A 54,871-nucleotide genomic window follows, 5' to 3' on the forward strand; every position below is an offset into this window, starting at 1 on the left:
AGCCTCCGCCCCGCTGTCACCCGACATGCCCAACACCACATCGACGCGCGGACGGGCGTGGGACAGTTCGTCGATCAGCTCAGCCCCGGAGCCGTCCGGGAGGCCGAGATCGACGATCACCACATTGGGACGATAGACGCGCAGATGCTTGCGTGCAGAACTCAGGCTGTCGGCCCGTCGAATGCGCGCGCCTGAGCGCAGACACAAAAGCCGCATCGCTTCCGAGGCAAATCGGCTGTCTTCGACAACCAAAACGGTCAGTCCAAGGAGCGGGCGCTCCGCGGTCGGGGCCTGTATCGTCAACAGGCGTTCAAGTTCATCACTCATTGTTCAGCTCCATCCAGTGCGACTCGGAGTAAACCGCAGAACTGGTGAATGACTGGTTAACCTTGAGACGGGACGGTCAATGTGAGCGTTATCTGGTCCCTAAATGCCTTGCGGGAACCCCGGTCTCGGGCGATAAACGGGCGGATATTTCATGGAGGAAGAGAAATATGATCGGTCGCCTGAATCACGTCGCCATTGCCGTGCCGGACCTCGAAGCCGCATCTGCGCAATATGCCAACACGCTGGGCGCCAAGGTGAACCCGCCGCAGGACGAGCCGGATCATGGCGTGACCGTGGTCTTCATCGAGCTGCCGAACACCAAGATCGAGCTGCTCTATCCTCTGGGGGAGGAGTCCCCAATCCAAGGGTTCCTCGACAAGAACCCGGCAGGGGGCATTCACCACATCTGTTACGAGGTCGACGACATCCTCGCCGCCCGCGACAAGTTGAAGGAAGAGGGCGCGCGCGTGCTTGGCTCTGGCGAGCCGAAAATCGGCGCCCACGGCAAGCCGGTGCTGTTCCTGCATCCGAAAGATTTCAACGGTTGTCTGGTCGAGTTGGAACAGGTCTGAGATGGGCATCACCTCGGCCATCGTGCTCTACGCGGTGACATGGTTCATGACCATGTTCGTCGCCTTGCCGATCGGACTCAAGACCCAGGGAGATCTGCGCCATGAGAACGGCATCGACAAGGTCGAAGGCACCCATGACGGCGCGCCCGCGAATTACAACCCGAAGCGCAAAGCACTTTGGGTGACGGGTATTGCGACGGTGATCTGGGGCGTGCTGGTTGTGATCATCACCTCTGGCTGGATCAGCTGGCACGATCTCGATTGGACCGCGAAGCTGCCGTCAGTGGCGGACAGCTGAGCCGGGTGGCTCTGATGTCTGTGCCTTGCCTTCGAGCCGCATGAACATATGCGTGAAGGTTGCGGCGCCCAGAACTGGGATCAGCAGATTGACCACAGGAATGGTGAGCGGGATGGCCATCAAGGCCCCCGCCAGCCAAATCTCCGGCATATGGCGTTTGCGCGCGGCCTTGGCGCCCTCGCGGCCCAGCCGGCGCATGGCAACCATCTGAAAATATTCGCGGCCTAAAAGAAAGCCGTTCAAGGCCCAGAAAATCACGGGAGCGGCGATGTTGAGGATCAGGTAAAGCACCAAGGCGATCAGGTTTGCCACGACGATCACGCCCAGAAAACCCAAGGAATCCATGACGATATCCGACAGGCTCTGACGCGGCACCTCGGGCAATCCGGGGTAATGCACGTCCTCGACGGCCTCTGAGACCTCTTCGAGGAAAATGCCGGTAAATGCCGAGGCGACCGGCACCATCAGGAACACGGAAAGTCCGATCATCAAGAAAAACGAGCCGATGGAAAGCGCGTTGTCGATCCATGTGATCTCGCCGATGAAGGGCAGGGTGAAGGTGTCTGGGACGAAGACGCCGATCACCCAGACAAAGGCCAGATAGATCGCCACCAAGAGCGCGACAGTGAGGCCGAGACCTTTGAACAGCACGGATTGAAATCGCTTGTCGCCCAACTGGCCGAGCGCCTTGGAAAAATCGCTGAACATCACGCGGAGACCCACTCGACGATCTGATCGAGATCGGGGCGGGGCCGTTCCGGCGGTGCCATGGTCTCCGTGCCGATATGGATGAAGCCAGCGACGCTTTCGTGTTCGGCCAGGCCCAAGCCCTTTTCGCAGAAAGAGCGGTCATGCGAAGCCCAGCCCGACAACCAATTCGCGCCCCAGCCCGCAGCCAAGGCCGCATTCAACAGCGACAGGCAAACGGCGCCCGCAGAGTAAAGCTGTTCGCAGTGGGGGACTTTTTCGCTGTCTTTCGGGGAAAACACCACGGCCACGGCGAGATCGGCGTCGCAATATTGGCGCTTGGCTTTCTCGATCTTCTCCGGCTCGATGCCGAGCTTTGCCGCCAAAGGTTCGATGCGCCCCGCCAACCGGGTGAGCGCGGCTTTTTCCAATACGATGAACCGCCAAGGTTCAAGTTTGCCATGATCCGGCGTGCGCGCGGCGGCGGTCAACAGCGTCTTGAGCGTGCCGCGATCCGGCACAGGTGTGGTGAGCGTCTTGGCCGGACGGGACCGACGGGTCAAAAGAAAATCGAGCGCTGCGGGATTGGGAGCGGGCATGGGAGGCCTTTCATCTGCGGGTCCTGCAACATGTCGGCGTTTTTGTCGGTGTTTTCAACCGCGCAGATGGTAAAGGGAGGCATGGATAAGATGGAATTGAAAGCAGCGCTTGAGGCCGCCGTCGTCGACGGGATGCTGTCGGTGCGCGTGACGCCCAAGGCCTCGCGCAATGCGGTGGTGGTCGAAGAGGGGCCGGAAGAGAGGCCCGAAGAGAGTTTGGTGCGGGTCTATGTGACGACGGTGCCCGAAGGCGGCAAGGCGACGAAAGACGTCATCAAGCTCCTGGCCAAGGCAATGGGCCGGGCGAAATCGACGCTGACGCTGGTCCGCGGCGAGACCTCGCGGGACAAGGTGTTTCGGGTGGAGTAACGCTGGGGGCCGGGCGAATTTCCAGTTGGAGCCCAACTTGACGAATGCTGCGTGGCTCACGAATGTCGGCTTCGGAATGAAGCTGTAACCACGCGTCCTACTAACCAAGCTTACGCCGCTGTAGAGACGCAATCACGTTATCTAGTCGCGCAAGTAGGTCGTCGTAGGTCAAAATGTCTACCATATTCGCGTATTGCCGTTTAATAACCTCCAGATCGAGCTGATGATCGCGCGCCCGTCCTCGAATTCTGCGAGCTATGGGCGTTTGCCCCATGATAATTAATCCTTTGGGGTTGGCAATTCGGATCGAAAGCCCATCTGGGAGATCGGTCCGAAACTTCTCGGTCAGCTTTTGTTCGCCTTTGAGACCCCACTTGGATAGATGGAAAAGGTATTTTTCGGTCTGGACTACGGCACCGGTCAACTCACGAGTGGGAACAAAGTTGTCGCGGTAGAGTGTCCGACCGAGAACTGCCGCTGCGGAAGGTTTCTTGATCTCGATAACGTCAAGCGCCCCACTGGCATCCACAAGGCAAAGATCGATTTCACGTTTCGTGGAGCGTAGAGGATCGGAATAGACATCAATGACCGGCACGCTCTCGAGTGCAGCTATGTATTTCGGGAAGATAAGCAAAACGATCTTGGCAATCATACGCTGCCAGTCCGCTTCGCTGCGGTCTTCCTCTTCTTGCAGCCATTGCGAGATGAGGTTGCGCAAGTAGAGGTACTTCTGGATCTCAGCCTCGAAAAGTACGTCCTGTTCTAACGGTCTGTCAGTGACAATAGAGACGCGACGATTAAGGTAACGCTCGTATGCCTCCCGTGCGCTTTTCATCGGCTGGATCGCTTCGCCAACAACCGCATCGACGCGGGCCAACGCATAGCGGTTCATCTCGCCTGAATTCGGGAAATTGGCCAAGAGTTCTTCGAACAATTCGGGGGGAATCGCCGCCTCGATCTCCTCTGGATCGCCAACGACTATGGGACTTTCACCCTCTTTTAGCTGCGCGATCCGTCCGAAGATATTAATATAGCGTTCTGCCACAAACGTCTTTCGTTCAAGTTCGACGGCGTCTTTCTGTAGCCAGACATCGTTTCGGATACCCAGCAGGCGACCGGCGATGCGATGATATCCATTCTTGCTCTTTGCGAACCTGAATCTCAAGACTTCCTGATCGTCGATCTCAGCATCACGAATTGCTTCTTCACTAAGCAGTCGATCAGCGTCAATTAGGTCGCTTTTCTGAAAACGGAATACACGGGAAATTCGGACTCTACCTGACTTGCGAAGTTCGCTGAGGACCCACGCATTACTGTTGAACTCAGACGTGTATTCAAAAATGACCTTGGACTTTCGGGTATTAAAGTCAATCAAATGCAATAAATACCTCCTATTTAATGTGCCTATGGCCTTCACTCTACAATTTGCGGGCCTGACACAGGAGCCAATCAATAGAATCAATAGTAGATGGGCAGCGTCGAGAAACTTTGTCGGTGCTTTATGCCTCATTGGAACGCTCGGCGAAAGCAGACGTTGGAATGGCGTCTCCGAAAGCCCGCTCCGTCCCGCACAACGGACATCAACTCAAGACCATCCCGCACGCCACCTTAGGACATAGCCAGCCCTGTCATTCCTCCACCGGAGACAACCGATAAGCCCCCTCCGGCAAATCAAGCGCCGCGCCCAGATCACTCAGCTGTTGCAGCGAGAGCGTGATCTTATGGGTGCGGTCCGTGCGCGGGTCGTGTTGTTCGACCGTCACGCATTCCGCGAAGGCCGAGATGATGACATCTTCGAGAAGAGGGGCCGCGCCCTCATCCACTATGGTGACGACCGTCGCGTCGAAATCGTGTTCGATGGTAAACATGAGGCGATGCTGCACCTGCGGCCCGGCAAAAGCAAGAGGCTCTCAGCGATCATTCGCGGAACAGGACACAGTATGTTCTGAGCTACAGCGATGTGACTGGCCAGCGGCTGCGCTTGCCGCTAAATTTGGGCAAAACGTGTCGGAGACTGAAAAATGTATCGTGCAGGCCTTTCCCTCTTGGTGGCAGCCACCCTCGCGGGCTGTGTCGAAACCACAACCGTGCCGAGCGCGCCCGTGACCGCTCCGGTGAGCCGGTCCTCCGGGCCGGGGTTGACGACAACGGATTTCCAGCGCGTCGTGTCCCGGGTCGAACCCGTGGCGGAGCGGCAATGCCGCAGAGAGGCGCAGGAGGCGAATTGCGATTTCAAGATCGTTCTGGAAACCGATCCCCGCGCGCCCTCGAATGCCTGGCAGACGCTGGATGATCGCGGGCGCCCGGTTCTGACCTTCACTTCGGCGCTCTTGAAAGATGTGCAAAATGACGATGAACTGGCTTTTATCATGGGCCATGAAGCGGCGCACCATATCTCCGGCCATATCTCCCGCACCCAGCAGACCGCACTGACGGGGGCCATTCTGGGTGGCATTCTGGTCTCCGCCATGGGCGGCGATGCGAATGCCGTGTCCAGCGCGCGCGACATCGGTGCCACGGTGGGGGCGCGGCGCTATTCCAAGGATTATGAACTGGAGGCCGATCGATTGGGCACGGTGATTTCCTATCACGCAGGCTATGATCCTCTGCGCGGCGCGGCCTATTTCACCCGCATCCCCGATCCGGGCGATCAGTTCCTCGGCTCGCACCCGCCGAACGGCCAGAGGATCGAGACCGTGCGGCGCACCATGGCCACGCTCTAAATTCGCTCACGCCGGCCTGTGACGGGGCCTGTGACGGGACCTGTGCGAATAATCATGATCTGACCCAACCTCTGTCCAGATTTTGCCGTCTTCTGCGCCCAGATCGGAAGACGCCCGTCGTTAACCTTAACGCGGGCTTGCAAGATCGGGCAGAAGGCGCAGAGGGCCAGTTCAAAAGATGGCAATTCAAATCACCGGCGACATGATCGGCACCTATGGCTCCGCCTCTTTGAACGGCACGAACCCACCCAATCTCGAACTCACGGTCTCCGGCGTCACCCCACTTGGGACCTCGGAGGATATCTATTACCTCGAGGTCTATCAGAACCCGTCTGACACCTTCACCAACGGCCAGTTCTGGCGGCTGACCGATGCCGATGGCAATGTCATCATGGAGGGGCTGAACCCCGACAACAACAATGACCAAAACATGGGCGCAGGCGACGAACATGTTCTGTTCCAGAACGGCTATATCCTCGACATCTCCGGGCTGGATGGGGCGACGATGGTTTACACCTCGGCGGATGAGGTCGCAGCCCCCTTCAGCGGCAATTACGATGGCGAGTTGCAGGTGACAGAGGTCGAAGACGCGATCTGTTTCGCGGCAGGCTCCGTGGTGCGCACGGGCCTCGGACCGAAACCCATCGAAGACATCGCCGTGGGCGATCTGGTCTGGACGGCCGATCACGGAATGCAACCGGTGCGCTGGGTCGGGCGATCAAAGATCGACCTGACGCGCGCGCCGGATTTAGCGCCGGTCGAGATTTTACGCGGTGCGCTGGACCGTCATGTGCCGCGTCGCCCTATTTTGGTCTCGCCGCAGCACCGCGTGCTCGTCACCGGACATCGCGTGCGGCTTTACGCGGGGCTCGAGGAGGCTCTGGTGCCCGCGCGGTGGTTGATCAACGGCGAGACCATCCGTCAGCGGACCGACCTGACCGAGGTGACCTATGTGCATCTGATGTTCGATCGTCATGAGCTTTTGGACAGCGGCGGTCTGATTTCCGAGAGCTTCTTTCCGGGGGCAACCACATTGGAGACGCTGGAGCAGGCCGCCCGCGCGGAGCTGTTCCGAATTTTCCCGGTGCTGCGTCTCTTTGGCGAAGCCGCCGCCGTGCCTTTGGCACGTCCCGAGATTCGGGGCAGCGTGGCCGCTCTTTTCGGGCGCGCGGCGTGATTGTTTCGGAAAATCCGTAAACAATGCCTTAATTCTTCGCGGTTTTGAAAGAAAACCCGCGAAAACCCGCCCCCGATCCCGCAGTTGATCAGGATCAAAGAGGCGCTTCCCCCTCCATGGTCTTTTCCTCGTGGGATGTAAAAACGCATATCATCGGAGGCTGTCATGACCAAATTCGGGACATTTGAGACCCACGCGCGCCTTGTGGCGCGTATGGCGGGCGCTTTGGGCGTCGATCTGGAAGAGCGTGCGCAACGGGGCGAAGAGCTTTCTGAGACCGAGGCCAGGAACCGCGTTTATCGCTGCCTGAGCTGCACCGCCCCCGATATGTGCGTCAAGTTTCTCGATGCCCAGGCCGAGCTGGACGCCCCGGCCATGGCTGCACCGCGCTACTGCCGCAACAAAGCCGAGCTTGAACGTCTCGCGGCCACTTGAGCCGCCTCACGGGTGCCAGAAGCGCCCCAAATTAAAATGGAGGAAGATATGACGACAGACATCCTTCCGCGCTTGAAACCGGGATCCGCCTGCCTCATGCATGGCATGGCCGACCGGCTTGGCGCAGATGTGGTGCGTGCCGCCGCATCCGGTGAAATCTCGACGCAGGAACTGGCCGATATGGAGGTCCGCTGCGGGCAATGTACCCAGCATGACGCCTGTATCCTGTGGCTGCTCGACCATCAGGGGCCGCAAGAGGCGACCCCGGACTATTGCCTGAACACGCAGGAATTGAACTACGTGCGTGCGGTTCAAAACCAGCTTGCGGCTGAGTAAGTCGCTCTCCCGCAGATGAGAAAGGGGCCGGTGAGGCCCCTTTTTTTGATGCGTCAGTCCCGCGCTGCCGCGCCCTGACCCTGACCGCCCAGAGAGGTCCCGTCAGACGCCAGCACGGAAAACGCCTGCATCTGAGCCCGCACATTGTCGCCCGCCAGATCGGCGACGGTGCTCTCGGGCGAGGCGCCGCTGTAGCCCGCGTCTTCCAATCGGGTCACCAAAATCTCACCCGTCGTGTCAAAGATCGGCCCCAAGGTGGTCAGGCTCTCATCTGCGAATTTCGAGAAGGCTGCGAATTGCGGTGGGCCACCACGGGCCTGAGTCTGATCTGGCACCAGATAGGCGCCAACCGTCAACACCACGCCCAAAGCGATGATCCCGATCGCCAGCGGGCGTTTGAAATAGGTCTTGAACGCGCGCCAGTTCAACACGACGTGCAGCCCGACCACGACCATCATCGCCAGCCCGATGATCTCATGCATCCAGCGCCCGGCGGAGGTGATGAAATGGAAATACCAAAGCACGCCCGTGACGCCGACAATGGTGAATGTGGCGATGGTGAGCGGCGTGGCGAATTTGCGTAACGTGGACATGGTGTAAGCCTTTCTTGTCTCTGCCCTCTTCTACGCGCGCGCGCGTCTCTTCCGTCGCTTGCCTTGGCCTTTTTCCTCGCCCATGCTCGGGCAGGGAGGAGACATATGAAAGGCAAAGCGATCTACACCGCGAAACGGCTGGTCCTGCGCACCGTCTGGAGCGTGGCGGGGCTGCGCTATGCGTGGCGCTCGGAGCATTCGTTCCGCACCTGGGTCTGGGCCAATCTTATCGCCGGGTGTGTGGCCTTTGTCCTTGATCTGAGTGCGTTGGAGCGCGGGCTGGTGATCGCACTGGGGCTTTTGATCTTGGCTGCCGAGTTGTTGAACACGGCGATTGAGGATGCGGTGGATTACATCTCGGATCGCGAACATCCTCTGGCCAAAACCGCCAAGGACGCGGGCTCCGCCGCGGTGACGGTGACCGCGATTGCCGCCGGTGTGGCATGGCTGGCGGTTCTGATCTCATGATCCTATAAGCGGTTCATGCAGATTTATGACGGCATCATATCCGACCGCGGCTCGAAATATGCGGTCTCCGGCGGCGCTTGTGGGGCCGAGGAAGAGGCCAAGGCCTTTCTCAAAGAGCTCTGCCGCAAAAAGAAATTCGCCAAGGCCACGCATAACACTTGGGGGGTGATCCTGCCCGATGGCACGCCTCTCAAGAATGACGACGGCGAAAGCGGGGCGGGGATGGTGATCTTGCGGATGCTGGAGCGCGAGGGCGTGACCGGCCAGATTGTCGTCGTAACACGCTGGTATGGCGGCAAACACTTGGGCGGCGACCGGTTTCGCCATGTGCAGGATGCGGTGCGGTATTACCTCGACCGGCTTTGAATGCGTGTTTGCCGTTTCTTGTGCCATCGGTAAATCAGCGGCGCGAGCACGCGGTCATAGGCGAATTCCGACAGGGGGCGGATCACCGGCCAGCCCGTCACCCGCGCGAGCCAGCGATAGCGCGGCATCTCGGCCCACAGCACCCGAAACGCGGGCATGCCGGACAGGAGCTGCCCGTCCTTTTCCACATACAACCTCTGCGCCGCGACATCCGCATCCATGCTCCAACGCGCGGCCTCCGTGTTCAGATCGTCAAACCGGATCGGCAGCGCGCAACGCTCCGCGTAGCCTTTGTAATGGTTGATTTCAAAGGAACAGACCGGGCATTGGTCATTATAGAGAACTTTGGTCTTTGGCTCTGTGTCGCTCATGGCGGACAGTTAGTGCTTTTCGACCTCTTCGACAGGCCCGCCATGCATTTTCCACGCGGTAAACCCGCCCGCCACATGGGCCACATTGGTGAACCCCATCTCGATACAGGTCTGCGTCGCAAGAGCTGACCGCCAGGCGGAGGCGCAGTAAAAGACGAACTTTTTGTCCTCGCCGAACTTCGGTTTGTAATAGGGGCTCTCCGGGTCGATCCAGAATTCGAGCATCCCGCGCGGGCAATGGAAGGCGCCGGGAATGCGGCCTTCGCGCTCCAGCTCTCTGCGGTCTCTGAGATCGACGAAGACGATGCTGTCGTCGCGGGTGAGGCGGATGGCGTCTTGGGTTGGGATCGTCTCGATCACCTCATGAGCGGCTGCGAGCAGGTCTTTGTAGTTTTTGAGCATGGGGGTCTCCTCTTGGGGGAGAGTTAACCGGTTCGAGGTTTGGTGGGCAATGGTTTCGGTGGGAAACCAAGCGATGACATGGTCATCGCTCAGCTTTCCTCAATGAGGTGGTTGCGGAGTTCTTAGTTACCTTTGAAGGTCAAGCCCTCAGCCGTTCTTGAATATGAATCTGCATATCTTTCCTCAAGTATTCTATGGATATCTGCTTCTAGAGGGTGTCCGGCGCGATCAAACATAGGGCTATGAAGTCTTTGTGTTTCAAATGAAGCTTCAGGGCGAATGCCTTCACGAGCGTAACGAAATAAATGTTCAACGATGGCGTGATATAGTGACCAATTCGCCGCGTAACTTGATCTATAAAAATCACTTGAGGGCATGTTGGTGTCTTCAATGAGGCCAAGAAGCCTAGAGCGATAAACTTGATAACGCGAAATAGTTAGGGAGAGCCATAAGCCTGTTTCTTCATCGGAATTTTCAATGCAGGAACGGAGGATTTCCAGAATTGAAGGTGGAATCTCGATTGCATTTGAAACTTCTTCTAAATTATCGGAATCATCCAAGAAGATATTGCTTTTCAAAGAGTAGTCGATTCCTGAACGCGCGACTGAAATGAGATGCGTCAATGCCATAGGTAAGGCCGCGCGTGCTGCTCGTAGTCGCGCTTCGCGCTGTCTTTCTGTATTCCACACAGCTGTAGCAAATGCAGCTGCTGACGCCAAAAGCGATGCCAATGCGGTTAAAATGTAGGTTCCATATCTGGTGAGGTCATCGTTCAAATCTGCCTCCAGAAACCAAAACAGTCCCATCGCAGCGATGAAGCCAAGAAAAATTCCGAATGGAAAATTCCGAAGAAATCTGAACCAAGAGAGCATTTGAAATCCTAACGTCTCAAATCTCGTTCATTCGGGAAAACAGTCCCCCGGACTGTTTTCTATTTTCGAATGAACCCCCAAAGATCGTATTCACCCGCCTCATCAACCTCCACAGTCACCAAATCCCCTACACTCAACCCCTCAGTCCCCTCATCAATAAACAGGTTCCCGTCGATCTCCGGCGCGTCGGCCTTGGTGCGGCAGGTGGCGATGCCGTCTTCGTCAATGTCGTCCACGATGACCTGCTGCACGGTGCCGACTTTCGCTTCCAGTTTGGCCTCGGAGATCGCCTGCGCCTTCTCCATGAACCGTTCCCAGCGCTCCTGTTTCAGCTCCGGCGCGACGTGGTCGGCCAGCGCGTTTGAGCGCGCGCCATCGACGTTTTCGTATTGGAAACAGCCCACACGGTCGAGCTGCGCCTCGTCCATCCAGTCCAAGAGGTATTGGAATTCTTCCTCCGTCTCCCCCGGATAGCCGACAATAAACGTCGAGCGCAGCGTGATGTCGGGTGCCATTGCGCGCCAGGCGGCGATCTCGTCCAGAACCTTCGCGGAGGCCGCAGGGCGCGCCATGCGTTTGAGCGTGTCCGGGTGGGCGTGTTGGAAGGGGATGTCGAGGTAGGGCAGCACCGCATTGCCCGCATCCGCCATCAGCGGGATCAGCTCGCGCACATGGGGGTAGGGGTAGACGTAGTGGAGCCGGACCCAGAGGTCATCCGCCGCGCCCAGTTGGCCCAACTCGCGCGCCAGATCGGTGATGTGGCTGCGCACCTCACGGTCCTTCCACGGGAAGGCCTCGTAACGACGATCCAGACCATAAGCCGAGGTGTCCTGCGAGATGACGAGCAATTCCTTGACGCCCGCCTCCACAAGTTTCTCCGCCTCACGCAGCACCGCATGCACAGGCCGCGATTGCAATTTGCCACGCATGTCCGGGATGATGCAGAATTTGCAGGCGTGGTTGCAGCCCTCAGAGATTTTCAGATAGCTGAAATGCCGGGGCGTGAGGCTCACGCCGGTGGCGGGCAACAGGTCCACAAAAGGATCGGGTGCGGGCGGCACGGCGGCATGCACCGCGTCCAGCACCTGTTCGTATTGATGCGGACCGGTGACGGCCAGAACCTTCGGATGCACGCCGGTGATATATTCGGGATCGGCGCCCAAGCAGCCGGTGACCAACACCTTGCCATTCTCCTGCAACGCCTCGCCGATGGCCTCAAGGCTTTCGGCCTTGGCACTATCCAGAAAGCCGCAGGTGTTGACGATCACTGCGTCCGCGCCGGAATAATCCGCGCTGATCTGATAGCCCTCTGCGCGCAACCGCGTCAGGATGCGCTCACTGTCGACCAAGGCTTTCGGACAGCCCAGAGAGACCATGCCGATGGTCGGTTGGCCATCACGGCGCGGCCCATCGAATTGGGGCTTCGGGGCAAGGTCGGGGCGGAGATTTGGCGGGTTCTGGCTCATGTCGCGCGATATACTCCGAAAGAGGCCCTGCGAAAAGCGTTTATAAAGCGGCGTCGTGGGCGGATATGCGTAGAAATATGCGCATAACTTGATGCGGATCACAGACGTGTGATCACACCCGCTGTAGCCATGGCCCTGCGTCGCACGAGGTCGGGCGTGCGCGCCGTTCCGGAGGAAGCGTGGCATCACCCGATATGATCTCATGGAGGGACCAATGACAACAATGGAACACAGCCGCGTGGCGGGATCGGTCATTCTCTGCCTCGCTGTCAGCCTCCTGCCTGAGGTGGGCCATGCGACAGAGGGCTATTTCGCGCTGGGCTATAGCCCCGCCGCACGCGGCGTCGCTGGCGCGGGCGTGGCCTATTCCCAGGACGCCATGTCGGGCGCGATCAACCCGGCCTCGGTCGCCACGGTGGGCCGGGAACTGACCTTCGGGTTTCAGGCCTTTTCGCCGTCCCGCGGCTATACCGGCACGGGCACGGGGTTCGTCGCACCGGGAGAAGTCAAGTCCGACAAGGAGTTCTTTCCGGTGCCGAACATGGCCTATAACCTGCCGCTCGCGAACGGCGCGGTGGTGAACTTTTCGGCCTATGGCAACGGCGGCATGAACACGTCCTACCCGGATGTCGCCAACGCCAATTGCGGTGGTGGCTCGGGGGTTTATTGCGGCGGTGAGGCCGGGGTCGATCTGACGCAACTGTTTCTGTCCGTGACCTATGCGCAAAAACTGGGCCGGTTCTCCTACGGGATCGCGCCAACTGTCGCCGTGCAAGCCTTTGAAGCGAAAGGTCTTGTCAACTTTAGCGGTATGTCGGTGGACGGATCGGCGCTCACCAATAATGGGCTGGAATTTTCCTATGGGCTGGGGCTGCGGCTCGGGATGCAATATGAGCTGAGCGATCAATGGACCCTCGGGCTTGCGGCGCAGACCAAATTCGATATGTCGGAATTCGACGACTACGCGGGCCTCTTCGAAGGTGGCGGGGATTTCGATATTCCGGCCTCCGTCACGGTCGGGCTGGCCTATACGCCGACGCCCGATCTGGCCTTGATGCTCGATTATCAGAAAATCTTTTATTCGGACATGCCCGCAGTCGGTAATGCGTCGGACGCAGGCGCGTTGGGCGCCGATGGCGGTGCGGGCTTTGGCTGGGACGACGTCGAGGTGATCCGGCTTGGTGTCGAATGGAAGGCCTCGCCCGATATGACCTGGCGCGCGGGCTATGCCCATGCCAGCAATCCCATCGGGTCCGAAGATGTGACCTTTGGCATCCTGGCCCCCGGCGTGGTCGAGGATCATTTTGCCTTCGGCGGGTCGCGCCGTCTCAATGACCGAGACCGGATCGATTTTTCGATTTCCTACGTGCCGGAAAACACCGTCTCGGGGCCGATCCCCGTGGCCAATGGCGGTGGTACGGCAGAGCTTGAAATGCGTCAAATCTCTGCTTCTGTGGGGTGGACGCGCAGCTTCTGACGTGATCTGTTCGAAATCGCACGCCGCGCGCACAGGTAATGTGCGGGCGGCGCTAATGCTTGGGGCACGGCCTTCGGGTAACCTCGCGTCAAACTCACACGCACATCTCCTCGCACACAGGTCGCCCTATGCTCACCAACACAGCCACCCGTTACGGCGCCGCCGCGCGCTTTTTCCACTGGTCCATCGCGCTTTTGATCCTCGCGGACCTCGCGCTTGGTCTTATTGGCGAGAACACGCCCCGCACGGCGGAGACCGCTGACCGGCTCCAAACCCTCTATTCCGTGCATAAAACCATCGGCGTCACCGTGCTTGGCCTCGCCGTGCTGCGCATCCTCTGGGCGTTCACCCAGACGAAACCCGTGCCAGTGCATCCGGAGCGCAAGGCCGAGACCTTGCTGGCCGAAGTGATCCATTGGATGCTCTACGGCGCGATCCTGATCATGCCCTTGTCGGGCTGGGTGATGCATTCCGCAGAAACCGGCTTTGCCCCGATCCTCTGGCCCTTTGGTCAGGACCTGCCTTTCGTGCCAAAATCCGAAGACGTCGCCCAGATGGCGGGCGCGGTGCATGGGCTGTCGGCCTGGGTGATTTTCGTCACCGTGGCGCTGCACATTTTGGGCGCGCTCAAACATGCGGTGATCGAGAAAGACGGCGTGCTGTCGCGCATGCTGCGCGGCACGGAAGCGGGTGTCGAGGGCGCGAGCCACGCCTCTGCGCTTCCTCCCGTTCTGGCCGCCGTGCTTTGGATTGCCGTCGTGGCCTTTCCCTTTGTCGTGCCTTTGCAGGAGCATGAAGAGGCGGCCAGCGCCGCGCCGATGGAGCAGGTGGAGATCACCTCCGAGCTTCCCGCTTGGGCGGTGGAGCAGGGCAGCCTGACGATCTCCGTGACCCAGATGGGCGCACCGGTCGAGGGCAGCTTTGCCAATTGGACCGCCGCCATCGCCTATGACGACGAGACCGGTGCGGGCGAGGTGACGGTCACCATCGACACCACCTCTTTGTCGCTCGGCTCTGTCACGCAACAGGCGCAGGGGCCGGAGTTCTTCAACACAGACACTTACGCGACCGCGACTTTCACGGGCGAGATCACGCGCCTTGAGGGCACATCGCATGAGGCGGTGGGCACGCTCACGCTGGTCGGCCAGACCGTGCCCGTGACGCTGGCTTTCGATCTCACACTCGACGGCGATCGCGCCACGATGTCTGGCACCACCGCCTTGGATCGCCGCGACTTCGGCATGGGCGCGGGCTATGAGGACGAGGGCACGGTGGGCTTTGGCGTCGAGGTCGCGACCGAATTGACGGCGGTGCGGCAGTAAGCCGCCGCGTCCCTCAATCGAGCAAACAAAAAGGCCGCCGGATCGCTCCGGCGGCCTTCTTCATTCGGGGAGGGCGAGAGTTACTCAGCCGGGGTGGCTTCGATGGAGATTTCGATCTCGACCTCGTCGGAGACGTAGGGGGCGAATTGACCCATGTCGAAGTCGGAGCGCAACACGGTCAGCTCGCCGTCAAAACCGACCCAGGGCTTGTTCTCCATCGGGTGGTCGGCTTTTTGGGTCAGTTCGGCGTCGATCACGACGGATTTGGTGATGCCGTTGATGGTCAGATCTCCGGTGATCTTACCTTCGTCTTCGCCGGTCACTTCGATGCCGGTGGACACGAAGGAGATCGTCGGGTTCTCTTCGGCGCCGAAGAAGTCGCCGGTCAGGAAGTGCGCGGTGCGCTCGGCCCAGCCGGTGTAGAGGCTGTCGGTCGGGAAGGACACGGAGACGGAGGACGCGGCCGGATCGGCCTCGTCGAACATGATCTCACCGTCGAAGCCGGAGAACATGCCGGTGGTGGTGGAGTAGCCGAGGTGCTCGTAGGAGAACACGATCTGGCTGTGCGACGGATCAAGCACATATTTTACCGGCTCGGCATTGGCGGCAGCGGCGGCGCCGATGAGAACGGCGGTGGAGAGAAGCAGGTTTTTCATGATGTCAAAGCTTTCTTTGGCATGGATGTTTAAGATGCGCCAAAGCTAACGGCTGTCCGGTCCCTCTCATATTCCGCAGTCTCAAACAGATTTTGTGCGTGAGCAAACAGGTCTATGCGGAAAACCGCCAAATCTGTGCGAATTCTGTTCAGTGATGCGCAGGGTGAGCCTGAAAAAGGCCGCCCCTCTCTTCAGAAAGGCGACCTGTTTACATGGGGTCACACATATATCAGCGCGGGCAATCTCAGCGGCGACGGTCGCGACGCGAGGACATCGGCTGGAAGGCCACGCCCACATGGGCCTCGCAATAGGGCTTGCCGGCTTGCGACGGCAGGCCACAGAACCAGAAGTCTTCGGTCGCCGGATCGCCCACCGGCCATTTGCAGGTCTTCTCGGTCAGTTCCATCACCGACAGCTTCTTGGCCTTTTTCTCGACCTCGTTGACCTTCGCCAGAGCTTCGGCGGGGATCTCATTGGTCGAGGGCTGCGGCGGCAGGGGTTGCCCTGCCGGAATGATCGCGCGGCGCGCCGGGCTCACCGGTTTCGGGGCGGCCTCGGCGGAGACAGGGGCCTCCGCCGGTTTCGCGGCAGGCTTCGGCTTGGCTTCGGTCTTGGGTTTGGCGGCTGCTGCGGGTTTCGCCTTGGGGGCGGCTGCGGGTTTCGCGGCGGCGCCCGATCCGGCACGGTTCGACAGGCCCAGACGGTGCACCTTGCCGATCACCGCATTGCGCGTCACACCGCCAAGCTCCTTGGCGATCTGAGAGGCGGATTGACCTTCGCCCCACATTTTCTTCAACAGTTCGACGCGCTCATCGGTCCAGGACATCGTGTTTCCTTCGGTTGTCTGCTGATCCGGGCTGCGCCCGCATCATGATCACCCTTGCACAAGACATATGCGGTCCAAATTGGCCAAAGTCCGGCAAGGCGTGCTTGAGAATTTCGTCTAACCCCTATTTTAAGCACCACGCTTGCGGTTACAAGCGGGCCAGCAGGAAAAACAATGGTCTTCCGCATGGCTCTACACGAGGGGCGCGTGCCTATATAGCAAGGCGCATGTGGGATGAACAAGGGGATGAACATGGCTGAATATGAAATTCAGATGGGAGTGCGGCGCTTTGGTCGCGTCAATTGGCTGGGGCTTTACACGCTGATGCTGCGCGAGATCCGCCGGTTTCTGGCGGTCTGGACGCAAACGCTTCTGGCGCCTTTGGTGACGGCGGGGTTGTTCCTGACGATTTTCACGCTCGCCATCGGTCCCTCGCGCGGCGATGTGATGGGCGTGCCCTTCGTGCATTTCCTCGCGCCCGGCATCCTGACCATGACGGTGATCCAGAACGCTTTCGCCAACACCTCGTCGTCGATCATGATCTCGAAGGTGCAGGGCAATATCGTCGACACGCTGATGCCGCCGCTGTCGCCCTCTGAGTTGGTGATCGGCTACCTGTCGGGCGGGGTGGCGCGCGGCATGGTCGTGGCCTTCGCGATCTGGGCCGTGATGTCGATCTTTGTCGGCCTGCCGCTGCATCATCCGCTCTTCGCGATTGCTTTTATCCTTTTGGGCGCGCTGTTCATCGGGGGTTTGGGCGTTCTGGCAGGTATTGTGAGCCAGAAATTCGACCACATGGCCGCGATCACCAATTTCATCATCACGCCGCTGTCGTTTCTGTCGGGCACCTTCTATTCCGTCGAAACCCTGCCGCAGTGGTTCAAAGTGCTGACCCATCTGAATCCGGTGTTCTACCTGATCGACGGCGTGCGTTACGGCATCATCGGCACCTCGGACAGCTCGCCCTGGCTGGGCCTTGCGGTGATGACGGCGGTGACGGCTGTGGTGGTCTTTGTCGATTGGACCTTCTTCAAACGCGGCACCAAGCTGAAATCCTGACGCGGCCGCCTCGGGGCGACCGATTCGTCAAAGGCATCTATCAACAATATCAGGCCTCAGATTTTATTGTTTTCGATGTGAGGACAGCGCCCTCCGCAGCTTTGACTGCGGAGGTTTTTTTTGTGCATTTTTTATCAGCTTCCACGGATTTTTTACCGATTCCGCGGTGCGCATACTCGCAAACTTGGATTGCACTTTATTGGTGTGTTAGGATGCTTTTGATGCACGCTAAGATTGAAATTAGAAACTCTCAATAATTTAGGATGGATCATGGTACAGCGCACACTCGACGATGTTTACATGTACAACGGGTCGCTTCTGAATGCCGAAGGGCTGTTGGACACGATGCTTGTCAGTTCCTTTTCCGGGCCGCAGACCGGTACGCTGGATGTGGGCGATACGGATGGTGACATCAACTGGGACAGCACGGAAAATGCGACGTGGAATGACGCCAATGCGACTTTCATCGGCAGCGGTGAGGCGAGTGTCAGCGTCACGATTCTGGGCATAGAACTGTCGCTGTCGTCGTCTGTGCCCTTCAACGCCTGGGAGGTCGATGGTCAGACCTATGTGGAGTATCCGGAGGGCGACCCGGCGGCGCTTTTGGACGGGCTTTTGTCCGAGGCGCTCGATATTCCCTTGTTGAACCTCCTCGGGGTACCGCAACTGGTCAGCCTGATCGAACGGAACGCGATTTTGGATTTCGACCTCACCAATCAGAATGAAATCGAATTGCCGGTCTGTTTCGCCAAAGGCACGCGGATCAAGACCCTTGGCGGTTGGGAAGTGGTCGAAAATATCAAGCCGGGCGATATGGTGATGACACAGGATCACGGTTTGCAACCCGTGCGCTGGATCGGACATGCGACCGCCAGGGCACATGGGGCCTTTGCGCCTGTTGAAATCGACCAAGGCGTCTTGGGCAATGATCGCCCGCTCACCGTGTCGCAACAGCATCGGGTGCTTCATAGCAGTGTCGCGGCGGAACTTCTTTTGGGTGTAAATGAGGTGCTTTTGGCCGCCAAGCATCTGGTGAATGGCACCACAATTCGTCTGCGCGAAACTGGGTATGTCACCTACTACCACATGCTATTCGACCAGCACGAATTGGTGTTCTCGGAAGGCATTGCATCGGAGAGCTTTCATCCGGGCGCCATGGCGCACTATGCCTTGCGGAGCGCGGAGTGTGAGGAGTTGTTCGGCCTTTTCCCTGAGCTGCAATCAGATTTCAACAATTACGGACGTGCCGCGCGCCAGGTGGTGAAAAGCTATGAGGCCGATTTGCTGGCAGTTGATGCTGTCTGACGGCGTCGCGCAGGAAGGCTCTGATCGCCATCAAACTTTTGCCCGATTTAAGCGGTAATCCATTGAGAGTTTCGATCAAATGGGCTCGCAATGATTTTAAGAAAATGCGTAACAGCAGTTTTTACCTGTCTGTGTCTGGCGGGGGCCGCAATGGCCGCCGACAGCCTGCCGTCCGAATTGGACAGCGCCGACCGCCGGGCCGAGTTGATCGGCTGGGAGGGGGTCGGGAGGCTCGATATTGCCGGGCAGAACACCTGTACAGGCGCTTTGATCGCTGATGATCTTGTGCTGACGGCAGCGCATTGTGTGGTCGGCGAGGACAACACGCCCGTGCCGCCCGCGCGCATTCTGTTTCGTGCAGGGCTCAGGAATGGCGACTATATCGCCGCCTCGCGCGGCTATGCCGTGGCGGTCTCGCCCGGCTATGAAGCGCAGCGTGAGGTGACAGCTGCGAACATCCGCAACGATCTGGCGCTGATCAAACTGGCCTCTCCGATCCCTACGGCGCTGGCGCGGCCCTTCGCGGTACATCGCAGCTCAAAACCCCGTGGCGAGCTGATGGTCGCCTCCTACGGGCGCGGACGCAACGCGGCGCTCTCGATCCAGCGGGAATGTCATGTGCTCGACTATTCCGATGACATCTACAGCTTCGATTGCGACATCACGTTCGGGTCGTCCGGCGCGCCGGTCTTTGCCTATGACGGGGTGCGGCCCGCGATCGTGTCCGTCGTGTCGTCGCTCGGCACGCGAGGTGACCGGAAGGTCGGATTTGGCATGTCGCTGATCGACCAAGTGTCTGCACTGAAACGCCAGATCGCGCTTGGTGCGCCGCAAGTGGCCGCGAAACCTGTGGTGGCAAAACGCATCACGGTCGGCGGAGGCTCATCCTCGCGCGCGGTCGGCAATTCGACATTTCTGTCGGCAAACTGACCATCCCCGCCAAATACCCTTTGACAGTACCCGCGCTATGCCCGTAAAGCGCATCCTATGAACATGATCCGCACATATGCCCGTATCATCCGACGTCGACGCCGTAACGCGTAAGACGTCCGTTCTGCCGTGCCGAGACGTGATGTCCACGGCACAAAACGCGCCAAACTGGCGCAAAGCTTGCAAAATACCGCAAAATCCCCGTCCCAACCGTTGACAGGCCCGCTGGCTTTCGCCACCCATGAGGCCTCTCATTTTCAGAGGAACCACAGAGATGATTTCACCCGTTCTGCCGACCTACAACCGGGCTCCCTTGTCCTTCGTCAAAGGCGAAGGCTCTTGGCTGATCGAGGCGGATGGGCGACGTTTCCTCGATCTGGGCGCGGGCATCGCGGTGAACACTCTGGGCCACGCCAACCCGGAACTGGCGGAGACACTGAAGGCGCAGGCGGACACGCTCTGGCATGTGTCGAACCTCTACAAGATCCCGGCGCAGGAGGCGCTCGCGGACAAGCTGGTCGAGACCACTTTCGCCGACACGTGTTTCTTCACCAACTCCGGCACCGAGGCCGCTGAGCTGGCGATCAAGATGGCGCGCAAATACTGGTATGAAAAAGGCCAGCCGGAAAAGACCGAGATCATCACCTTTGAGGGCTGTTTCCATGGTCGCTCCACCGGCGCGATTGCCGCCTCCGGCTCCGAGAAAATGGTCAAGGGCTTTGGCCCCCTGATGCCGGGGTTTGTCCATCTGCCGTTTGGCGACTGGGACACTGTCGCGGATCACGTCACGGACAAAACGGCGGCAATCCTGATCGAACCTGTGCAGGGCGAAGGCGGCATTCGTGTCGTCCCCGACGAGGCGCTGAAACTGCTGCGCGAGATTGCGGCGGCCAAAGGCTGTCTGTTGATGTTCGACGAGGTGCAATGCGGCGTCGCGCGGACCGGCAAACTTTTCGCTCATGAATACGCTGGCGTGACGCCCGACATCATGATGGTTGCCAAAGGCATCGGCGGGGGCTTTCCGCTTGGGGCCGTTCTGGCCACCGAAGACGCGGCCTCTGGCATGACCGCAGGCACGCACGGGTCCACCTATGGTGGCAATCCTCTGGGCTGTGCCATCGGGCTGAAGGTGATGGAGATCGTGTCCGATCCCGACTTCCTCGCCGAGGTGAACCGCAAGGCGGGGCTGATGCGCCAGAAACTCGAAGGCCTCGTGGCCGATCACCCGGATGTCTTTGAAGGCGTCCGTGGCGAAGGCCTCATGCTGGGCCTCAAATGCAAAATCGCGCCTGCCGATCTGGTGGGCAAAGGCTATGAGCAAGGTGTTCTGACCGTGCCCGCCGCCGACAACGTGGTGCGGCTCTTGCCCGCGCTGAATATCACTGACGAAGAGATTGCCGAGGCCGTGTCGCGGATTGATGCCGCCGCCAGCGCGCTCTGACAGACGAAGAGACCAGACCTATGAACCACTTCCTCGACATTCACAAAACCTCCGCGCAGGATCTGCACCGGATCATCGAAACCGCGAAGCTCACCAAAAACGCGCGTTACGACAAACCGAAAGCCGCGCTCGATGCGGAACAGCCGCTCAAAGACAAAATGGTCGCGCTGATTTTTGAGAAACCCTCGACCCGGACGCGCGTGTCTTTTGACGTGGGCGTGCGCCAGATGGGCGGCCAGACCATGGTGCTTTCGGGGGCCGATATGCAACTTGGCCACGGTGAAACCATCGCCGACACCGCCCGCGTGTTGTCGCGCTACGTCGATATGATCATGATCCGCACCTTCGAGGAGCAAACGCTTTTGGAGATGGCGGAATATGCCTCTGTGCCGGTGATCAACGGGCTGACGAACCGGACTCATCCGTGCCAGATCATGGCCGACATCCTGACCTATGAGGAGCATCGCGGCTCGATCAAGGGCAAGAAAGTCGTCTGGTTGGGCGATGGCAACAACGTCTGCGCGTCGTTTATCCATGCCGCCGGTCAGTTCGGCTTTGACATGACCTTTGCAGGGCCAGAACCGCTCGATCCCGAGATGGGGTTTGTCGAAGAGGCGCGTGCCAATGGATCGACCATCGAGATCACCCGTGATGCCGAAGAGGCTGTCGCAGGCGCCGATCTTGTCGTCACCGATACCTGGGTCTCGATGCACGATCCGGCGTCCGCGCGCGAACGTCGCCACAACCAGCTCCGCCCCTACCGGGTGGATCGCAAGCTGATGTCACACGCCAACCCGGACGCTTTGTTCATGCATTGCCTTCCGGCGCACCGCGGCGATGAGGTGACGAACAACGTGATGGACGGCCCGCAATCGGTGATTTTCGACGAGGCTGAAAACCGTCTCCATGCGCAAAAATCCATCATGCGCTGGTGTGTGGAGTGAGTGCGTGTGGAGTGAGTATTTCACCTGCAATGACAACAGAAAGGGCGCCGGTGAGGGCGCCCTTTTTTGTGGTGCATGAGAGGAGGCGTCAGCCCGCGAGATGCGACAGCAACCAAAAGGTGATGGCCGACAACAGGGCTGCGGCGGGAACCGTGATCACCCAGGCGGCGACGATGGTCATGAAATGGCTGCGGCGGACCAATTTGCGGCGGCGGCGTTCCTCGGCGGCGATGCGCAGGTCTCTCTTTTTGCGCATCGTCTCGTCGAGGCGTTTTTCATGATACCATTCGCGAAAGAAGCCGACGCCAAACACCCCGCCCACAGCGATATGGGTCGAGGAGACCGGCAGGCCCAGCCAGCTTGCGACGATGACGGTGATCGCGGCGGAAAGCGCCACGCAATAGGCCCGCATCGGGTTCAGCTTGGTGATCTGGCTGCCGACCATTTTGATCAGTTTCGGACCGAACAGGATGAGTCCGAAAGAAATGCCGAAGGCGCCGATCACCATGACCCAATGGGGGATGTTCACCTTGCCTGCGAATTCGCCAGAGGCATTGGCATGGACGATGGCGGCCAGAGGACCGACCGCATTGGCGACGTCATTGGCGCCATGGGCAAAGGACAAAAGGGCGGCAGAAATCACCAGTGGCAGGCCGAAAAGCACCTTGAGAGACTTGTTGCGGTTTTCCAGCCCTTCGGATTGACGGCGCACCAGCGGCGCGGAGGCCACGTAGGACAATGCGCCCATGCCCAGACCGATCAGAAGAGCTGTCAAAAGATCGACGCTGACGATTTTCTTGAGGCCCTTGACGGCGAGGTAGGTCGCGAATGTGCCCATCATGATGCCGATCAGCACCGGCACCCAGCGGCGCGCGGCTTCGATCTTGTCGGCTTGATACATGATCCGGGCCTTGATGAACCACAGGAACCCGGCCGCGATCACGCCGCCCAGCAGGGGTGAGATCACCCAGCTCAGTGCGATGAGGCCCATCGAGCCCCAGTTCACCGTGGCAAAGCCCGCCGCGGCAATCCCTGCGCCCATGACGCCGCCCACGACGGAGTGCGTGGTGGACACGGGTGCGCCGATCCAGGTTGCGAGGTTGACCCAGAGTGCGGAGGACAAAAGCGCGGCCATCATCGCCCAGATAAAGACCTGCGTGTTGGCGACGGCGCTGGGGTCTATGATGCCTTTGGAAATGGTCGAGACCACATCGCCGCCCGCCAAAAGCGCGCCCGCACTTTCGCAAAGCGCGGCAATCACGATGGCGCCGCCCATGGTCAGGGCGTTGGCGCCGACGGCAGGGCCCATGTTGTTCGCCACATCGTTGGCGCCAATGTTGATCGCCATATAGGCGCCCAAAGCGGCGGCGGCGATCACCACGGCAGAGCCGGGTTGTCCGCCAAAGACCAAAGCGGCAAATAGCCCCGCGACGATGATAAAGGCCAAAGCGACCCCGAGCCCCACCATAGGGCGCGCGATGTGAAAGGTGGCCAACTCGATCTGGCTGATCCGATTAAGATCCTTGTCGAGGGTTTTCCACTGTTTTCCGTGCTCTTCGCTCTCAGACATCTTTGCCCTGGCCCGTCATTTTTCTGTTACAAACGGCGCAGCGCTAGCGTGCCCGGCCTTGCAATGCAAGCCTTTCGCGTCTCTTGAGCGCAGGGTAAATCGTTTCAGAAGTCGAGAAGCAACTCGCGCAGCTCTGGCTCATCGACCAGAGCAGCCGCCTGTTTCGGCGACATCCAGCTGCGTTTGCGCTGGCTCTTTTCCGGGAACTCGTCCTCGAGATGATCGACCTCGATCGAGTAGACCGTGGCCTCCACCGGCGCGGGCAAGCCGTTGTCGAGCTTCTTGATATAGTGATAAAGGCCCAGCGGTTTGGACGTGCGCGGCACGGGTTTTACACCGGCCTCTTCCCAGGCTTCCTGGGCTGCAGTGCCTGCGCCATCGAGCCCCCGGATCGGCCAGCCTTTCGGAATGATCCAACGCCCCGTATCGCGCGAGGTGATCAGGAGAACTTCCTTACCTTTCTTGCCGTTACGCCAACACAGCGCAGCAGATTGCACGCGGTCGGGGCGACGCAGAAGCGGGTCGAAAACGCCTGTCCAAGCGGATTTGAGAAGGGGTACCATGAACTCGATATGTGCCTGTTTTGTCTATATTTCGTATATACATAGGGCGAACTTTCCCAAATTGCAAGCCATTCGCAGAAATCTACCGATCCACACATGCCCCAGTGGCGATTTCAGCCCCTCTTGCCAGGCGCTGGTTTCGCCATAAGTGTAGGCGCAACAGGCACAACTGCGCGTGCCTAAACCTATCCCAAAGCCCGCGATCAAGGAGTGTCCCATGTCCCAATTCAGCACCAAAGCCCGCATCGGTCTCGTCGGATTGGGCGTCATGGGGGCGAACCTGTCGCTCAACATCGCCGAAAAAGGCTTTCCTATCGCGGTGTTTAATCGCACCGGCTCCGTCACCGACGCGTTCATCGCTGAAAGCGGCGACTTGCGGGAGGCCTTGGTGCCGACGAAAACCTACGAAGAGCTTGTGGCTGCGCTTGAGGCCCCCCGCGCCGTGATCATCATGGTCAAAGCGGGCGGCCCGGTCGATGCGGTGATCGAGGCGCTCACGCCGTTGCTCGATGATGGCGATATGATCATCGACGCGGGCAATGCCGATTTCCACGACACCCGGCGTCGCGAGTCCGCTCTGCGCGAAAAGGGTCTGAATTTCATCGGCATGGGCGTGTCGGGCGGCGAAGAAGGCGCGCGTCATGGGCCGTCTATTATGGTGGGCGGCAACCCGGCGTCCTATGAGACGATCCGCGACATCATCGAGGCGATTTCCGCCAAACATGACGGCGATCCCTGTGCTGCGCATTTTGGCCCGGATGGCGCCGGGCATTTCGTCAAGACCGTGCACAACGGTATCGAATATGCCGATATGCAAATGATCGCCGAGATTTACGGCCTCATGCGTGATGGTGCACATAAAGCCCCCGAAGAAATCGGCGCCCTGTTCGCGCGCTGGGACAACGGCCCGCTCAACTCCTATCTCGTGGAAATCTCCGGCAAGGTGCTTCAGACCAATGATCCTAAAACCGGTAAGCCGATGGTCGAGGTCATCGTCGACAAGGCCGGGCAAAAAGGCACCGGGCGCTGGACTGCGATCGAGGCGCTCACTTTGGGCCAATCTCCTTCGACCATTGAGGCCGCCGTCGCTGCGCGCTCCTGGTCCTCGGAAAAAGAGACGCGTTTGGCGGGGGCGGAGATTTTTGGCACCGAGCCGGAACATCACCTGACCTTGCCCAAGGAAACGGATTTCGAACAGGCGCTTTTGGTGGCCAAACTCGTGGCCTACGATCAGGGCTTCAAGCTTTTGAAAGCGGCCTCCGATCACTATGACTGGGGTCTCGATCTGGCCCGTGCCGCCGAGGTCTGGCGCGAGGGCTGCATCATCCGCTCCGCGCTTCTGGACGATATGGCCGCTGCGATCCGTAATGGTCTGCCGCAGGACCAATTGATCTTCAGTCCCGCTTTCATCGCGCATATGAAAACCGGCCTGTCGGCACTGCGCATCGTGGTGTCTTACGCCACCTCGGCGGGTCTGCCCGTGCCTGCGCTCTCAAACGCATTGGCCTATTTCGACACCATGCGACAGGGCCGCGGCACCACCGATCTCATTCAGGCACAACGCGATTTCTTCGGCGCCCATGGGTTCGAACGCATAGAAGGCAGCGACGGTCAACACGGGCCGTGGCATGGGTGAGCCGACAGGTTTGTCTTGCCTGTTTTTATCTTGCCTGTGCCCCTGAAATTGTGATTTCCCAGAACTGACGCGCCGCAGTATAGGTGCGCCGCGCGTGACAAGGTGGGCGGGAATGAGCTTCGTCATCTTCATCAATGGTTTGGTCATGGTGTTTTTCGCCGCTCTCATGGGGGTGGTGGCCGTGGCCTTTCCCGACACGGCGTCGGTGTTCGAGGAATCCGCCTTCTTCTTCGGGTTCCTGGGCGGCGCTTTGGCGTTGGCCTCTTCACCGCGCACCGAGAATTTGCGCCCTTTGCACACGTTTCTCCTGACTTCCTCGGTCTGGATGGTCGCGGCCCTTTGCGGTGCGGGGCCTTTGCACCTTTACAATCTCTCGCTCACAGACGCGTTTTTCGAGGCCATGTCGGGGATCACCACCACCGGCTCCACCGTGATGTCCGGCCTTGATGACACGCCGCGTGGCATCATCTTCTGGCGCGCGGCTCTGCAGGCGGTCGGCGGGGTCGGCTTCATCGTCACAGGCATCGCGCTGTTGCCGATCCTCAAGGTCGGCGGGATGCAGCTTTTCCGTTCGGAAAGCTCCGAGACCGGCGAGCGGGAACTGCGCAACGCAACCATGTTTGCCTCCGCCACCTTGCAGATTTATTTTGCGCTCATCGCGATATGTGGCCTGCTCTATCTCTTGGGGGGCATGTCGCCCTTCGATGCGCTGACCCATGCTTTGACCACGCTCTCGACCGGCGGCTATTCGGGCTATGACGCCTCTTTCGGCCATTTCCAAAGCGGCTTTCTGCAATGGACCTGCACCCTCTTCATGTTGGCCGGCGCCCTGCCGTTTTCCTGGTATATCAGGGGGATGCGTCACGGAAACTGGCGCTCTGAACAGGTCGTGGCAATGCTGAAATCTCTTGGTGTGTCGATCGCGATCCTTGCCGTGTGGCTCATGTATACGCGAGATGAAACGCTGCCTGATGCGCTTCGCCTCGTGGCGTTCAATGTCGTCTCAGTGGTGACGACCACCGGCTATGCCACGACAGATTACACGCTTTGGGGACCTTTCGCCGTGGCCGCATTCTTCGCCCTGACGGCGGTCGGAGGGGCCACCGGGTCGACGGCAGGTGGCGCGAAAGCCATGCGCTGGCTCGTAGCCTTTCGAGCGCTTCTGGCGCAAATTCGGATGAGCTATGCGCCGCATCGGATCACATTCGTGAAGTACGAAGGCCGTCCGGTTGCCCCCGATGCGCTCTCCGGCGTCATCGCATTTTTCGTGCTCTATGCGGCAACCTTCGGCGTGTTGGCCTCGCTCCTGAGCTTTTTCGGCGCCGATATGTCGACCGCGCTCTCCGGCGCTTTGACAGCTCTGGCAAACGTCGGGCCAGGGGTGGGTGATGTCATCGGACCTGCGGGCAATTTCGCCACTCTGGACACGGCCTCCAAGCTTGTCCTGAGTTTTGGCATGTATCTCGGACGGCTCGAAATGGCGACGGTCTACGCGCTCATGGCGCCGTTGTTTTGGCGGGAGCTGGTGGCCAGCCGCTAAGGCTGTGCCATCCCTTTTGCACGCGTTAACCTTAATCAGATTAACCTTAACGTCCTGTCATAAAGGGCGGAGCAAAGGTTAAAACCCTGTCACATTTCTCGCGGGCGGACTGTCACAGTCTTTAAAGATCCGTAAACGCCAAAGCCGGATTACGTGCCCCGCCGCTTGGCACGCAGCGTTGGATCGGCCTCGGTCGGATCTTCGGGCCAAGGGTGTTTTGGATAGCGCCCACGCATATCTTTGCGCACATCGGCATAGGATGTTTTCCAGAAATTCGGCAAATCCATCGTCACCTGAACCGGACGATGCGCCGGAGAGGTCAGCACCACTTTCAAAGGCACATGGTTCGGCCCCACGGTCGGATGCCGCGTGGTGCCGAAAAATTCCTGAAGCCTGCCCGTGACTTCCGGATGCTCGCCGGAATAATCAATCGGCAATTTGCGACCCACGGGGCTTTCGAAATGTCCAGGAACCTCGCGATCAAGTCGCTGCATTTGATCCCAATCCAACATGGCCCGAAGCGCGTCAGTGATGTCCAGCGCCCGCAGCGCCGCCTCGGTTTTCGCGCCTTTGAGATAGGGCAAAAGCCAGTCTTCAAGCGTGGCGAGCAGTGCCTCTTCCGACATATCGGGATAGCTGTCGCCCATCAGGTGCACGCGGGCGGCAAAGCGCTTTGCCGCATCGCTCCAAGGCAGGCCGATCTGTCGCAAGCCCACCAAAGCGCCACGGGCCAGCGCCTCTTTCGGGGCGTCTTTCCACTGACGATCATCCAGCACCAAAGCGCCAAACATCTCGCGCCGACGGGCCACCACGCGTTTCTCGCGCCTGTCCCAGTCACAGACCTCGTGCCAAGCGATTTGATCGCCATAGAGGCCGCGCAGCTCGCCTTCGCTGATCTGAACGGCCTGCCGGATGCGCGCATCCCGCGCGGCGCCGTCGGTGTCCGTCACCACGATCAAGCGGGCAGAGGCCAAGTCGTCGCTCTCCGGCATCACGGCGCCTTTGCCACCTGACAACAAATAGCGCGGTTGGTCACCTGCACGGCGCAAGCCCACTCGATCCGGGTAGGCCAGAGCCGCCATTTCGCCGAGGCTCATCGGTTCGATGTGCGGCAGGCCCTGACGCAACCGCTTGGCCTCCTGTTTGACGCGTTCAATCACGCCGCGATCGGCCGTGCCAGGGCTTTGCAAGGCCCGCATCCGTAAAGACAGGTCCACGCCCGCGCCCCGCAATGGATCGCGTTCGTTCAACATTGCGGCCAAATCGGCGGCCTGTTGTCCCGCGATTTGTAGCATATGTGCAAGCCTCGGATGCAGCGGTTTGGCAGATAGCGCCTTGCCATGCTCGGTGATCCGCCCCTCAGGCCTCATCGCGCCGAGGCTTTGCAGGAGGGCTCTTGCCTCTCCCAAGGGCCCCGGCGGGGGCGGTGTGAGAAAGGCCAAATCCCCCTCAGATGCGCCCCAAAGTGCGAGTTCCAAAGCGAGCCCGGTCAGGTCAGCCGTTTCGATCTCCGCAGGCGCAAAGCTGGACAGCGCGCCTTCTTCGCCCTTGGTCCAAAGCCGATAACACACCCCTTCGGAGACCCGTCCGGCACGGCCGCGACGCTGTTCGGCTTCGGCTTTCGAGACCCGCTCCGTGACCAGTCGCGACATGCCTGAGGCGGGATCGAACCGCGCACGGCGCGCGCGTCCTGCGTCCACGACGATACGCACGTCTTCGATGGTGAGAGAGGTCTCGGCAATCGAGGTCGCCAACACGATCTTGCGCCCAGCTTTTGTGGGGGCGATGGCGGCGCGTTGGTCGGCGAATTTCATCGCGCCGAACAACGGGCGCAGAGTGCAATCTGGTGGCACGCGGCCTTCCAGCAGGCTCTGAACGCGACGGATTTCACCCTCGCCGGGCAGAAAGACCAGCGCCGATCCTTCGGCCTCTGCGACCGCTTTGAGCGTGAGATCGGCGACGGCTTGTTCCAGGCGCTGGGTCTTTGGTACAGGTGCGTCGAGCCAGCGGGTTTCGACCGGATAGGCGCGGCCTTCGGAGCGGATCACGGGGGCATCGTCCAGAAGAGCGGCGACGGGGGCCGCGTCCAAGGTCGCGGACATGACCACGAGCGCGAGATCATCCCGCAGCGCCTGCCGCACCTCCCAAGTGAGCGCGAGACCGAGATCGGCGTTCAGGCTGCGTTCGTGGAATTCGTCAAAGATTATGGCGCCAATCCCGGTCAATTCCGGATCAGTTTGTAGCATTCGTGTAAGAATACCCTCGGTCACCACTTCGATCCGGGTGGCTTTCGAGACCTTAGCTTCGCCTCGGATGCGGTAGCCGACGGTCTCGCCCGCGCGTTCGCCTAGGGTCTCCGCCATACGTTCCGCCGCCGTGCGCGCCGCCAAGCGACGGGGTTCGAGCATGACGATTTTCCCCTCGATGAGGGGAAGCAGCGCCAGAGGCACGCGCGTGGTTTTCCCGGCCCCGGGCGGTGCCATAAGAACAGCACGACCGTGGGTCGCAAGGGCGTCGGTCAGATCACCAAGAACGTCATCAATGGGCAGGCGGGGTGTGAACATGTCTCCTTATGATCGAAAGCTGAGAGGCCGAAAAGAGGGCAGGGGTGGACAAAGCGGCAAGGCTGCGGGAAAAACTGCATCAACGCTCCGCAACCCGGAAGGTCATCATGGACATCAAAGAGCTTGCCGAACAGGTCATCGCAGGAAATCGCCGAGCGCTGGCGCGGGCGATCACATTGGTCGAAAGCGCACGGGCGGATCATCGGGCGCAGGCGATCGAGTTGATGGAACTGATCGGCAAAAGCGGGCGTCAGGCGCTGCGCCTTGGTCTGTCGGGCACGCCGGGGGTGGGCAAATCCACCTTTATCGAGAGTTTTGGCATGATGCTCATCAAACAGGGGTTGAAGGTCGCCGTGCTGGCTGTCGACCCGTCTTCGTCTCGCTCGGGCGGCTCGATCCTGGGCGATAAGACGCGGATGGAGATGCTGTCGCGGGAACGCGATGCCTTTATCCGCCCGTCTCCGTCCCAATCCGAACTGGGCGGCGTGGCGCGACGCACGCGCGAAGCCGTCGCGCTATGTGAAGCGGCGGGGTATGATCTGATCCTCATCGAGACCGTGGGCGTGGGCCAATCCGAGACCGTGGTCGCCGAGATGTCCGATCTGTTTTTGCTTTTGCTGGCGCCTGCGGGGGGCGACGAATTGCAAGGCGTCAAACGCGGCATCATGGAAATGGCGGACATCATTTTGGTGAACAAGGCGGATGGCGATTTGAAACCTGCCGCGCAACGCACCTGTGCCGATTACGCCGGGGCTCTGCGCCTCATCCGTAAACGCCCGCAAGACCCGCAGGATTTCCCCAAGGCGATGACCGTGTCCGCGATTGAGGAAAAGGGCCTGCAAGAGGCTTGGGGCGAGATGACAACGCTGGCCGAGTGGCGGCGCGAGAACGGGTTCTTTGACAAGCGCCGCTCCGAGCAGGCGGAATATTGGTTTGGTCAGGACATTCGCCTTGGGCTTTTGTCGCAACTGGAAAAAGAGCCGCTCAAATCGATGATCACCGGCCTCGCCAGCAAGGTGGCCAAAGGCGAGATCACGCCGGGTCATGCGGCGGCGGATGTATTGGCGGCCCTTCAACACGGGTGAGCGAGAGGGGACTTGACGATTCTCCCGGGATCGCCTATGCACCGCGAACTGAATTTCGGGCACGGCTCTCAGGCGGTGTCCTTTTCTGTTGGAAATCGGTGTTTTCCCGTGTTTCTCATCGCTTTTCGGACTTGCGTCCGGGGCGGGGGCGCGTAAAAGAGGGCCGAATAAGACAGAAACGAGTCTTTTAAACTGCGAGAGGGCGTCATTCAGGGCGTGCTTTCGAAAGTAGAAACGAGGATGAACCCATGTCGCGTCGTTGCGAACTGACCGGTAAAGGCCCGATGACTGGCAACAATGTCAGCCACGCCAAAAACAGAACCCGCCGCCGTTTCCTTCCGAACCTCAACGATGTGACGCTGATTTCGGAAGCCCTCGGCCGTTCTTTCAAACTGCGGATTTCCGCCGCTGCTCTGCGTTCCGTGGACCACCGTGGCGGTCTGGACGCCTTCCTTGCCAAAGCCAAGGACGAAGAGCTGTCGGATAACGCTCTGAAAATCAAGAAAGACATCGCGAAAGCTCAGGCTGCCGCGTAATCCTTTCGGATTTTACGGATTGAACCCCGCGAAGGTTAAGCTTTCGCGGGGTTTTTCTGTGTGACGCGATGTGTCATTTGGTCTCTTTCCTTTCACGCCATCTTCGCTAAAGTGCGCGGTACCATGCGTTTATCCCGCACGATAAAGGCCGTTCTGGTCGCGCTTTTGCTCATCGTCACGTCCCAATCCATGGCCGTGGCGCGGGGCACCATGCGCGATGCGACAGGCGCCGTGGTGCTTTGCACTGGTACCGGGCCGATCACGGTTTTGACCGATGCGGATGGACAGCCGATCGGACCGACGCACATTTGTCCCGACTGTGCCCTGTCGGTGATTGCGGGTCTGGCGGAGGCATTCGACCTGCCGACGCCGGCGCAAAACGAGCTGCGCTTCTCCCCGCCGAACCTGTCCTATCATGCGCATGAGACCTTGCCGCCGCGCCCGCGGGCGCGCGCTCCGCCGCTGGTCTGAGTTCTTCCTTTCAAGACACTCAAAAGACCACAAGGACCTGAAATGACTTTCAAAACGACCTTCCTGGCCGGGCTAGCCTGTGCCTTTGCCCTACCTGCCTTTGCCGAGATCACCATCAACGACGCCTATGCGCGCTCCTCCGGGATGATGGCCAAAGCGGGCGCCGCCTTCTTTGTCATCGAGAACTCCGGCGATGAAGACGATCAGCTGATCGACGCCAAGGCCGACATTTCCAAAATCACCGAACTGCACACCCACAAAGACATGGGCGACGGCGTAATGAAGATGCTGCACGTGCCCGAGGGCTTCACCATTCCGGCGCATGGCAAACACGCCTTGGCGCGCGGCGGTGATCATGTGATGTTCATGGGGCTTCTCAAGCCGATGAGCCAAGGCGACATCGTCAACGTGACCCTGACCTTTGAGAAGGCGGGCGACATCACGGTGGAAATCCCCGTCGATCTCGAGCGCACAGAGATGGAAATGCCGATGGAGCATGACCACGGTGCGATGGGCAACTGATGTCGTAAAAACTGAGATTTAAAAGGCACGCTTAGGCGTGCCTTTTTTCTTGCGCGAATTCAAAAATGGCTTAGTGGACGCATTTGAGCGATGCGGCAGATTACCGGCCTGAGTCGCCCCCCTTTCTTGACAGTTGAAGAGACCGATCATGCTGAACGTCTATGCGTTCCCGGAGGCGTTCTCGCCTGCCGAATGTGATGCGATTGTGATGCTCGCCCGCGAAGAAGATCTCGCGGACGCCGGGCTGGTTAAAAACCGCTCAGATCATAACCTGCGACGCGCCGATTTGGCTTGGCTCGATGAGCGCGATGGCGGGGAGTGGATCATGGAGCGGATCATGACGCTGGTGGCCGAAGCCAACCGCACGAATTTCGATTTTGCGCTCACAGACTTTGGAGAAAGCCCGCAGGTCGCCCGCTACGGCGCCGAACGTCAGGGGCATTTCACATGGCACTCCGACATCGGCGAAGGCGCTCTGGCCTCGCGGCGTAAACTGACCATGGTGGTTCAGCTTTCCGAGCCAGCGCAGTACCAAGGCAGTGCACTCGAATTGCAACCTGACGCCAACATTCGCGAAGTCGACCGCGCCAAGGGCTCTGCGGTTCTCTTCCCGTCCTTCGTGCTGCACCGGGTGACACCCGTGACCTCAGGCGAGCGGTTTTCCCTGTCGACCTGGGTCCATGGACCGGCGTTTCGGTGAGTATTTTCCAGCAAAGGAACCGGCGGCCGGGGCGCATTTGTTTCCTTTGCTGTTCAAATACTCAAAGTTGCTCAGCGGCCTAAAATCTCGTCCACCCATTGTGGAACAACCACACTCGCAAGCCCCTCACGCACCTCGTCAAACCGCCCGCCTGAGGCCTCAAGGTTCAATTCCATTGTCTTGATCCCCAGCTGACGCGCCATTTGGCTAAACCCTGCTGCGGGGTAGACGACGCCGGAGGTGCCGATAGAGACGAACAGCTCGCTGTCTTCCAAAGCCGCTTGGATGACGTCCATGTGATAGGGGATTTCGCCGAACCAGACGATGTCAGGCCGGGTTGCGGGCGCGCCGCAAGAGGGGCAGGGGTCTTTCACGTCCATCACCATCGGCGCGGGCCAACGGTGACCGCAGGTGGCACAAAGCGCGTCTTTCAGGGCGCCATGCATATGGATCACGTTGCGCGCACCACCACGCTCCAGAAGATCGTCGACATTCTGGGTGACAAGGTAAACCGGCGCATCATGGTCGGCCTGAAGCCGTGCCAGCGCCTGATGGGCCGCATTGGGGGAGGCCTGAGCCGCCTGCGCACGGCGCATGTTGTAGAAGGTCTGGACAAGTTCGGGGTCGCGGGCAAAAGCCTCCGGCGTGGCGACATCCTCGACCCGGTGATCTTCCCAGAGCCCGTCCTCGGCGCGAAAGGTTTTGAGCCCGCTTTCCGCCGACAAACCGGCGCCGGAGAGAATGAAAATACCACCTGTCATCTGAAGCCTCCTTTTTCACCACCCTGCCTTGTGCCCGGCACGCGGGCAAGGGTAGCGTATCGTTAAAGCGTTTTTCGTTTAATCTGAGGCAGATTGAGCGAAAAACGTTGCCACACTGAATTGATATTGCTGCGCTTCTCAAAAAATGAGTGCCTCAAGTTTTTTGAGAAACACTTTAAACAGGAGCCCTCATGCATAAAATCCTTTTCGTCTGCCTCGGCAATATTTGTCGTTCTCCCTCCGCTGAGGCGGTGTTTGCCGCAAAGGCAAAAAGCGCGCGTTTGCCTGTCAGCGTGGACAGCGCGGGCACCGGGAATTGGCATGTCGGCGAGGCGCCTTATGGCCCGATGCAGGCGGCGGCGAAGCTTCGGAATTACGACCTTTCCCCGCTGCGCGCGCGCCAATTCACCGCGGCGGATTTCAACGGGTTTGATCTGATCGTGGCGATGGATGAGGCCAATCTGCGCGACATTGAACGGCTCCGGCCAGCGGGCAACGACACGCCCGTCACGCTGATGATGTCCTATGCGCCTGAGACCGGCGTGACCGCCGTTCCTGATCCCTATTACACCCGCGATTTCGATGCGGCGCTTGATCTGATCGAGGTCGCGTCCGATGGACTCTTGGCGGAATTAGAGGCGTAGCCAACGAAAGGCGCGTTTCAATTCTTCGGTGCCGTTCTCGGAATACCACCGCCCGTGGCTGAGGATCACCTTTTCGGGCGCCCAGCCGATCACCTCGCGGATCACCGCGCGGGCTTTCTTTTTGGATTTGAACGAGGCACGCATGTCGGCGGGAGCCTTGCCGTCCGGGTCGAGAATACCGGCCATCCGCATCAGAAAAGCTTTCACTTTTCCAACCTTCTCGGCTTCGAAATTCTCGATCAGATCGGTTAAAATGAGGGTTTTCGAACTTTCGTGGAAAAACACCACCTCGTGCAGGAAGCGATGCCCTTTGACGACGCGCTGGCGGATCGCGTTTGCATAGCCTTCGGGCGCGTCGTCGGTCAAAATCTCATGCGGGGGGACAGGCACATTGAATTTCCTGGCGCGCTCTTTGACGCCGGGGGCGGCAAGAACCGCAGCGCCCGGAAAGCGTTTGTGCCAGGCGTTCAGCGACACGTAATGGATCGGATTGGGCGCGATCAACCAGCCGATGGGGCCGAGGGCGGCCATTTCGTCCAAGAGGCCTTCGTCAATCGCGATGGGCGAATGCACCCAAAGCTTGCCGTCCACGCGCACCACCGTCATCCGGGTCGGAAACTTGATCCCGTAAAACGGCACAGGCGGCCCATCGGCGAGCCAGATGTCCGGGCCGACAGGTTTGAGCGTGTTGAGCGGCGGGTAAAGGTTTTCGGACTTAGCCACAGTATTGCGCGGCGGTTTCGCCGAACACTTTGTAACGACGCCAGAAAGCCTCGTGGCTGGAGTTGTCCGACTGCCGAATGTCTTGTGCCTTTTGCGGGTTCTTGAAGAACTTTGCGGCCTGACGTTGGTCGCTATTGGACAGGGTCAGATCGGCGGCTTGCTGAATGCAGCCACAAAGCGCGCGGTTGTTCGCGGCGCGGTCAGACGACATACAGGCGCGCTCGATGGCGCCAGCGGAAGCGCTCATGGGCGACAGCGTCGCGGTGAAACCAGCGGCGATCAGGGTCAATACGGTCAAGGATTTTTTCATGTCTCTGCCTCTCGTAGTGCCAAGACGTGGCCCCGTCTTTTCGGTGTTTGCACACCCGCAGGGTCCACCGTTTTGGTGAAGATGCGGTTAAAATGCCTGAGTCTGCGGTTTGACGCAATTGCGGAGTTTGTCGCGGGTGGGGGATGGGCGGAGGGGTGCTTATACCCGGGGTGTCAGCGGAAATGGCTTTCTGGCGGGGACAATCATAGATACGCGTATTGAGATTGGGAAAATAGCGGCCAAAAGGTTCGTCTATATATGGGCGCCCCCCCTCAGGGGGCTTGCCATTCCCCCCCTTTCCCCGCATAGAACTCAGCCAAACCTTCACGCGCTAAAGGCCTGTCATGACCGAGCTGAAAAACATCCGCAACTTCTCCATCGTGGCCCATATCGACCACGGCAAATCGACGCTTGCCGACCGGTTGATCCAGCTCACAGGCACGGTGGCCGAGCGCGATATGCAGGCGCAGATGTTGGATTCGATGGACATCGAGCGCGAGCGTGGGATCACGATCAAGGCGAACTCGGTGCGGATCGAATATCCGGCCAAGGACGGCGAGACCTATATTCTGAACCTGATCGACACCCCCGGCCACGTCGACTTTGCCTATGAGGTGAGCCGCTCGATGCAGGCCGTGGAGGGGTCTCTCTTGGTGGTGGACGCGACGCAGGGTGTCGAGGCGCAGACGCTTGCGAACGTCTACCAAGCCATTGATGCTGACCACGAGATCGTCCCGGTTTTGAACAAGATCGACCTGCCGGCCGCCGAGCCGGAGCGCGTCTGTGAGCAGATCGAGGATGTCATCGGCATCGACGCCTCTAACGCCATCGAAATTTCGGCCAAGACCGGCATCGGTATCCCCGATGTGTTGGAGGCCATCGTCACGCGTTTGCCTGCGCCGACGGGCGACCGCGATGCGGCCTTGAAGGCCATGCTGGTCGACAGCTGGTATGACCCCTATCTCGGCGTGGTCGTGATGATCCGCGTCATCGACGGCGTGATCAAAAAGGGCGACCAGATCCGCATGATGCAGACCAAGGCGACCTATAAGATCGACAAGCTTTCGGTGCTCAAGCCGAAGATGGTCGACATCGCCGAACTGGGTCCGGGCGAGATCGGCATTTTCACCGCGTCGATCAAACAGGTGCGTGACACCAAGGTGGGCGACACGATCACCCATGAGAAAAAGCAGTGCGATAAGCCACTGCCGGGCTTTAAGCCCTCGATCCCCGTGGTGTTCTGTGGCCTCTTCCCGGTCGATGCCAACGACTTCGAAGACCTGCGCACGGCGATTGAGAAACTGCAACTGAACGACGCGTCCTTCAGCTCTGAGATGGAAACCTCTGCCGCGCTGGGCTTTGGCTTCCGCTGTGGCTTCCTCGGGCTTTTGCACCTTGAGGTGATCCGCGACCGGCTTGAGCGCGAATACGACCTCGACCTGATCACCACCGCGCCTTCCGTGGTCTATAAAATCTACATGAAGGACGGCACGGTTGAGGACCTGCACAACCCCGCCGACATGCCCGATTTGACCTATGTCGATCACGTCGAAGAGCCGCGCATCAAGGCGACGATCATGGTGCCTGACGAATATCTGGGCGATGTTCTCAAACTTTGCCAGGACCGTCGCGGCATCCAGATGGACCTGACCTACGCCGGCACCCGCGCGATGGTTGTCTATGACCTCCCGCTCAACGAAGTGGTGTTCGATTTCTACGATAGGCTCAAATCCATTACCAAAGGGTATGCGTCCTTCGACTATCAATTCACCGAGTATCGCGAGGACAACCTCGTGAAGATGCAGGTGTTGGTGAACGACGAACCTGTGGATGCGCTCTCGATGATGGTCCACCGCGACCGTGCTGAGTCCCGTGGTCGTGCGATGTGTGAAAAGCTCAAGGAGCTGATCCCCCGCCACATGTTCAAAATCCCGATCCAGGCCGCGATTGGCGGCAAAGTGATCGCGCGCGAAACCCTCTCCGCGCTGCGCAAGGACGTGACGGCCAAATGTTACGGCGGCGACGCGACCCGGAAGAAGAAACTTCTGGAAAAGCAGAAGGCGGGGAAAAAGAAGATGCGTCAGTTCGGGAAAGTGGAGATACCTCAAGAGGCGTTTATTAACGCGCTCAAAATGGACAGTTAAAAAAGGCCCCGCTTTGGCGGGGCTTTTTGTTTGCGCATGTGGGCTGTGTTTAGCTACTCAGACCGGCCGACCCGGTTAGCAATTGCTGTAAGAGCCGACGTGATTGCTGTTCCTTTATAGCTAAAATCCTCTCCAACATATTCTTTCATATGCTCTCTCAAGAGCTCCATCTTGAGCTGGACCTCGCGCTCATATCGCTCGTCGTCGCTTAATTCGGTGTTTTGAGCTGTCGCCGTGGATACGTCTTTTGCGATGATGCTAAGCTTAGAGAGGCTAAGTCGTTGCTGGTTTATTCTCATAACTTCAAAAATTAGACGTCCGACAATATAGCCGCACACCTCTAAGATCGTGAGAGCAATAATCACGAAGGGCAGTCTGGTTAGGAAAACGGTCCAGATGTCGATGTCATTTTCGGCTCTCCAAAGCTGTGTTAAGTCGACTGCAGACGAAAATAATTCGTATGTGACCAATGCAATGATCGCAGTGAAAGGCACTCCGATAATTGTGTACCAGATTGTGGAGCGGTTGCCTTCGCTTACAAAGCCGGAGATTTCACTTGGAAAAAGTTTGACTTCATCTTTGAGTCTGTGAAGTTCAGCCGAAGTTTTTTGTTTATCTGTAGTATATTGGCTAAGTTCACTACGCTCTGACTTTATTGATGCTCGAATTTTTTCGAGGCGAATTTCGGCGTTTTCAACCCTCTCCTCGGTTTCGTGAAGAGACTTCTCCAATTGTGTGATTTCTGCTCTGGCTATGCCAATTTGAGATTCAAGATCTTTCCGTTCTTTAGTTTTTAGCTCAAGCGATTGGTCAAGAGCTAAACCCTGTGCTTCCTTCAGTTCTATCGCTTCAAGGCGTTTGTCGTATTCTTTGAGCTGCCATTCGAAATCATGGAACTCATCGAGTGTGAGGCCAGTAATGACTACCTTATGAAGTGTCGTTTTTGTGAGTATTCTCTCCTCGGGGCGAAATTTGAAACCCTTCGCAAGCTTCCCTGATGTGTGAACTATGGTGTCATTGGCAATTGGGATTTTGGCATCAAACTGGGTGCCGTCCATATGATCTACGATTAATTCGAATTTGTGGTAGCTGTTATATCCGTCAGCATGGATTTCGATACTTAGAACGTAAACTGGTTGCTCGAATTCAAAATTATACCAATTTTTTCTGGCATCTAATTCGAATGTGGGGTCGTCGTTGTTGATAAGCTGCGTGGTCTTGTTCGTCCTACGCGAGAGCAGCTCAATCTCAATCGGGTGAAAGTCAATTTTTTGCTCAGTCTCTTGCATATGTAGATTTCCAATTAGCCCAAAGTATTTAAAGCCTATGTTATTCCGAGATCGAATTACTGCAACTACAGATAAAGCCGATGCCCAGCATCGGCCAGTACCTGACCCGCCCGATGGGCGGGTGCTGGCCCCACCAATACCTCTGAAACCTCACACAAAAAAACGCCCACCCAACCGGGCAGGCGCTTCCCTTCAATTCCTGAGCAGGCAACCCCACTCACATCTCACTCTGAACCTCACGGCTCTCCTGCGAAATTGCAGAACCCGCCTTGGAAATATCCTGCCCAGCTCCCTCAACGGTTTCACAAGCGGCAAGTGACAAAAGTACGGCGCCCATAATCATCACACGTTTCATGGCAAACTCCTTTTCGTGTTTCGCCCCCTCAACGCGTCAGCCCGGGAAAGGGTTCCCACCGTCTTCTCTACCGTCATATTCCGCGCCCAAACCCGATTTGACCCGGATCAAAGCGACATTGCGGAATCATCTTAAGGTCACATGCGCGCGAATACATATGAAGAGCCTAAGGACCAAGCCATGAACAGATTAGCCGGCATCCTCTTTTCCCTCATCTCCACGACGCTGATGGGCGTGGCGGTGGTGGTCGCGTTGACCATCGGTCAGGACACGTTGAAACCCATTCTGATCTCGGCGGCCATCGGCTTTGTCGTCTCGATCCCGGTAACATGGTTCATCGCCAAAAAGATCATGGAAGAGTTCTCTTAAGCTTTCGCATCGACCGCCGTCATCCAGGCGCGCATTGCGGCCTCGAATTCGCGGGGTTTCTCGGCATGAAGCCAATGGCCCGTGCCGGGGATGGAGGCGAATTTGGCCTCTGGGAAGAACGCCTTTGAGCGGTCGCGATGATCGCGCTCGACATAGGTGCTTTCGCCGCCTGAGAGGAAGAACGTGGGGCCGTTATACTGCCCGGAGACCTCGGGGAAGCCAGTGATCTTTGGCATCTCTGCTTCCAGGACGTCGAGGTTCAAAAGCCAGCGTTTCTCTTTCACCACAAGGCTTTGCAGCAAAAACGCCCGCACGCCCGCGTCCAGCACGTCGCGGGCGAGTTGTTTGTCGGCGTCCGAACGTTTCTCCACGATGGAGAGATCAATCCGACGCATGGCGTCAATCAGCGGCGTGTTGTCGTGGCTGTAGGTGACGGGCGAAATATCGGCCACAACCAGCGATTTGATCAGCTCGGGGCGCGTGAGCGCCAGCACCATCACCGCCTTGCCGCCCATCGAATGGCCCATGACGTGGCACGGCCCATGTTCGGCCACCAGAGGTTCCAAAACATCGGCCAGATCAGCCGCCATGTCGGGGTAGCTTTGCGTCGGGAACCGCGGGCTGTCGCCGTGGTTGCGCTGATCAACCGCGACGACGAGGCGTTCGTCGGACAGGCGTTTCGAAATCACGCCCCAATTGCGGGCGGAGCCGAAGAGGCCGTGGACGATCAAAAGGGGCGAGGCGTCGGTCGGCTGACCGTTCAAGTCAATGTGCAACATGGTTGAGAGATAGCGCCTTGGCGCCCCGCGGCAAACCCCCTAAAAGAGGCGCATGGACCATTCCGTGACGCAGAGATCAGACGAGCTTGCCGGGCTTTTGCGCGACCATCTGGGCGTGCGCATGGGCGAAGGGTTCGAGGCCAAGGTGAAACACGCCGGACGCCGTCTGCCGCGCTGGGCGCGTCGGAAATCTGCGGTGATCATCGAGGCGATGGCCCTTGAGGCGCATCCGAAACTGGCGCAACAGGTGCCGCATAAAAAGGTCGATAAAGCCTTCAAAGAATTGCGCTATTTCCTCGAACGTCAGGATATAAATACACGTCGCAAGAACCGTGTTCTGGACCTGATCGCGACGATCGGCTTTGTGATCTTTGCCACCATCGCGCTTGCGTTGATCGTCATGATCTGGCGCGGTGTGGTTTAAAAGCTCGAGGGTGCAACGCGTCACGCTGCACCAAGGTGACCGTGACAAAGCTGACGTAAAGCAGCAGATACCACGAGCCCATTTTCGAAAAACTGACCATCTCGCCGGAGACCTGACCGTTATAGAGCCAGATCCGCGTCGCCGTGCCGATATTCTCGGCAATCCAGAGGAAAAAGGCAGAGAGCACGCCAGCGACAGGCATGGGCATCCAATGCCAATGCCCGATGCGATACCAGACGCGGGTGCGGGCAAAGAGGATCAGCGAAGCGATGAAAAGCCCGATGCGGATGTCCGGGCCGAAGTGATGCGTGAAGAAATTGAGATAGATCGCGAGCGCAAACAGAAGCGAGGCCCAATAGGGCGGGTAGGGCGCGAACCGCATGTCGAAGAGCCGGATCGCGCGGGCCATGAAACTGCCGACGGAGGCATACATGAAGCCGGAGAATAGCGGCACGCCGCCGATCTTGATCACGCCAGCGCCGGGGTAATCCCAACTGCCCATGTGGAGTTTGAATATCTCCATCACCGTGCCGGTGATGTGGAACAACAGGATGACTTTGGCCTCAGTGAAGGTTTCCAGCCGAAAGATCAGGAAGAGGATTTGCAGACCGAGCGCGTAGAGCAGCAATGCGTCATAGCGCGCGATGGTCCAGTCGTCTTGCCAGACCGCATGGGTCGCCAGCATAGCGATCAACAACAGCCCGCCAAAGAGCGAGGCCCAGCCCATTTTAACCGTGAACATGACCAGTTCGGTAATCGTATGCGGAAGACGGGCGCGGAGCCAATCGCCGAGACGGCGTTCAAGTGTGGTGGGCTGAGACATCGGGTAACATCGCAATTGTGAAAGAAAAAGGGGCCCGAAGGCCCCTTAACCTGTCTCGAATGTTCGAAATTTACAAGTTCGGGTAGAGGGGGAATTTCTCGCAAAGCGCCTCGACCTCGGCTTTCACCTTGGCTTCGACCTCTGCATTGCCTTCTTCGCCATTGGCAGCGAGCCCGTCCACAACCTCGACGATCCAGTCGGCGATCTGACGGAACTCGGCCTCACCAAAGCCACGCGTGGTGCCCGCAGGCGTGCCGAGACGGACGCCGGAGGTGACCATCGGCGGCTGCGGGTCGAACGGGATGCCGTTTTTGTTGCAGGTGATATGCGCACGCTCCAACGCCTTTTCCGTGTCCTTGCCGGTCACGTCTTTGGGACGCAGGTCGACGAGCAGAACGTGGGTGTCGGTGCCGCCGGTGACGATGTCCAGGCCGCCCTTCATCAGCTGATCGGCCAGCGCCTGAGCGTTGACGATCACCTGCTTGGCGTATTCCTTGAACTCGGGACGCAGAGCCTCGCCAAAGGCCACGGCTTTCGCCGCGATGACATGCATCAGCGGGCCGCCCTGAATGCCGGGGAAGATGGCGGAGTTCACCTTTTTGGCGATCTCGACATCATTGGTGAGGATCATGCCGCCGCGCGGACCGCGGAGCGTCTTATGCGTCGTGGTGGTCGCGACATCGGCATAGGGGAAGGGCGAGGGGTGCGCGCCACCTGCGACGAGACCGGCGAAGTGGGCCATATCAACCATCAGGATCGCACCAACTTCGTCGGCAATTTCACGGAATTTCGCAAAGTCGATCTGGCGCGGAATGGCGGAGCCACCGGCGATGATCAGTTTCGGCTTGTTCTCGCGGGCCAGCTCGGCGACCGCCTCGTAGTCGATGCGCTGGTCTTGCTGACGCACACCGTATTGCACGGCTTTGAACCATTTGCCGGACTGGTTCACGGTCGCGCCGTGGGTCAGGTGGCCACCGGAGGCGAGGTTCATGCCGAGGATCGTGTCGCCGGGTTGCAAGAGCGCGTTGAACACGCCTTGGTTCGCCTGAGAGCCGGAGTTCGGCTGGACGTTCACATATTGGCAGCCGAAGAGCTCTTTGGCGCGGTCGCGGGCGAGGTTTTCGGTGATGTCGACGAACTGACAGCCCCCGTAGTAGCGACGCCCCGGATAGCCTTCGGCATATTTGTTGGTGAGGACGGAGCCTTGCGCCTCCATCACAGCGGCGGAGACGATGTTCTCAGAGGCGATCAACTCGATCTCGTGGCGCTGACGGCCAAGCTCTTTGGTGATGCTGTCGAACAGCTCGGGGTCGCGGGAGGCGAGTGCCTCGGTGAAGAAACCGGAATCGCGGACATTGGCCGTCATGATATGCTCCTTGGCAGGCTGGGAGTGTCGCGGCTGTCTTAGCCATTCTGTCACATTTGGAAAACCCTTTGTCGGCGCATAATGATCATGAATCCGCGCGTGATTTGACCTTTCGCGGAGACGAAAGTTTCCGATCCGCGCCCGCGCGACCGTTTGGGGGTACAGTTTTCACAACAGAAGGATTGCGCAACCCCGCAGGAATTCAGGTGAAATCCCCAATCAGCTTTGATACTGAAAACCAAACACCGGGTCTGAAAGGGACATATCATGGCCAAAATCGCCTTTGCCGCCAGCGACGCCCAGATCGCGCAGCGCGCGCTTGAGCGGCTGTCGGCGCAGTATAAGGCGGTGCCGCTGGAAGAGGCGGAGGTGATCGTGGCCCTTGGGGGCGACGGCTTCATGCTTCAGACCCTGCACGGGACCATGCATCTCGACACGCCGGTTTACGGCATGAACTGCGGCACCATCGGCTTTCTGATGAACGAATTTCGCGAGGATGATCTGATCGAACGCCTGCGTGAGGCCGAGGAAGAGGTGATCAACCCGCTCTCCATGTTGGCCTGTGGTGAGGACGGGCGCGAACATAAGGCTTTGGCGATCAACGAGGTGTCGCTCTTGCGCGCCGGGCCTCAGGCGGCGAAACTTCGCGTCTCGATCGACGGAAAAATCCGTATGGAAGAGCTGGTCTGCGACGGGGTGCTGGTCTCAACGCCCGCAGGGTCAACCGCCTATAACTATTCCGCGCGCGGGCCGATCTTGCCCATCGGCTCGGATGTTCTGGCCCTCACCGCGATGGCGGCGTTTCGGCCCCGGCGCTGGCGCGGGGCCTTGCTGCCCAGTGCCGCGAAGGTGCGGTTTGACGTGCTGGAACCGGAAAAACGCCCGGTGATGGCCGATGCCGACAGCCGCCACACGGATAAGGTGCTCTGGGTCGAGATCGCCTCGGAACCCAAAGTCAAACACCGCATTCTCTTCGATCCGGGGCACGGGCTCGAAGAGCGGCTGTTGCGCGAACAATTCGTCTGATATGCGGCGGTGGCGTTAGCTTTTGCGGGTGCCACGCACGGGTTTGCCCCATGTTTCAAGTTTGCGGTAGAGCGTCGAAGGCGACACATCCAGGACCCGCGCGGCCGTCGGGATCGACCCGTCAGCCGCCTGAATTGCGGCTTCAATGGCATGTTTCTCGATTTCCGCCAAAGTGCGTCCCTGAAACGGATCTGCGCGTCCGGGAAGCCGCGCGGGCATGCTCTCGGCATCTTGCGAGGAAGACGTTCCAATGCCCCGCAGATAGGGCGGCAGGTCCGAGATTTCCACGACCGGCCCATCGTTCAACAGCGCGACATTCCAGATCACATTCATCAGCTCGCGAATGTTGCCGGGCCAATTGTGATCGAGAAAGATCGCTTTGACCCCGGTCGAGAGGGTGCGAAAGCTTCGTCCCTCCTGCGCACAGAGGCGATCCAATTCGGTCTCCGCGATCTCGACGACTTCGAGCCCGCGTTCGCGCAGCGGTGGGAGATGGATCGGCACCACGTTCAAACGATAGAACAAATCTGCGCGAAAACGGCCCTCGGCCACCTCTTCGGTCGTGTCGGGCGTGGAGGTGCAGATCAGGCGGAAAGAAACGGGCAGGGGCGTGTCGCCACCGAGGGGGGTGATCTCGCCGGTTTGGAGAATGTTCAAGAGCCGCGCCTGCATCGCGGAGGACAGCGCGCAGACCTCATCAAGCAACAGCGTGCCGCCATTTGCGCGCTCGACAGCGCCGGGTTTGGCGGGGCTGTCCGCTGTTGCGACATGGCCGAGAAGCTCTTCTTCGATCCGGTCCGGGTCAGCGGTGGAACAGTCGAGTTTGACAAAAGCGCCGGTATGGAACCCGGATTGGGCATGAATGGTGGCGGCAGCCTTGACCTTGCCGGTGCCGCTTTCGCCGGTGATAAACACCGAGGCGGCCGAGCCAGCGACGGCGCGGATGGTCGCATAGACGTCTTTCATCGGTTTCGACGAATGAACTGCGCCCTCCAAACCGTCGCCGCGCCCGATCGCTTCGCCTGGTAAAGTCCCGATGCTGCGCCCGGCAAGGGCATTGTTGATCGCGGAGATCAATTGATCCGGGGTCAGTGGTTTGACCAGAAAATCGACAGCGCCGTTGCGCATCGCGGCGACCGCGCGGTCGACTGTGGCAAAGGCTGTGACCGCGATGGCTTTCAGCTCCGGAAAGCGAGAGGTCAATTCCTCGATCAATTGCGCCCCGTCTCCATCCGGCAACACGAGATCGACCAAGGCGATGCGTGGCGCATGGCTTTGCGCGAGTTCAAGCGCTTCCTGTTTGCTGCGGGCGGTCAGGACGACATGCCCCTCGGCTTCCAAAGTGGCAGAAAAGAGGGTCAAATGGGTCGCGACGTCATCGACGATTAAAATGGGTGGGTGGGACATTTGTGTCCATCTCGCGCGTTAAGATCGAATGAATTGCAGTTTGAATATTTGAGGCATATTGCCGGAGATGACTTAGGATTTCAATGATGTCCGACGGCGCAATCTGATCAGAACGCTCCGACAGGACACGCGAGTCCCGCTGGGCCGCTTTCATATTGACCGTGGCGAAAAGGGCGGAAAGAGAATGACATGCCCGAGACAGCAGGGCGTGCCGTTCGGGGCCTTCCTGATCTTGCATCGCACGTCTGGCATCATCGAGATAGCGATCCAGATCATCGGACATCTGTGCCAGGACCTCGCGCGCTGTCGGGCCGGGCAGATGTGCGATCAGCGTGTCCAGACAGTCTTCCAGCGCGTCTTGTGGCGAGGCGGCCCGCCCGGCTGAGGCGTAGGGCGTGGGCTGCCCCGCAGACAGCGGAGATTCCAGCCCAAGTGCCACGGCCATGGCGTCGAGAATATCGCGCTGAGCGTTGACGGGTTTGCGGAGCACGGCCTTGACGCCATGCGACAGAATGGTCTGACGGTTCACCAGAAACACATGCGATGTGATGGCCACCGTCGGCGGAACAGGTTGGCTCTGGGCGCGGAGCCGCGACAACACCTGAAGACCCGACAACAAAGGCAATTCGATGTCCAGAAACACGATGTCGATCCTGGTGTCGGGGTCGGTGAGGCGTTCGAGCGCCTCTATCCCGTCATGCGCTTCGATCACCGTCAGGCCGAGCGTCTCAAGATCGTGGCGCAGCCCAAGACGCAAGGCCGCGCTGTCTTCGACCAAAAGCGCCACGAGTCCGGCAGGCAACTGCTGCGATTGCGCGATCGTGTCGGTGCTGGCCTCTTCCGGACGCGGGAAGGGCAAGGTCAAACAGGCCTCCGCGCCTCCATCGGGCGGGTTGTGAAGCGTCAGTTTCCCGTTCAATCGACGGGTCGCGTCAAGGGCCACATGCAGCCCAAACCCCGATCCCGGTTCGCCCGCACCGATGGGAGTGGGCGCCTGAACGGCGGACTTCAATACGGTGGGCGGAAAGCCTGGCCCGGCGTCGCGAATGCGAAACACGAGCTCTTCATGCCCCCCTTGCCCGGAGCGGGTGATGTCGATGGAGATCGGCCCAGGTCCGGCATGATGAAGCGCATTGGACACGAGGTTCGACAGCACCTGTTCCAGGGCCAGCATATCGAGATCCGCAATGTCGGGCAGGTGATCCGTGCCGCTGAGCAAAAGTTCGGAGCCGAGTTTTTCGGTGATCCTCTGCCAGCGTTGCACAAGCCCCGTCAGGACCAGTCGCGGCGCGCTGCTGAGAACGGGCGGGGGGCGTTTCTGGTGGTCATGGAACAGCGCTTCGGAGACTTCGTCGAGCAGGCGACCCAGATGCGCGCCGGTATGGCTCAGCCGCGACAGCTCATCCTGGACACGCCGCGGGAGATGCGCGTCCTGTGCCAACATTTTCAGCGCGCTTTGTAATTCCCCATAAGTCGAACGAATGTCGTGTGATAACAGGGAAATACGTCCTGCATCTTTGATTTGAAGCGTTTGGTGCTGTCCGTTCCTCTGTGTCAAAATATCCCCTTACGTCCAACCTGACGCTTAACCTTTTCAACTTTCCTGATCCGCTTTGACGGCAAGAAAAAAACGCGGCCAAATCAGGCCGCGTTGATCCCCGGCGAATTGGTTTACAAAGTCTTAACCAACCTTGCGCCGGGGAACAGTGATTTTTGGTTAAAATTTACTCTTTTGCGTAACCGAGTCCCTTAAGTGCCACCTTGATCTCGTCCAGAATGGCCGGATCGTCGATGGTCGCGGGCATTTTGAACGGTTGGCTGTCAGCAATTTTCACCATCGTGCCGCGCAGGATCTTGCCCGAGCGGGTTTTCGGCAAACGGTCCACCACACAGGCCATCTTGAACGCCGCCACCGGGCCGATTTCCTTGCGGACTGAAGCCACCACTTCTTTCACGATCGTCGCATGATCGCGATCGCACCCGGCGTTGAGGCACAAGAACCCCAGAGGCGATTGCCCCTTGAGCTGATCCGCCACGCCGATCACGGCGCATTCGGCCACGTCCGGGTGGTTCGACAGAACCTCTTCCATCGCGCCCGTCGACAGGCGGTGCCCGGCGACGTTGATCACGTCATCGGTGCGGGCCATGATGTAGACATAGCCGTCCTCATCCTTGATCCCCGCGTCGCCCGTCTCGTAATAGCCCGGGAAGGTGGTGAGATAGCTCTTTTTATAGCGATCCTCGGCATTCCACAGCGTCTGCAACGTGCCCGGCGGCAGCGGCAGTTTGATCGCGATGGCGCCCAGCTCCCCGTCGGCCACCGGATGACCCGCCTCGTCGAGAATGTCGATGTCATAGCCCGGCATCGCCACGGACGGCGAGCCGATCTTGACCGGCAATTCCTCAATGCCCAGAGGGTTCGCCGCGATGGCCCAGCCGGTTTCGGTTTGCCACCAGTGGTCGATCACCGGCACGCCGAATTTCTCCTGCGCCCATTTGATCGTGTCGGGGTCTGCGCGTTCGCCCGCGAGGAAAATCGCCTGAAGCTCATGCGCCTTGTAGCGTTTGATCCATTCGCCATTCGGGTCCTCGCGCTTGATTGCACGGAGCGCCGTCGGCGCGGTGAAGAACGACTTGACCCGCTGGTTCTGGATGATCCGCCAGAACACACCGGCATGCGGCGTGCCGACCGGTTTGCCCTCAAACACAATGGTCTGCGCGCCTTTGATCAGCGGGCCGTAGCAGATGTAGCTGTGGCCCACGACCCAGCCCACATCGGAGGCCGCCCAGAACCGGTCGCCCGCCTCGATGTTGTAGATGTTCTTCATCGTCCAGTTCAGCGCCACAAGGTGCCCGCCAGTGGAGCGCACCACGCCCTTCGGCGCGCCGGTGGTGCCGGAGGTGTAGAGAATATAAGCCGGGTGGTTGCCCTCGACCGGCACACATTCCGCCGGTTTCACACCGTATTGGAAGCCGTGCCACGAAAAGTCACGCCCCTCGATCAGCTTGGCAACCTCTTGTTCGCGTTGGAAAATTACGCAGAATTCGGGCTTGTGCTCGGCCTGCTCGATGGCTTCGTCCAAAAGCGGTTTGTAATGCACCACGCGGTTGGGCTCGAGGCCGCAAGACGACGCGATGATCGCCTTCGGCGTACAGTCGTCGATCCGCACCGCCAGCTCATGCGCGGCAAAACCGCCGAAGACGACGGAGTGCACCGCGCCGATCCGGGCACAGGCCAGCATCGCCTCAAGCGCCTCGGGCACCATCGGCATATAGATGATGACGCGGTCGCCTTTTTCGACGCCGCGCATCTTGAGCGCCCCCGCCAGAGAGGCCACGCGGGCCTGCAATTCCTTGTAGGTGATGCCCTTGGTCGAATGGGTGATCGGGCTCTCATGCATGATCGCGATCTCGTCGCCGCGACCGGCTTCGACATGGCGGTCGACTGCGTTGTAACAGGTGTTGGTCAACCCGTCCGAGAACCATTCATAAATCGGCGCCTTGTCGTCAAACAGCGCCTTCGTGGGCTTTTTGAACCAATAAACCTCCTCGGCGGCCTCCATCCAGAAGGCTTCCGGATCGGATTTCCAGGCCTCGTACACGTCTTTATATGCCACTCTTCGCGTCCTCCTCGCTGACTTGGCGTGATTGGCTCAGTCAGTGATTCCCTGCAGGGCTGCTATGCTGCGTAGGAATATCACGCGTCACAATCACGGGGGCCGCTCGGTAAACTGGCCCGCTCCGGCAATGTTGTTACCAGAGCGCGCCGCGAATGTTTATATAAAATTCGCAAACATATCGAGAAATGTAGTTTGCAAACTCTATCTCAAGGCTTTGATGTTGCAAATAGAAACGCCCCCGCGGATGAGGCAGGGGCGTTGCAAATCTGGTCTGGCGCGGGGACTTAGCCGTAATGCGCCACCGGCGTGCCCGCGATGGCGGACATGTTCAAAAGCCCGCGCGACGTGATCGACGGCGTCACGATATGCGCCTTGTTCGCCATCCCCATCAGGATCGGGCCGACTTCCAATCCGCCGCCCTTGGTCTTGAGGATGTTGCGCACGCCAGAGGCCGCATCGGCAATCGCAAAGACCAGCGCATTGGCCGGGCCCTCCAGGCGCGAATGCGGGAAGTTGCGGTCCCGCAAATCCGGGGTCAGGGCGCTGTCGATGTGCATTTCGCCCTCATAGTTGAAATCGCGCGGCTCCGCGTCGAGGATTTCCATGGCCGCGCGCATATGGCGGCCGGTCATGCATTGCAGGTTGCCAAACTCACTGTGGGAACACAGCGCGATGTTGGGCTCGATCCCGAAGCGGCGCACATGGCGCGCGGTGGCGATCACGGTCTCGGCGATCTGCTCCGGCGTCGGTTCCGTATGCACATGGGTGTCGGCGATGAACAGCGGACCGTCTTCTTGGATCATCAGGGACAGCGCGCCCACCGGCTGGCGCTCTTTCGTGCCCAGAATTTGCGTCACGTAGTTCAAATGCCACAGGTACTGCCCGAAGGTGCCGCAGATGACGCTGTCGGCGTGGTCCTGTTGCACCATGATGGCGCCGATCGCCGTGGTGTTGGTGCGCAGGATCGCCTTCGCCAGATCCGGCGTCACACCTTTGCGCGCCATCAGCCCGTGATAGGCCTGCCAATATTGTTTGTAGCGGCTGTCGTTTTCCGGGTTCACCACCTCGAAATCAATCCCGGGGCGGATTTTCACGCCTGCGCGCTCGGCCCGCATGGCGATCACCTCCGGGCGGCCGATCAGGATCGGCTTGTCGGTGGTTTCCTCGATCATGCCCTGGGCGGCGCGCAGCACGCGTTCGTCTTCGCCCTCGGCAAAGGCGATGCGGCGCTCGGCGTGGCTTGCGGCGGCAAAAACCGGGCGCATGATCAGCGCAGATTTGAACACCGAGCCGTCCAGCGCATCCTTATAGGCCTTCATGTCCGGGACAGGTTTCGTCGCCACGCCGCTTTCCATCGCGGCCTTGGCGACCGCCGAGGCGACAACGCCCATGAGGCGCGGATCGAACGGTTTCGGGATCAGATAATCCGGCCCGAATTCCATCCGCTCGTCCTGATAGGCGGCGGCGGCCTCCGCACTCGTGGTGGCCCGGGCCAGCGCAGCAATCCCTTCGATACAGCCGAGCTGCATCGCGTCGTTGATCTCGGTCGCGCCGACATCCAGCGCGCCGCGGAAGATGAAGGGGAAACACAGCACGTTGTTGACTTGGTTGGGATAATCCGACCGGCCCGTGGCGATGATCGCGTCGGGCGCGACCTTTTTCACCATGTCCGGCATGATTTCCGGCGTCGGATTGGCGAGCGCGAAAATGATCGGCTGTTTGGTCATCTTCTTGACCATTTCGGGCGTCAAAACGCCGGGCCCCGAGAGGCCGAGGAACATATCCGCACCTTCGATCGCCTCGTCCAATGTCCGCAGGTCGGTCTTTTGCGCAAAGGCGGCCTTTTGCGCCGTCATCTCTTCCTCGCGGCCCTCGTAAACCAGCCCGGCGATGTCACAAAGCCAGACATTTTCGCGTTTGAGGCCGAGTTTCAAAAGCATGTTGAGGCAGGCAATCCCCGCCGCCCCGCCGCCGGTGGACACCACTTTAATGTCTTCGATTTTCTTGCCCGACACGCGCAAAGCGTTGGTCGCGGCGGCGCCGACGACGATGGCGGTGCCGTGTTGATCGTCGTGGAACACCGGGATATTCATCTTCTCGCGGCACAATTGTTCAACGATAAAGCAATCGGGCGCCTTGATGTCTTCGAGGTTGATCGCGCCAAAGGTCGGTTCCAGCGCGCAGACGATCTCGGCCAGCTTTTCCGGGTCGCTCTCATTCACTTCGATGTCGAAACAATCGATGTTGGCGAATTTCTTGAAGAGCACGGCCTTGCCTTCCATCACCGGTTTCGAGGCGGCGGCCCCGATGTTGCCAAGGCCCAAAACGGCGGTGCCGTTGGTCACGACGGCGACCAGATTGCCGCGCGCGGTGTAGCGGCTCGAAGTGGTCGGATCGGCCTTGATCTCCAGACAGGCTTCTGCGACGCCGGGGCTATAGGCCCGCGCGAGGTCGCGGCCGTTGGCCATCGGTTTGGTGGCGCGAATTTCCAATTTCCCGGGTTTCGGGAATTCGTGATAGTCGAGCGCGGCTTGTCTCAGGCTGTCGTTGCGCGTGTCCGTCGCCATTGGTGATCTCCCAATCTTGTCTGCGGCCTTGTCTGCAGTCGTGGTGCGTAGAGGGTATTGTTTAACGTTAAACAACTTTGCCCTATGTTTGCCTCAAGACCTCTCCCTGGGCAAGCCTCTACGCCTCTGGGTAGGCCCGATGCAAGGGGGGATATGTGAAATCACGGCGCGCGGGCGGGGCGTCGTTTGAAGCGCGTAAAAGACAAGCAAACCTGTGCGGAGAACCGCACAATCTCTGAGGTCGCGGTCTGGCGCGCGTATCCCGCTTGCATCTGGACGGGCAAGGCTTCACTCTGGACCGAATAGTCAAAAATGAGGTCCTCCCGATGTCTGTGCTCCCCTCTTTGTTGGATGAAGCCGCGAAAATTCAGGACAAAGCCTATGCGCCCTATTCCAAGTTTCGTGTGGGCGCGGCGATCCGCACCCCGTCGGGCGCGATCTTCGCCGGCGTGAACGTGGAAAACGCCGCCTATCCCGAAGGCACCTGTGCCGAAGCCGGGGCCATCGCGGCCATGGTTTTGGGCGGCGAAACAGAGATCGCCGAAGTGGCCGTCATCGGAGACAGCGACGAACCGGTGCCGCCCTGTGGCGGCTGTCGGCAGAAAATCCGCGAATTTGCGGGGCCGGATGTGAAAGTCTCGATGATGTCGCGCACGGGCAAGGTGCTGACACTGACGGTGGGTGAGCTTTTGCCGGGCGCCTTCACGCCGGATCATATGGACTGAGCCGCATGACATTCGATGCACGCCAAATCATTGAGAAGTTGCGGGACAAACAAGAGCTTAACCCCAATGAGCTGACCGGCTTTGCGCAGGGTCTCGCCAGTGGGGCTGTGACGGATGCGCAGGCCGGCGCCTTTGCCATGGCTGCTTTGCTTAACGGCATGTCCGACCCGGACCGTGTGGCTTTGACGCTGGCGATGCGCGACAGCGGCGAGGTGATGCGCTGGGACCTGCCGTCCCCCGCGATTGACAAACATTCCACCGGCGGTGTCGGCGATTGTGTCTCGCTTTTGCTGGCGCCCGCTCTGGCGGCTTTGGGCGCCTGTGTGCCGATGGTCTCGGGGCGCGGGCTTGGGCACACCGGCGGCACATTGGACAAACTCGAATCCATTCCCGGCCTCAAAACCGAAGTCACGGACGCGCGGTTTCACGAGATCGTCGAACGAGTCGGCTGTGCCATCGTCTCGGCCTCTGGCTCCATCGCGCCTGCGGACAAGCGGCTCTACGCCATCCGTGATGTCACCGGCACGGTCGAAAGCATCGACCTGATCACCGCCTCGATCCTGTCCAAAAAGCTCGCGGCGGGTCTTGAGGCTTTGGTGCTGGACGTCAAATGCGGTTCGGGCGCGTTCATGGCCACGCCAGAGGACGCGCGCGCCTTGGCGCAAAGCCTCGTGACCACCGCGAATGGCGCAGGCTGCAAGACCTCCGCGCTGATCACCGACATGAACCAACCGCTGTGCCCGTCGCTGGGCAATGCCTTGGAAGTCATGACGGTGATGGAGGCGCTGACCACGGGCGAGGTGGACAATATTCTTTGCGATGTGACCTGTGCTTTGGGGGGCGAGTTGATGGTGCTCGCGGGGCTGGCCGAGGATGCGGACCAAGCCGCCTGGGCCGTGCGTGACACGCTCACCGATGGTTCCGCCGCGGAGCGCTTTGGTCAGATGATTTCCGAATTGGGCGGGCCTGCCGATTTCGTCGATCACTGGCGCGACCGCTTGCCCTCGGCGCCGGTGGTGCGCGATGTCCTGTCGCAAGAGCCGGGCTATGTGTCCGGGATGGACGGCCATGCGCTTGGCATGGCGGTGGTGCATCTGGGCGGCGGGCGTATGAAAGGCGGCGACAAAGTCGACCCGGCTGTGGGGCTTTCCAATTGCTGCATGATCGGGGAATATCTCGATGCGGACAACCTGATCGCCACCATCCATGCCAAATCCGTGGAAGAGGCCGATCAGGCGGAGGCCGCGATCCGTGCGGCGATCCGGCTGGCCTCTGAGGCCCCCGACGAGCCGCCTTTGGTCTATGAAAAGGTATCGGTATGAGCAGGGCATTTTTGATCGTGATGGACTCGGTGGGCCTCGGCGGCGCACCGGATGCGGATGCGTTTTTCAACGGTGATCGTCCCGACACAGGCGCCAACACCATCGCCCATATCGCGCAGGCCTGTGCCGAGGGCCGTGCAGAAGAGGGGCGCTCCGGGCCGTTGCATCTGCCGAACCTCGATGCGCTGGGATTGGGCGCGGCGATGGCGCATGCGACCACCGATCCGGCGCCGGGTTTGGAGGCCATGCCAAAGGGGCTTTATGGTGTGGCCGCTGAAATCTCTCCCGGCAAGGACACGCCTTCGGGCCATTGGGAATTGGCCGGCGTGCCGGTGCCCTGGGATTGGCATTATTTCCCGGATGAGCAACCGTCTTTCCCGCAGGATTTGATGGAGAAGGCGGCGGAGTTGTGCGGGGCAGGGGGCACATTGGCCAATTGCCACGCCTCCGGCACTGAGGTGATCAAGGAGTTCGGCGCGCAGCACATCGCGACCGGCTGGCCGATTTGCTACACCTCTGCGGATTCCGTGTTTCAGATCGCTGCGCATGAGGATCATTTCGGCCTCGACCGGCTGTTGAAGCTCTGCGAAGACCTCGCGCCGACGCTCCATGAGATGAAGATCGGGCGCGTCATCGCGCGGCCGTTCATCGGCACGTTGGAAGACGGGTTCACCCGCACCGGCAACCGCCATGACTACGCCATCGCACCGCCCAGCCCGACGATTTGCGATTGGGCGAAATCCGCGGGGCGCGCGACCTATGCTATTGGCAAGATTGGCGATATTTTCTCGATGCAGGGTCTCGATGAGGTCCGTAAGGGCGATGATCATACGCTCTTCGACCACCTCTGTGATGTGATGGAGGAAGCGCCAGATGGGTCTTTCACATTCGCCAATTTCGTCGAATTCGACAGCCTTTATGGGCACCGTCGCGACGTCTCCGGCTATGCCCGCCATCTCGAATGGTTCGACGCCCAGATGCCGCGCCTGTTTGAGCGCGCGCGCGAGGG

At 59.5% G+C, this 54,871-nt stretch carries 58 protein-coding genes (2 of these 58 cut by a window edge); 31 read left to right on the forward strand and 27 right to left on the reverse strand.

From position 1 onward, the window contains the following. A protein-coding gene (locus HCZ23_RS00530) for a response regulator (RefSeq protein ID WP_167599751.1) crosses the window boundary here: on the reverse strand, positions 1 to 327 show its 5' end (the start). 393 nt of this gene lie to the left of the window's left edge; 327 of the gene's 720 nt are visible here — the first part of the coding sequence; its start codon is at positions 325 to 327; the stop codon falls past the left edge of the window. A 167-nt stretch (positions 328 to 494) separates the two neighbouring features. On the opposite strand from HCZ23_RS00530, the gene mce reads away from it, so the two are divergent. Continuing rightward, positions 495 to 899, forward strand: coding sequence for a methylmalonyl-CoA epimerase (mce, locus tag HCZ23_RS00535; RefSeq protein ID WP_167599752.1), 405 nt, complete (start codon positions 495 to 497; stop codon positions 897 to 899). Position 900: 1 nt separating this feature from the next. Next, positions 901 to 1,197, forward strand: a complete 297-nt coding sequence (locus HCZ23_RS00540) for a DUF1467 family protein (RefSeq protein ID WP_167599753.1) — start codon at positions 901 to 903, stop codon at positions 1,195 to 1,197. Here the strand turns inward: HCZ23_RS00540 and HCZ23_RS00545 are convergent. Both HCZ23_RS00545 and HCZ23_RS00550 read right to left on the reverse strand, forming a co-directional pair. Beyond that, entirely contained in the window at positions 1,180 to 1,905 is a 726-nt protein-coding gene (locus HCZ23_RS00545) for an EI24 domain-containing protein (RefSeq protein WP_167599754.1), read from the reverse strand. The genes HCZ23_RS00540 and HCZ23_RS00545 overlap by 18 nt on opposite strands. Further along, positions 1,905 to 2,483: a nitroreductase gene (locus tag HCZ23_RS00550; RefSeq protein ID WP_167599755.1), complete on the reverse strand. Its 579-nt coding sequence runs from the start codon at positions 2,481 to 2,483 to the stop codon at positions 1,905 to 1,907. Before HCZ23_RS00550 ends, HCZ23_RS00545 begins: the two co-directional genes overlap by 1 nt. An 81-nt stretch (positions 2,484 to 2,564) precedes the next feature. Here HCZ23_RS00550 and HCZ23_RS00555 point away from each other — a divergent pair, with 81 nt between their 5' ends. After that, positions 2,565 to 2,852, forward strand: coding sequence for a DUF167 domain-containing protein (locus HCZ23_RS00555; protein ID WP_175580855.1), 288 nt, complete (start codon positions 2,565 to 2,567; stop codon positions 2,850 to 2,852). Between the two features lie 100 nt (positions 2,853 to 2,952). On the opposite strand, the gene HCZ23_RS00560 is transcribed toward HCZ23_RS00555, so the two are convergent. Continuing rightward, positions 2,953 to 4,233, reverse strand: coding sequence for a Shedu immune nuclease family protein (locus HCZ23_RS00560; RefSeq protein ID WP_254869836.1), 1,281 nt, complete (start codon positions 4,231 to 4,233; stop codon positions 2,953 to 2,955). A gap of 247 nt (positions 4,234 to 4,480) precedes the next feature. Continuing rightward, positions 4,481 to 4,720, reverse strand: a complete 240-nt coding sequence (locus HCZ23_RS00565) for a hypothetical protein (RefSeq protein WP_167599757.1) — start codon at positions 4,718 to 4,720, stop codon at positions 4,481 to 4,483. A 153-nt stretch (positions 4,721 to 4,873) separates the two neighbouring features. Here HCZ23_RS00565 and HCZ23_RS00570 point away from each other — a divergent pair, with 153 nt between their 5' ends. The 4 genes from HCZ23_RS00570 (at position 4,874) to HCZ23_RS00585 (ending at position 7,523) form a co-directional block, all read left to right on the forward strand. Beyond that, complete coding sequence (locus tag HCZ23_RS00570; RefSeq protein WP_167599758.1) at positions 4,874 to 5,575, forward strand: M48 family metalloprotease; 702 nt, start codon at positions 4,874 to 4,876, stop codon at positions 5,573 to 5,575. Between the two features lie 178 nt (positions 5,576 to 5,753). After that, positions 5,754 to 6,752: a Hint domain-containing protein gene (locus tag HCZ23_RS00575; RefSeq protein ID WP_167599759.1), complete on the forward strand. Its 999-nt coding sequence runs from the start codon at positions 5,754 to 5,756 to the stop codon at positions 6,750 to 6,752. Positions 6,753 to 6,917: 165 nt separating this feature from the next. Then, complete coding sequence (locus HCZ23_RS00580) at positions 6,918 to 7,187, forward strand: DUF6455 family protein (protein WP_167599760.1); 270 nt, start codon at positions 6,918 to 6,920, stop codon at positions 7,185 to 7,187. Between the two features lie 48 nt (positions 7,188 to 7,235). Beyond that, positions 7,236 to 7,523 (forward strand): DUF6455 family protein, encoded by a 288-nt coding sequence (locus HCZ23_RS00585; protein WP_167599761.1) that lies wholly within the window; start codon positions 7,236 to 7,238, stop codon positions 7,521 to 7,523. A gap of 53 nt (positions 7,524 to 7,576) precedes the next feature. Here the strand turns inward: HCZ23_RS00585 and HCZ23_RS00590 are convergent, their stop codons facing one another. Then, entirely contained in the window at positions 7,577 to 8,116 is a 540-nt protein-coding gene (locus HCZ23_RS00590; RefSeq protein ID WP_167599762.1) for a DUF4405 domain-containing protein, read from the reverse strand. A gap of 105 nt (positions 8,117 to 8,221) precedes the next feature. Between HCZ23_RS00590 and HCZ23_RS00595 the strand changes: the two genes are divergently transcribed. Further along, on the forward strand, positions 8,222 to 8,584 hold the full coding sequence (locus HCZ23_RS00595; RefSeq protein WP_167599763.1) for a diacylglycerol kinase: 363 nt from the start codon (positions 8,222 to 8,224) through the stop codon (positions 8,582 to 8,584). A 15-nt stretch (positions 8,585 to 8,599) separates the two neighbouring features. Next, positions 8,600 to 8,950, forward strand: coding sequence for a YigZ family protein (locus HCZ23_RS00600; RefSeq protein WP_167599764.1), 351 nt, complete (start codon positions 8,600 to 8,602; stop codon positions 8,948 to 8,950). Here HCZ23_RS00600 and HCZ23_RS00605 read toward each other — a convergent pair. The 4 genes from HCZ23_RS00605 to rimO all read right to left on the reverse strand — a co-directional run bounded on the left by HCZ23_RS00605 (position 8,932) and on the right by rimO (position 12,061). Further along, positions 8,932 to 9,321 carry a thiol-disulfide oxidoreductase DCC family protein gene (locus HCZ23_RS00605; protein ID WP_167599765.1) on the reverse strand — a complete coding sequence of 130 codons (390 nt, stop codon included), beginning with the start codon at positions 9,319 to 9,321 and terminating at the stop codon, positions 8,932 to 8,934. The two genes, HCZ23_RS00600 and HCZ23_RS00605, sit on opposite strands and share 19 nt — an antisense overlap. Positions 9,322 to 9,330: 9 nt before the next feature. Next, positions 9,331 to 9,723, reverse strand: a complete 393-nt coding sequence (locus tag HCZ23_RS00610; protein WP_167599766.1) for a rhodanese-like domain-containing protein — start codon at positions 9,721 to 9,723, stop codon at positions 9,331 to 9,333. 122 nt (positions 9,724 to 9,845) lie between these two features. Then, positions 9,846 to 10,595 carry a hypothetical protein gene (locus HCZ23_RS00615; protein WP_167599767.1) on the reverse strand — a complete coding sequence of 250 codons (750 nt, stop codon included), beginning with the start codon at positions 10,593 to 10,595 and terminating at the stop codon, positions 9,846 to 9,848. 59 nt (positions 10,596 to 10,654) lie between these two features. Next, positions 10,655 to 12,061: a 30S ribosomal protein S12 methylthiotransferase RimO gene (gene rimO / locus HCZ23_RS00620; protein WP_167599768.1), complete on the reverse strand. Its 1,407-nt coding sequence runs from the start codon at positions 12,059 to 12,061 to the stop codon at positions 10,655 to 10,657. 214 nt (positions 12,062 to 12,275) lie between these two features. Between rimO and HCZ23_RS00625 the strand changes: the two genes are divergently transcribed. Both HCZ23_RS00625 and HCZ23_RS00630 read left to right on the forward strand, forming a co-directional pair. Next, on the forward strand, positions 12,276 to 13,538 hold the full coding sequence (locus HCZ23_RS00625) for an OmpP1/FadL family transporter (protein ID WP_167599769.1): 1,263 nt from the start codon (positions 12,276 to 12,278) through the stop codon (positions 13,536 to 13,538). Positions 13,539 to 13,666: 128 nt separating this feature from the next. Next, the gene (locus HCZ23_RS00630; protein WP_167599770.1) at positions 13,667 to 14,860 is read left to right on the forward strand and encodes a cytochrome b/b6 domain-containing protein; all 1,194 of its coding nucleotides are present in this window, start codon (positions 13,667 to 13,669) and stop codon (positions 14,858 to 14,860) included. An 80-nt stretch (positions 14,861 to 14,940) separates the two neighbouring features. On the opposite strand, the gene HCZ23_RS00635 is transcribed toward HCZ23_RS00630, so the two are convergent. Together HCZ23_RS00635 and HCZ23_RS00640 are read right to left on the reverse strand one after the other, a co-directional pair. Continuing rightward, on the reverse strand, positions 14,941 to 15,516 hold the full coding sequence (locus HCZ23_RS00635) for a YceI family protein (RefSeq protein ID WP_167599771.1): 576 nt from the start codon (positions 15,514 to 15,516) through the stop codon (positions 14,941 to 14,943). 244 nt (positions 15,517 to 15,760) lie between these two features. Continuing rightward, positions 15,761 to 16,342 (reverse strand): GcrA family cell cycle regulator, encoded by a 582-nt coding sequence (locus HCZ23_RS00640; protein WP_167599772.1) that lies wholly within the window; start codon positions 16,340 to 16,342, stop codon positions 15,761 to 15,763. 252 nt (positions 16,343 to 16,594) lie between these two features. Here HCZ23_RS00640 and HCZ23_RS00645 point away from each other — a divergent pair, with 252 nt between their 5' ends. From HCZ23_RS00645 to argF, 5 genes are all read left to right on the forward strand, one after another. After that, positions 16,595 to 17,401, forward strand: coding sequence for an ABC transporter permease (locus tag HCZ23_RS00645; protein ID WP_167599773.1), 807 nt, complete (start codon positions 16,595 to 16,597; stop codon positions 17,399 to 17,401). Between the two features lie 270 nt (positions 17,402 to 17,671). Continuing rightward, positions 17,672 to 18,706 (forward strand): Hint domain-containing protein, encoded by a 1,035-nt coding sequence (locus HCZ23_RS00650; protein ID WP_167599774.1) that lies wholly within the window; start codon positions 17,672 to 17,674, stop codon positions 18,704 to 18,706. A gap of 150 nt (positions 18,707 to 18,856) precedes the next feature. After that, the gene (locus HCZ23_RS00655) at positions 18,857 to 19,636 is read left to right on the forward strand and encodes a serine protease (protein ID WP_167599775.1); all 780 of its coding nucleotides are present in this window, start codon (positions 18,857 to 18,859) and stop codon (positions 19,634 to 19,636) included. Positions 19,637 to 19,910: 274 nt separating this feature from the next. Then, the gene (locus HCZ23_RS00660; protein ID WP_167599776.1) at positions 19,911 to 21,077 is read left to right on the forward strand and encodes an aspartate aminotransferase family protein; all 1,167 of its coding nucleotides are present in this window, start codon (positions 19,911 to 19,913) and stop codon (positions 21,075 to 21,077) included. 20 nt (positions 21,078 to 21,097) lie between these two features. Beyond that, positions 21,098 to 22,021 (forward strand): ornithine carbamoyltransferase, encoded by a 924-nt coding sequence (gene argF, locus HCZ23_RS00665; RefSeq protein WP_167599777.1) that lies wholly within the window; start codon positions 21,098 to 21,100, stop codon positions 22,019 to 22,021. A gap of 88 nt (positions 22,022 to 22,109) precedes the next feature. Here the strand turns inward: argF and HCZ23_RS00670 are convergent, their stop codons facing one another. Together HCZ23_RS00670 and HCZ23_RS00675 are read right to left on the reverse strand one after the other, a co-directional pair. Continuing rightward, positions 22,110 to 23,591, reverse strand: coding sequence for an inorganic phosphate transporter (locus HCZ23_RS00670; RefSeq protein ID WP_167599778.1), 1,482 nt, complete (start codon positions 23,589 to 23,591; stop codon positions 22,110 to 22,112). 104 nt (positions 23,592 to 23,695) lie between these two features. Beyond that, positions 23,696 to 24,154, reverse strand: coding sequence for an NUDIX hydrolase (locus tag HCZ23_RS00675; protein ID WP_167599779.1), 459 nt, complete (start codon positions 24,152 to 24,154; stop codon positions 23,696 to 23,698). Between the two features lie 217 nt (positions 24,155 to 24,371). Between HCZ23_RS00675 and gndA the strand changes: the two genes are divergently transcribed. Beyond that, positions 24,372 to 25,790: an NADP-dependent phosphogluconate dehydrogenase gene (gene gndA / locus HCZ23_RS00680; protein ID WP_167599780.1), complete on the forward strand. Its 1,419-nt coding sequence runs from the start codon at positions 24,372 to 24,374 to the stop codon at positions 25,788 to 25,790. 112 nt (positions 25,791 to 25,902) lie between these two features. Beyond that, complete coding sequence (locus HCZ23_RS00685) at positions 25,903 to 27,330, forward strand: TrkH family potassium uptake protein (RefSeq protein ID WP_167599781.1); 1,428 nt, start codon at positions 25,903 to 25,905, stop codon at positions 27,328 to 27,330. A gap of 149 nt (positions 27,331 to 27,479) precedes the next feature. Here HCZ23_RS00685 and hrpB read toward each other — a convergent pair whose 3' ends face one another. Then, positions 27,480 to 29,894, reverse strand: a complete 2,415-nt coding sequence (hrpB, locus tag HCZ23_RS00690; protein ID WP_167599782.1) for an ATP-dependent helicase HrpB — start codon at positions 29,892 to 29,894, stop codon at positions 27,480 to 27,482. 107 nt (positions 29,895 to 30,001) lie between these two features. Between hrpB and meaB the strand changes: the two genes are divergently transcribed. The 5 genes from meaB (at position 30,002) to HCZ23_RS00715 (ending at position 33,208) form a co-directional block, all read left to right on the forward strand. Next, entirely contained in the window at positions 30,002 to 30,979 is a 978-nt protein-coding gene (gene meaB, locus HCZ23_RS00695) for a methylmalonyl Co-A mutase-associated GTPase MeaB (RefSeq protein WP_167599783.1), read from the forward strand. 248 nt (positions 30,980 to 31,227) lie between these two features. Beyond that, complete coding sequence (gene rpmB, locus HCZ23_RS00700; RefSeq protein ID WP_167599784.1) at positions 31,228 to 31,515, forward strand: 50S ribosomal protein L28; 288 nt, start codon at positions 31,228 to 31,230, stop codon at positions 31,513 to 31,515. 123 nt (positions 31,516 to 31,638) lie between these two features. After that, positions 31,639 to 31,986, forward strand: coding sequence for a DUF2946 family protein (locus tag HCZ23_RS00705; protein WP_167599785.1), 348 nt, complete (start codon positions 31,639 to 31,641; stop codon positions 31,984 to 31,986). A 42-nt stretch (positions 31,987 to 32,028) separates the two neighbouring features. Then, positions 32,029 to 32,508 carry a copper chaperone PCu(A)C gene (locus tag HCZ23_RS00710; protein WP_167599786.1) on the forward strand — a complete coding sequence of 160 codons (480 nt, stop codon included), beginning with the start codon at positions 32,029 to 32,031 and terminating at the stop codon, positions 32,506 to 32,508. A gap of 148 nt (positions 32,509 to 32,656) precedes the next feature. After that, positions 32,657 to 33,208, forward strand: coding sequence for a 2OG-Fe(II) oxygenase (locus HCZ23_RS00715; protein ID WP_167599787.1), 552 nt, complete (start codon positions 32,657 to 32,659; stop codon positions 33,206 to 33,208). A gap of 71 nt (positions 33,209 to 33,279) precedes the next feature. Here HCZ23_RS00715 and HCZ23_RS00720 read toward each other — a convergent pair whose 3' ends face one another. Continuing rightward, the gene (locus HCZ23_RS00720) at positions 33,280 to 33,969 is read right to left on the reverse strand and encodes an NAD-dependent deacylase (protein WP_167599788.1); all 690 of its coding nucleotides are present in this window, start codon (positions 33,967 to 33,969) and stop codon (positions 33,280 to 33,282) included. Positions 33,970 to 34,160: 191 nt separating this feature from the next. Between HCZ23_RS00720 and HCZ23_RS00725 the strand changes: the two genes are divergently transcribed. Further along, positions 34,161 to 34,613, forward strand: a complete 453-nt coding sequence (locus HCZ23_RS00725) for a low molecular weight protein-tyrosine-phosphatase (RefSeq protein ID WP_167599789.1) — start codon at positions 34,161 to 34,163, stop codon at positions 34,611 to 34,613. Here HCZ23_RS00725 and HCZ23_RS00730 read toward each other — a convergent pair. After that, the gene (locus HCZ23_RS00730) at positions 34,602 to 35,336 is read right to left on the reverse strand and encodes a DUF4336 domain-containing protein (protein ID WP_167599790.1); all 735 of its coding nucleotides are present in this window, start codon (positions 35,334 to 35,336) and stop codon (positions 34,602 to 34,604) included. The two genes, HCZ23_RS00725 and HCZ23_RS00730, sit on opposite strands and share 12 nt — an antisense overlap. Next, positions 35,329 to 35,646: a hypothetical protein gene (locus HCZ23_RS00735; RefSeq protein ID WP_254869839.1), complete on the reverse strand. Its 318-nt coding sequence runs from the start codon at positions 35,644 to 35,646 to the stop codon at positions 35,329 to 35,331. Before HCZ23_RS00735 ends, HCZ23_RS00730 begins: the two co-directional genes overlap by 8 nt. Before the next feature lie 344 nt (positions 35,647 to 35,990). On the opposite strand from HCZ23_RS00735, the gene lepA reads away from it, so the two are divergent. After that, positions 35,991 to 37,790, forward strand: coding sequence for a translation elongation factor 4 (gene lepA / locus HCZ23_RS00740; protein WP_167599791.1), 1,800 nt, complete (start codon positions 35,991 to 35,993; stop codon positions 37,788 to 37,790). A gap of 53 nt (positions 37,791 to 37,843) precedes the next feature. On the opposite strand, the gene HCZ23_RS00745 is transcribed toward lepA, so the two are convergent. Then, entirely contained in the window at positions 37,844 to 39,079 is a 1,236-nt protein-coding gene (locus HCZ23_RS00745; protein WP_167599792.1) for a hypothetical protein, read from the reverse strand. Between the two features lie 217 nt (positions 39,080 to 39,296). Continuing rightward, complete coding sequence (locus HCZ23_RS00750; protein ID WP_167599793.1) at positions 39,297 to 39,434, reverse strand: entericidin A/B family lipoprotein; 138 nt, start codon at positions 39,432 to 39,434, stop codon at positions 39,297 to 39,299. 180 nt (positions 39,435 to 39,614) lie between these two features. On the opposite strand from HCZ23_RS00750, the gene HCZ23_RS00755 reads away from it, so the two are divergent. Then, positions 39,615 to 39,803, forward strand: a complete 189-nt coding sequence (locus tag HCZ23_RS00755; RefSeq protein ID WP_167599794.1) for a CTP synthetase — start codon at positions 39,615 to 39,617, stop codon at positions 39,801 to 39,803. Here the strand turns inward: HCZ23_RS00755 and HCZ23_RS00760 are convergent. Next, entirely contained in the window at positions 39,800 to 40,582 is a 783-nt protein-coding gene (locus tag HCZ23_RS00760) for an alpha/beta fold hydrolase (protein WP_167599795.1), read from the reverse strand. The two genes, HCZ23_RS00755 and HCZ23_RS00760, sit on opposite strands and share 4 nt — an antisense overlap. A 52-nt stretch (positions 40,583 to 40,634) precedes the next feature. Between HCZ23_RS00760 and HCZ23_RS00765 the strand changes: the two genes are divergently transcribed. Further along, a complete protein-coding gene (locus HCZ23_RS00765) occupies positions 40,635 to 41,006 on the forward strand; it encodes a hypothetical protein (RefSeq protein ID WP_167599796.1) in 372 nt (123 codons plus the stop codon). On the opposite strand, the gene HCZ23_RS00770 is transcribed toward HCZ23_RS00765, so the two are convergent. Both HCZ23_RS00770 and glyA read right to left on the reverse strand, forming a co-directional pair. Continuing rightward, positions 40,981 to 41,829, reverse strand: coding sequence for a DUF817 domain-containing protein (locus HCZ23_RS00770; protein ID WP_167599797.1), 849 nt, complete (start codon positions 41,827 to 41,829; stop codon positions 40,981 to 40,983). The genes HCZ23_RS00765 and HCZ23_RS00770 overlap by 26 nt on opposite strands. Before the next feature lie 70 nt (positions 41,830 to 41,899). Continuing rightward, positions 41,900 to 43,195, reverse strand: coding sequence for a serine hydroxymethyltransferase (gene glyA / locus HCZ23_RS00775; protein WP_167599798.1), 1,296 nt, complete (start codon positions 43,193 to 43,195; stop codon positions 41,900 to 41,902). Positions 43,196 to 43,459: 264 nt separating this feature from the next. Between glyA and HCZ23_RS00780 the strand changes: the two genes are divergently transcribed. Further along, positions 43,460 to 44,221 (forward strand): NAD kinase, encoded by a 762-nt coding sequence (locus HCZ23_RS00780; RefSeq protein WP_368487278.1) that lies wholly within the window; start codon positions 43,460 to 43,462, stop codon positions 44,219 to 44,221. 15 nt (positions 44,222 to 44,236) lie between these two features. Here HCZ23_RS00780 and HCZ23_RS00785 read toward each other — a convergent pair whose 3' ends face one another. The 4 genes from HCZ23_RS00785 to HCZ23_RS00800 form a co-directional block, all read right to left on the reverse strand. Further along, positions 44,237 to 45,628, reverse strand: a complete 1,392-nt coding sequence (locus HCZ23_RS00785; protein ID WP_167599800.1) for a sigma-54 dependent transcriptional regulator — start codon at positions 45,626 to 45,628, stop codon at positions 44,237 to 44,239. Then, entirely contained in the window at positions 45,597 to 47,072 is a 1,476-nt protein-coding gene (locus HCZ23_RS00790; protein ID WP_167599801.1) for an ATP-binding protein, read from the reverse strand. Before HCZ23_RS00790 ends, HCZ23_RS00785 begins: the two co-directional genes overlap by 32 nt. 280 nt (positions 47,073 to 47,352) lie before the next feature. Next, positions 47,353 to 49,245: a propionyl-CoA synthetase gene (locus tag HCZ23_RS00795; protein WP_167599802.1), complete on the reverse strand. Its 1,893-nt coding sequence runs from the start codon at positions 49,243 to 49,245 to the stop codon at positions 47,353 to 47,355. A gap of 287 nt (positions 49,246 to 49,532) precedes the next feature. Continuing rightward, on the reverse strand, positions 49,533 to 51,815 hold the full coding sequence (locus HCZ23_RS00800; RefSeq protein ID WP_167599803.1) for an NADP-dependent malic enzyme: 2,283 nt from the start codon (positions 51,813 to 51,815) through the stop codon (positions 49,533 to 49,535). 326 nt (positions 51,816 to 52,141) lie between these two features. On the opposite strand from HCZ23_RS00800, the gene cdd reads away from it, so the two are divergent. The 3 genes in view from cdd to HCZ23_RS00815 are tightly spaced (at most 5 nt apart) and all read left to right on the forward strand, a layout consistent with a single transcriptional unit that may run on beyond the window. Beyond that, complete coding sequence (cdd, locus tag HCZ23_RS00805) at positions 52,142 to 52,540, forward strand: cytidine deaminase (protein WP_167599804.1); 399 nt, start codon at positions 52,142 to 52,144, stop codon at positions 52,538 to 52,540. A 5-nt stretch (positions 52,541 to 52,545) separates the two neighbouring features. Continuing rightward, positions 52,546 to 53,862, forward strand: coding sequence for a thymidine phosphorylase (locus HCZ23_RS00810; protein ID WP_167599805.1), 1,317 nt, complete (start codon positions 52,546 to 52,548; stop codon positions 53,860 to 53,862). Further along, positions 53,859 to 54,871, forward strand: the 5' portion of a protein-coding gene (locus HCZ23_RS00815) for a phosphopentomutase (protein ID WP_167599806.1). 199 nt of this gene lie beyond the right edge of the window; the window shows 1,013 of its 1,212 coding nt (coding positions 1–1,013); it begins with the start codon at positions 53,859 to 53,861; its stop codon lies beyond the right edge, outside the window. The genes HCZ23_RS00810 and HCZ23_RS00815 overlap by 4 nt, the downstream gene beginning before the upstream one ends.

The sequence above is a fragment of the Celeribacter sp. HF31 genome (genome assembly GCF_011806455.1).
GTDB lineage: Bacteria > Pseudomonadota > Alphaproteobacteria > Rhodobacterales > Rhodobacteraceae > Celeribacter.

Excerpts from the sequence above, each read along its gene's own strand:
- mce (WP_167599752.1), top strand. The coding sequence starts at position 495 with ATGATCGGTCGCCTGAATCACGTCGCCATTGCCGTGCCGGACCTCGAA.
- HCZ23_RS00540 (WP_167599753.1), top strand. The coding sequence starts at position 901 with ATGGGCATCACCTCGGCCATCGTGCTCTACGCGGTGACATGGTTCATG.
- HCZ23_RS00545 (WP_167599754.1), bottom strand. The coding sequence starts at position 1,905 with ATGTTCAGCGATTTTTCCAAGGCGCTCGGCCAGTTGGGCGACAAGCGA.
- HCZ23_RS00550 (WP_167599755.1), bottom strand. The coding sequence starts at position 2,483 with ATGCCCGCTCCCAATCCCGCAGCGCTCGATTTTCTTTTGACCCGTCGG.
- HCZ23_RS00555 (WP_175580855.1), top strand. The coding sequence starts at position 2,565 with ATGGATAAGATGGAATTGAAAGCAGCGCTTGAGGCCGCCGTCGTCGAC.
- HCZ23_RS00565 (WP_167599757.1), bottom strand. The coding sequence starts at position 4,720 with ATGTTTACCATCGAACACGATTTCGACGCGACGGTCGTCACCATAGTG.
- HCZ23_RS00570 (WP_167599758.1), top strand. The coding sequence starts at position 4,874 with ATGTATCGTGCAGGCCTTTCCCTCTTGGTGGCAGCCACCCTCGCGGGC.
- HCZ23_RS00575 (WP_167599759.1), top strand. The coding sequence starts at position 5,754 with ATGGCAATTCAAATCACCGGCGACATGATCGGCACCTATGGCTCCGCC.
- HCZ23_RS00580 (WP_167599760.1), top strand. The coding sequence starts at position 6,918 with ATGACCAAATTCGGGACATTTGAGACCCACGCGCGCCTTGTGGCGCGT.
- HCZ23_RS00585 (WP_167599761.1), top strand. The coding sequence starts at position 7,236 with ATGACGACAGACATCCTTCCGCGCTTGAAACCGGGATCCGCCTGCCTC.
- HCZ23_RS00590 (WP_167599762.1), bottom strand. The coding sequence starts at position 8,116 with ATGTCCACGTTACGCAAATTCGCCACGCCGCTCACCATCGCCACATTC.
- HCZ23_RS00595 (WP_167599763.1), top strand. The coding sequence starts at position 8,222 with ATGAAAGGCAAAGCGATCTACACCGCGAAACGGCTGGTCCTGCGCACC.
- HCZ23_RS00600 (WP_167599764.1), top strand. The coding sequence starts at position 8,600 with ATGCAGATTTATGACGGCATCATATCCGACCGCGGCTCGAAATATGCG.
- HCZ23_RS00605 (WP_167599765.1), bottom strand. The coding sequence starts at position 9,321 with ATGAGCGACACAGAGCCAAAGACCAAAGTTCTCTATAATGACCAATGC.
- HCZ23_RS00610 (WP_167599766.1), bottom strand. The coding sequence starts at position 9,723 with ATGCTCAAAAACTACAAAGACCTGCTCGCAGCCGCTCATGAGGTGATC.
- HCZ23_RS00615 (WP_167599767.1), bottom strand. The coding sequence starts at position 10,595 with ATGCTCTCTTGGTTCAGATTTCTTCGGAATTTTCCATTCGGAATTTTT.
- rimO (WP_167599768.1), bottom strand. The coding sequence starts at position 12,061 with ATGAGCCAGAACCCGCCAAATCTCCGCCCCGACCTTGCCCCGAAGCCC.
- HCZ23_RS00625 (WP_167599769.1), top strand. The coding sequence starts at position 12,276 with ATGACAACAATGGAACACAGCCGCGTGGCGGGATCGGTCATTCTCTGC.
- HCZ23_RS00630 (WP_167599770.1), top strand. The coding sequence starts at position 13,667 with ATGCTCACCAACACAGCCACCCGTTACGGCGCCGCCGCGCGCTTTTTC.
- HCZ23_RS00635 (WP_167599771.1), bottom strand. The coding sequence starts at position 15,516 with ATGAAAAACCTGCTTCTCTCCACCGCCGTTCTCATCGGCGCCGCCGCT.
- HCZ23_RS00640 (WP_167599772.1), bottom strand. The coding sequence starts at position 16,342 with ATGTCCTGGACCGATGAGCGCGTCGAACTGTTGAAGAAAATGTGGGGC.
- HCZ23_RS00645 (WP_167599773.1), top strand. The coding sequence starts at position 16,595 with ATGGCTGAATATGAAATTCAGATGGGAGTGCGGCGCTTTGGTCGCGTC.
- HCZ23_RS00650 (WP_167599774.1), top strand. The coding sequence starts at position 17,672 with ATGGTACAGCGCACACTCGACGATGTTTACATGTACAACGGGTCGCTT.
- HCZ23_RS00655 (WP_167599775.1), top strand. The coding sequence starts at position 18,857 with ATGGCCGCCGACAGCCTGCCGTCCGAATTGGACAGCGCCGACCGCCGG.
- HCZ23_RS00660 (WP_167599776.1), top strand. The coding sequence starts at position 19,911 with ATGATTTCACCCGTTCTGCCGACCTACAACCGGGCTCCCTTGTCCTTC.
- argF (WP_167599777.1), top strand. The coding sequence starts at position 21,098 with ATGAACCACTTCCTCGACATTCACAAAACCTCCGCGCAGGATCTGCAC.
- HCZ23_RS00670 (WP_167599778.1), bottom strand. The coding sequence starts at position 23,591 with ATGTCTGAGAGCGAAGAGCACGGAAAACAGTGGAAAACCCTCGACAAG.
- HCZ23_RS00675 (WP_167599779.1), bottom strand. The coding sequence starts at position 24,154 with ATGGTACCCCTTCTCAAATCCGCTTGGACAGGCGTTTTCGACCCGCTT.
- gndA (WP_167599780.1), top strand. The coding sequence starts at position 24,372 with ATGTCCCAATTCAGCACCAAAGCCCGCATCGGTCTCGTCGGATTGGGC.
- HCZ23_RS00685 (WP_167599781.1), top strand. The coding sequence starts at position 25,903 with ATGAGCTTCGTCATCTTCATCAATGGTTTGGTCATGGTGTTTTTCGCC.
- hrpB (WP_167599782.1), bottom strand. The coding sequence starts at position 29,894 with ATGTTCACACCCCGCCTGCCCATTGATGACGTTCTTGGTGATCTGACC.
- meaB (WP_167599783.1), top strand. The coding sequence starts at position 30,002 with ATGGACATCAAAGAGCTTGCCGAACAGGTCATCGCAGGAAATCGCCGA.
- rpmB (WP_167599784.1), top strand. The coding sequence starts at position 31,228 with ATGTCGCGTCGTTGCGAACTGACCGGTAAAGGCCCGATGACTGGCAAC.
- HCZ23_RS00705 (WP_167599785.1), top strand. The coding sequence starts at position 31,639 with ATGCGTTTATCCCGCACGATAAAGGCCGTTCTGGTCGCGCTTTTGCTC.
- HCZ23_RS00710 (WP_167599786.1), top strand. The coding sequence starts at position 32,029 with ATGACTTTCAAAACGACCTTCCTGGCCGGGCTAGCCTGTGCCTTTGCC.
- HCZ23_RS00715 (WP_167599787.1), top strand. The coding sequence starts at position 32,657 with ATGCTGAACGTCTATGCGTTCCCGGAGGCGTTCTCGCCTGCCGAATGT.
- HCZ23_RS00720 (WP_167599788.1), bottom strand. The coding sequence starts at position 33,969 with ATGACAGGTGGTATTTTCATTCTCTCCGGCGCCGGTTTGTCGGCGGAA.
- HCZ23_RS00725 (WP_167599789.1), top strand. The coding sequence starts at position 34,161 with ATGCATAAAATCCTTTTCGTCTGCCTCGGCAATATTTGTCGTTCTCCC.
- HCZ23_RS00735 (WP_254869839.1), bottom strand. The coding sequence starts at position 35,646 with ATGAAAAAATCCTTGACCGTATTGACCCTGATCGCCGCTGGTTTCACC.
- lepA (WP_167599791.1), top strand. The coding sequence starts at position 35,991 with ATGACCGAGCTGAAAAACATCCGCAACTTCTCCATCGTGGCCCATATC.
- HCZ23_RS00745 (WP_167599792.1), bottom strand. The coding sequence starts at position 39,079 with ATGCAAGAGACTGAGCAAAAAATTGACTTTCACCCGATTGAGATTGAG.
- HCZ23_RS00750 (WP_167599793.1), bottom strand. The coding sequence starts at position 39,434 with ATGAAACGTGTGATGATTATGGGCGCCGTACTTTTGTCACTTGCCGCT.
- HCZ23_RS00755 (WP_167599794.1), top strand. The coding sequence starts at position 39,615 with ATGAACAGATTAGCCGGCATCCTCTTTTCCCTCATCTCCACGACGCTG.
- HCZ23_RS00760 (WP_167599795.1), bottom strand. The coding sequence starts at position 40,582 with ATGTTGCACATTGACTTGAACGGTCAGCCGACCGACGCCTCGCCCCTT.
- HCZ23_RS00765 (WP_167599796.1), top strand. The coding sequence starts at position 40,635 with ATGGACCATTCCGTGACGCAGAGATCAGACGAGCTTGCCGGGCTTTTG.
- HCZ23_RS00770 (WP_167599797.1), bottom strand. The coding sequence starts at position 41,829 with ATGTCTCAGCCCACCACACTTGAACGCCGTCTCGGCGATTGGCTCCGC.
- glyA (WP_167599798.1), bottom strand. The coding sequence starts at position 43,195 with ATGACGGCCAATGTCCGCGATTCCGGTTTCTTCACCGAGGCACTCGCC.
- HCZ23_RS00785 (WP_167599800.1), bottom strand. The coding sequence starts at position 45,628 with ATGTCCCACCCACCCATTTTAATCGTCGATGACGTCGCGACCCATTTG.
- HCZ23_RS00790 (WP_167599801.1), bottom strand. The coding sequence starts at position 47,072 with ATGTTGGCACAGGACGCGCATCTCCCGCGGCGTGTCCAGGATGAGCTG.
- HCZ23_RS00800 (WP_167599803.1), bottom strand. The coding sequence starts at position 51,815 with ATGGCGACGGACACGCGCAACGACAGCCTGAGACAAGCCGCGCTCGAC.
- cdd (WP_167599804.1), top strand. The coding sequence starts at position 52,142 with ATGTCTGTGCTCCCCTCTTTGTTGGATGAAGCCGCGAAAATTCAGGAC.
- HCZ23_RS00810 (WP_167599805.1), top strand. The coding sequence starts at position 52,546 with ATGACATTCGATGCACGCCAAATCATTGAGAAGTTGCGGGACAAACAA.